This window comes from Prosthecobacter sp. (assembly GCF_044232965.1).
Lineage (GTDB): Bacteria > Verrucomicrobiota > Verrucomicrobiia > Verrucomicrobiales > Verrucomicrobiaceae > Prosthecobacter.
On the sequence record NZ_JBIIKX010000032.1, the window covers coordinates 1 to 56,715 of the forward strand.

50 protein-coding genes and 1 tRNA gene (1 of these 51 only partly in view) are annotated in these 56,715 nt (G+C 60.2%); 9 read left to right on the plus strand and 42 right to left on the minus strand.

The window, feature by feature from the left end:
- A partial coding sequence (locus ACILSI_RS14400; protein WP_395722587.1) for an SDR family NAD(P)-dependent oxidoreductase occupies positions 1–620 on the plus strand: 620 nt, incomplete at its 5' end.
- A 1-nt stretch (position 621) separates the two neighbouring features.
- On the opposite strand, the gene ACILSI_RS14405 is transcribed toward ACILSI_RS14400, so the two are convergent.
- The 16 genes from ACILSI_RS14405 to ACILSI_RS14480 form a co-directional block, all read right to left on the minus strand.
- Entirely contained in the window at positions 622–1,398 is a 777-nt protein-coding gene (locus ACILSI_RS14405; protein ID WP_395722588.1) for an SDR family oxidoreductase, read from the minus strand.
- 91 nt (positions 1,399–1,489) lie between these two features.
- The gene (locus tag ACILSI_RS14410; protein ID WP_395722589.1) at positions 1,490–2,302 is read right to left on the minus strand and encodes an HpcH/HpaI aldolase/citrate lyase family protein; all 813 of its coding nucleotides are present in this window, start codon (positions 2,300–2,302) and stop codon (positions 1,490–1,492) included.
- Positions 2,303–2,305: 3 nt separating this feature from the next.
- The gene (locus ACILSI_RS14415) at positions 2,306–3,874 is read right to left on the minus strand and encodes a hypothetical protein (protein ID WP_395722590.1); all 1,569 of its coding nucleotides are present in this window, start codon (positions 3,872–3,874) and stop codon (positions 2,306–2,308) included.
- Positions 3,871–4,791 (minus strand): dihydrodipicolinate synthase family protein, encoded by a 921-nt coding sequence (locus ACILSI_RS14420; protein ID WP_395722591.1) that lies wholly within the window; start codon positions 4,789–4,791, stop codon positions 3,871–3,873. The genes ACILSI_RS14415 and ACILSI_RS14420 overlap by 4 nt, the downstream gene beginning before the upstream one ends.
- Before the next feature lie 22 nt (positions 4,792–4,813).
- Positions 4,814–5,869, minus strand: coding sequence for an exo-alpha-sialidase (locus ACILSI_RS14425; RefSeq protein ID WP_395722592.1), 1,056 nt, complete (start codon positions 5,867–5,869; stop codon positions 4,814–4,816).
- Positions 5,870–5,927: 58 nt separating this feature from the next.
- Positions 5,928–7,307 carry a hypothetical protein gene (locus tag ACILSI_RS14430; RefSeq protein WP_395722593.1) on the minus strand — a complete coding sequence of 460 codons (1,380 nt, stop codon included), beginning with the start codon at positions 7,305–7,307 and terminating at the stop codon, positions 5,928–5,930.
- Positions 7,304–8,242, minus strand: a complete 939-nt coding sequence (locus tag ACILSI_RS14435) for a Gfo/Idh/MocA family protein (protein WP_395722594.1) — start codon at positions 8,240–8,242, stop codon at positions 7,304–7,306. Before ACILSI_RS14435 ends, ACILSI_RS14430 begins: the two co-directional genes overlap by 4 nt.
- Positions 8,239–9,231 carry a Gfo/Idh/MocA family protein gene (locus ACILSI_RS14440; RefSeq protein ID WP_395722595.1) on the minus strand — a complete coding sequence of 331 codons (993 nt, stop codon included), beginning with the start codon at positions 9,229–9,231 and terminating at the stop codon, positions 8,239–8,241. Before ACILSI_RS14440 ends, ACILSI_RS14435 begins: the two co-directional genes overlap by 4 nt.
- Positions 9,232–9,306: 75 nt before the next feature.
- Positions 9,307–11,088, minus strand: coding sequence for an ABC transporter ATP-binding protein (locus ACILSI_RS14445; RefSeq protein ID WP_395722596.1), 1,782 nt, complete (start codon positions 11,086–11,088; stop codon positions 9,307–9,309).
- A gap of 12 nt (positions 11,089–11,100) precedes the next feature.
- Complete coding sequence (locus ACILSI_RS14450; protein WP_395722597.1) at positions 11,101–13,278, minus strand: hypothetical protein; 2,178 nt, start codon at positions 13,276–13,278, stop codon at positions 11,101–11,103.
- Between the two features lie 80 nt (positions 13,279–13,358).
- Positions 13,359–14,057: a sulfite exporter TauE/SafE family protein gene (locus ACILSI_RS14455; protein ID WP_395722598.1), complete on the minus strand. Its 699-nt coding sequence runs from the start codon at positions 14,055–14,057 to the stop codon at positions 13,359–13,361.
- A 147-nt stretch (positions 14,058–14,204) separates the two neighbouring features.
- The gene (gene ccoG, locus ACILSI_RS14460) at positions 14,205–15,638 is read right to left on the minus strand and encodes a cytochrome c oxidase accessory protein CcoG (protein ID WP_395722599.1); all 1,434 of its coding nucleotides are present in this window, start codon (positions 15,636–15,638) and stop codon (positions 14,205–14,207) included.
- Entirely contained in the window at positions 15,639–16,343 is a 705-nt protein-coding gene (locus tag ACILSI_RS14465) for a cbb3-type cytochrome c oxidase N-terminal domain-containing protein (RefSeq protein WP_395722600.1), read from the minus strand.
- Between the two features lie 31 nt (positions 16,344–16,374).
- A complete protein-coding gene (locus tag ACILSI_RS14470; RefSeq protein WP_395722601.1) occupies positions 16,375–16,530 on the minus strand; it encodes a hypothetical protein in 156 nt (51 codons plus the stop codon).
- Positions 16,531–16,545: 15 nt separating this feature from the next.
- Positions 16,546–18,933, minus strand: a complete 2,388-nt coding sequence (ccoN, locus tag ACILSI_RS14475; protein WP_395722602.1) for a cytochrome-c oxidase, cbb3-type subunit I — start codon at positions 18,931–18,933, stop codon at positions 16,546–16,548.
- 18 nt (positions 18,934–18,951) lie between these two features.
- Positions 18,952–19,098, minus strand: coding sequence for a hypothetical protein (locus tag ACILSI_RS14480; protein ID WP_395722603.1), 147 nt, complete (start codon positions 19,096–19,098; stop codon positions 18,952–18,954).
- A gap of 167 nt (positions 19,099–19,265) precedes the next feature.
- On the opposite strand from ACILSI_RS14480, the gene ACILSI_RS14485 reads away from it, so the two are divergent.
- Entirely contained in the window at positions 19,266–21,716 is a 2,451-nt protein-coding gene (locus ACILSI_RS14485; RefSeq protein ID WP_395722604.1) for a PVC-type heme-binding CxxCH protein, read from the plus strand.
- Between the two features lie 6 nt (positions 21,717–21,722).
- Here the strand turns inward: ACILSI_RS14485 and ACILSI_RS14490 are convergent, their stop codons facing one another.
- The 3 genes from ACILSI_RS14490 to ACILSI_RS14500 form a co-directional block, all read right to left on the minus strand.
- A complete protein-coding gene (locus ACILSI_RS14490) occupies positions 21,723–22,943 on the minus strand; it encodes an alpha/beta hydrolase (protein ID WP_395722605.1) in 1,221 nt (406 codons plus the stop codon).
- A 61-nt stretch (positions 22,944–23,004) separates the two neighbouring features.
- Entirely contained in the window at positions 23,005–23,718 is a 714-nt protein-coding gene (locus ACILSI_RS14495; RefSeq protein ID WP_395722606.1) for a 3D domain-containing protein, read from the minus strand.
- Between the two features lie 178 nt (positions 23,719–23,896).
- Positions 23,897–25,258, minus strand: coding sequence for a replication-associated recombination protein A (locus ACILSI_RS14500; RefSeq protein ID WP_395722607.1), 1,362 nt, complete (start codon positions 25,256–25,258; stop codon positions 23,897–23,899).
- Between the two features lie 99 nt (positions 25,259–25,357).
- Here ACILSI_RS14500 and ACILSI_RS14505 point away from each other — a divergent pair, with 99 nt between their 5' ends.
- Positions 25,358–25,765: an RrF2 family transcriptional regulator gene (locus ACILSI_RS14505; protein ID WP_395722608.1), complete on the plus strand. Its 408-nt coding sequence runs from the start codon at positions 25,358–25,360 to the stop codon at positions 25,763–25,765.
- A gap of 37 nt (positions 25,766–25,802) precedes the next feature.
- Here ACILSI_RS14505 and ACILSI_RS14510 read toward each other — a convergent pair whose 3' ends face one another.
- Positions 25,803–26,279 (minus strand): YMGG-like glycine zipper-containing protein, encoded by a 477-nt coding sequence (locus ACILSI_RS14510; RefSeq protein ID WP_395722609.1) that lies wholly within the window; start codon positions 26,277–26,279, stop codon positions 25,803–25,805.
- Between the two features lie 132 nt (positions 26,280–26,411).
- Between ACILSI_RS14510 and ACILSI_RS14515 the strand changes: the two genes are divergently transcribed.
- Positions 26,412–28,490 carry an FAD-dependent oxidoreductase gene (locus ACILSI_RS14515; RefSeq protein WP_395722610.1) on the plus strand — a complete coding sequence of 693 codons (2,079 nt, stop codon included), beginning with the start codon at positions 26,412–26,414 and terminating at the stop codon, positions 28,488–28,490.
- A gap of 65 nt (positions 28,491–28,555) precedes the next feature.
- On the opposite strand, the gene ACILSI_RS14520 is transcribed toward ACILSI_RS14515, so the two are convergent.
- The 3 genes from ACILSI_RS14520 to ACILSI_RS14530 are packed head-to-tail and all read right to left on the minus strand — an operon-like array spanning position 28,556 to position 31,858.
- Complete coding sequence (locus ACILSI_RS14520; RefSeq protein WP_395722611.1) at positions 28,556–29,158, minus strand: flavin reductase family protein; 603 nt, start codon at positions 29,156–29,158, stop codon at positions 28,556–28,558.
- Between the two features lie 52 nt (positions 29,159–29,210).
- Positions 29,211–30,521: a (Fe-S)-binding protein gene (locus ACILSI_RS14525; RefSeq protein ID WP_395722612.1), complete on the minus strand. Its 1,311-nt coding sequence runs from the start codon at positions 30,519–30,521 to the stop codon at positions 29,211–29,213.
- A gap of 2 nt (positions 30,522–30,523) precedes the next feature.
- Entirely contained in the window at positions 30,524–31,858 is a 1,335-nt protein-coding gene (locus ACILSI_RS14530; protein ID WP_395722613.1) for an FAD-binding oxidoreductase, read from the minus strand.
- A gap of 147 nt (positions 31,859–32,005) precedes the next feature.
- Here ACILSI_RS14530 and ACILSI_RS14535 point away from each other — a divergent pair, with 147 nt between their 5' ends.
- Both ACILSI_RS14535 and ACILSI_RS14540 read left to right on the plus strand, forming a co-directional pair.
- A complete protein-coding gene (locus ACILSI_RS14535) occupies positions 32,006–32,950 on the plus strand; it encodes a type I phosphomannose isomerase catalytic subunit (RefSeq protein ID WP_395722614.1) in 945 nt (314 codons plus the stop codon).
- 138 nt (positions 32,951–33,088) lie between these two features.
- Positions 33,089–33,496, plus strand: a complete 408-nt coding sequence (locus tag ACILSI_RS14540; protein ID WP_395722615.1) for a DUF2721 domain-containing protein — start codon at positions 33,089–33,091, stop codon at positions 33,494–33,496.
- A gap of 13 nt (positions 33,497–33,509) precedes the next feature.
- Here the strand turns inward: ACILSI_RS14540 and ACILSI_RS14545 are convergent, their stop codons facing one another.
- The 9 genes from ACILSI_RS14545 to ACILSI_RS14585 form a co-directional block, all read right to left on the minus strand.
- The gene (locus ACILSI_RS14545; protein ID WP_395722616.1) at positions 33,510–34,121 is read right to left on the minus strand and encodes a lysophospholipid acyltransferase family protein; all 612 of its coding nucleotides are present in this window, start codon (positions 34,119–34,121) and stop codon (positions 33,510–33,512) included.
- Positions 34,122–34,144: 23 nt separating this feature from the next.
- Entirely contained in the window at positions 34,145–34,783 is a 639-nt protein-coding gene (cmk, locus tag ACILSI_RS14550) for a (d)CMP kinase (protein ID WP_395722617.1), read from the minus strand.
- Complete coding sequence (gene aroA, locus ACILSI_RS14555) at positions 34,780–36,162, minus strand: 3-phosphoshikimate 1-carboxyvinyltransferase (protein WP_395722618.1); 1,383 nt, start codon at positions 36,160–36,162, stop codon at positions 34,780–34,782. Before aroA ends, cmk begins: the two co-directional genes overlap by 4 nt.
- Before the next feature lie 6 nt (positions 36,163–36,168).
- Positions 36,169–37,032 (minus strand): prephenate dehydrogenase, encoded by an 864-nt coding sequence (locus ACILSI_RS14560; RefSeq protein WP_395722619.1) that lies wholly within the window; start codon positions 37,030–37,032, stop codon positions 36,169–36,171.
- 104 nt (positions 37,033–37,136) lie between these two features.
- The gene (locus ACILSI_RS14565; protein WP_395722620.1) at positions 37,137–37,637 is read right to left on the minus strand and encodes a hypothetical protein; all 501 of its coding nucleotides are present in this window, start codon (positions 37,635–37,637) and stop codon (positions 37,137–37,139) included.
- 27 nt (positions 37,638–37,664) lie between these two features.
- Positions 37,665–38,762, minus strand: a complete 1,098-nt coding sequence (gene dnaN / locus ACILSI_RS14570; protein WP_395722621.1) for a DNA polymerase III subunit beta — start codon at positions 38,760–38,762, stop codon at positions 37,665–37,667.
- A 104-nt stretch (positions 38,763–38,866) separates the two neighbouring features.
- On the minus strand, positions 38,867–39,562 hold the full coding sequence (locus ACILSI_RS14575; RefSeq protein ID WP_395722622.1) for a hypothetical protein: 696 nt from the start codon (positions 39,560–39,562) through the stop codon (positions 38,867–38,869).
- A 25-nt stretch (positions 39,563–39,587) separates the two neighbouring features.
- Positions 39,588–39,663: transfer RNA gene (locus ACILSI_RS14580), tRNA-Ala, on the minus strand.
- A gap of 72 nt (positions 39,664–39,735) precedes the next feature.
- Positions 39,736–41,445, minus strand: a complete 1,710-nt coding sequence (locus ACILSI_RS14585; RefSeq protein WP_395722623.1) for a tetratricopeptide repeat protein — start codon at positions 41,443–41,445, stop codon at positions 39,736–39,738.
- Between the two features lie 185 nt (positions 41,446–41,630).
- On the opposite strand from ACILSI_RS14585, the gene dnaB reads away from it, so the two are divergent.
- Entirely contained in the window at positions 41,631–43,142 is a 1,512-nt protein-coding gene (dnaB, locus tag ACILSI_RS14590) for a replicative DNA helicase (RefSeq protein WP_395722624.1), read from the plus strand.
- A gap of 4 nt (positions 43,143–43,146) precedes the next feature.
- Here the strand turns inward: dnaB and mscL are convergent, their stop codons facing one another.
- The 8 genes from mscL to ACILSI_RS14630 form a co-directional block, all read right to left on the minus strand.
- Positions 43,147–43,611, minus strand: coding sequence for a large conductance mechanosensitive channel protein MscL (gene mscL, locus ACILSI_RS14595; RefSeq protein WP_395722625.1), 465 nt, complete (start codon positions 43,609–43,611; stop codon positions 43,147–43,149).
- Positions 43,612–43,690: 79 nt separating this feature from the next.
- Positions 43,691–45,532, minus strand: a complete 1,842-nt coding sequence (locus ACILSI_RS14600; protein ID WP_395722626.1) for an acyl-CoA dehydrogenase family protein — start codon at positions 45,530–45,532, stop codon at positions 43,691–43,693.
- A 23-nt stretch (positions 45,533–45,555) separates the two neighbouring features.
- Positions 45,556–47,592 carry a 3-hydroxyacyl-CoA dehydrogenase NAD-binding domain-containing protein gene (locus ACILSI_RS14605; RefSeq protein ID WP_395722627.1) on the minus strand — a complete coding sequence of 679 codons (2,037 nt, stop codon included), beginning with the start codon at positions 47,590–47,592 and terminating at the stop codon, positions 45,556–45,558.
- Positions 47,593–47,627: 35 nt separating this feature from the next.
- Entirely contained in the window at positions 47,628–48,899 is a 1,272-nt protein-coding gene (locus ACILSI_RS14610; protein WP_395722628.1) for a thiolase family protein, read from the minus strand.
- Positions 48,896–50,380, minus strand: coding sequence for a phenylacetate--CoA ligase family protein (locus tag ACILSI_RS14615; RefSeq protein ID WP_395722629.1), 1,485 nt, complete (start codon positions 50,378–50,380; stop codon positions 48,896–48,898). Before ACILSI_RS14615 ends, ACILSI_RS14610 begins: the two co-directional genes overlap by 4 nt.
- Positions 50,334–51,368: a patatin-like phospholipase family protein gene (locus ACILSI_RS14620; protein ID WP_395722630.1), complete on the minus strand. Its 1,035-nt coding sequence runs from the start codon at positions 51,366–51,368 to the stop codon at positions 50,334–50,336. The genes ACILSI_RS14615 and ACILSI_RS14620 overlap by 47 nt, the downstream gene beginning before the upstream one ends.
- A 351-nt stretch (positions 51,369–51,719) precedes the next feature.
- Positions 51,720–51,959: an acyl carrier protein gene (locus ACILSI_RS14625; RefSeq protein ID WP_294381303.1), complete on the minus strand. Its 240-nt coding sequence runs from the start codon at positions 51,957–51,959 to the stop codon at positions 51,720–51,722.
- Between the two features lie 94 nt (positions 51,960–52,053).
- On the minus strand, positions 52,054–52,788 hold the full coding sequence (locus ACILSI_RS14630) for a hypothetical protein (RefSeq protein ID WP_395722631.1): 735 nt from the start codon (positions 52,786–52,788) through the stop codon (positions 52,054–52,056).
- Positions 52,789–52,926: 138 nt separating this feature from the next.
- Between ACILSI_RS14630 and ACILSI_RS14635 the strand changes: the two genes are divergently transcribed.
- Both ACILSI_RS14635 and ACILSI_RS14640 read left to right on the plus strand, forming a co-directional pair.
- Positions 52,927–53,625: a zinc metallopeptidase gene (locus ACILSI_RS14635; protein ID WP_395722632.1), complete on the plus strand. Its 699-nt coding sequence runs from the start codon at positions 52,927–52,929 to the stop codon at positions 53,623–53,625.
- Between the two features lie 42 nt (positions 53,626–53,667).
- Positions 53,668–54,741 (plus strand): alpha/beta hydrolase family protein, encoded by a 1,074-nt coding sequence (locus ACILSI_RS14640; protein WP_395722633.1) that lies wholly within the window; start codon positions 53,668–53,670, stop codon positions 54,739–54,741.
- Here ACILSI_RS14640 and ACILSI_RS14645 read toward each other — a convergent pair.
- Together ACILSI_RS14645 and ACILSI_RS14650 are read right to left on the minus strand one after the other, a co-directional pair.
- Entirely contained in the window at positions 54,713–55,930 is a 1,218-nt protein-coding gene (locus tag ACILSI_RS14645) for a glycosyltransferase family 4 protein (RefSeq protein WP_395722634.1), read from the minus strand. The genes ACILSI_RS14640 and ACILSI_RS14645 overlap by 29 nt on opposite strands.
- 19 nt (positions 55,931–55,949) lie before the next feature.
- Positions 55,950–56,715: the 3' portion of a GDP-L-fucose synthase family protein gene (locus ACILSI_RS14650; protein WP_395722641.1), read on the minus strand. It continues 170 nt past the right edge of the window; the window shows 766 of its 936 coding nt (coding positions 171–936); its start codon lies off the right edge, out of view; it ends in the stop codon at positions 55,950–55,952.

Consider the following 56,715-nt stretch of genomic DNA (forward strand, 5'->3'; position numbering starts at 1 on the left):
TGGAAGGACTCTCCGCCTATGTGAAGGCCGATTTGATGGAGATCGAGGGGCCGCAGAAGCTCGTGGAGGCCGCGTTCGCCCTGGAACCCGGCCTCGACACCTTGATCTGCAATGCGGGCAGCTTTTTCGACCTGCCGCTGCTGGAGATGACAAGGGAGCGCTGGGACAAGACGATGCAGCTCAACCTAGCCTCGGCCTTTTTCACCGTGCAGGCCTTTGCCAGACGGCTGGTGGCCGAAAAACGCGGCGGCAGCATCGTCATCACGTCTTCAACGAATGGATTCCAGGCAGAAGCAGACTCATGCGCGTACGACGCGAGCAAAGGAGCGCTGGTGATGCTGACCAAGTCGCTCGCTGTCTCGCTGGCGGATCATGGCATTCGTGTGAACGGCGTGGCACCCGGCCTCATCAAGACACCGCTGACATCGACCTGGATGGAGTCCCGCGACCGCTCCGTGCTTGATCATTACGAGAAGAAAATCCTGCTGCGCCGCGTGGGCACCCCGCAGGATGTGGCAGGCACAGCGGTGTTTCTGTGCTCGCCGGCCTCAAGCTACATCACCGGCGAGATCATCGTCATTGATGGCGGCCTCACGACGGGTCAGATCGGCCGGATGTGATTCATTTCGCCGTGTAGCCGCCGTCCACCGGCAGGTTCACCCCGGTGATATACTTGGAAGCGTCACTGAGCAGAAAAATGACCGAACCGCCGAGATCGGTGTCATCAGCCATTCGGCCCAGCATCGTGTGTTCGCAGTAACGCTGCAAAAACGGCTCGGGCTGGTGGTTAAAGAAACCGCCGGGCGCGAGGCAGTTCACGCGCACACTTTTCGGTCCGTAGAGAGCGGCGTAGAAGCGGGTGAGATTCACCATGCCGCCTTTGTGGAAGAAATAATCCGGCGGCATATCGCCCATGTTCGTGCCCGTGTAGAGCTCGTAGCTGGGACCGATCATGCCCTGGATGCTGCCGATGTTCACGATGCTACCCCGCCCTGCCTCGGCCATCGTTTTGCCAAAGTGACGATGCATCAGCATCACGCCGGTGGCGTTCACCCGCATGGATTCGGCAAACTGCTCCGCGCTGCCATTCGCGCCTTTCATCGGCCGCAACACCGCGTTGTTCACGAGGCCGTCCAAAGCGCCAAACCGGGCCGTGATCCGCTCGTGCAGCGCCAAAACGGATGCTTCATCCCCTTGATCCAGCGACTCGGCGAAGACCTTGTTGCCCTTCGCGGTTTCTTCATCAGCGACGACTTGGAGCTTCGACACATCACGAGCCGCAAGGATGAGCGTGGCACCGGTCTGGGCCAGCATCGCGGCCAGACCACGACCGTAAAGACCTGCACCACCGGTGAGCAGGATGGTTTTGTTTTGGAGAGAGAAGAGATCAGGAGACATGAGAGGAGGCATTTAACCGCTAATGGGACGCTGATATGACGCTAATAATTGAACTCTGAAATCAGCGTCTGATTAGCGTCATGTCAGCGGTTCATTTCTTGTTCGCATACACGGAATCAGTCGATACCGCCGCATTTGCTCCGCCGAAGTCTTTGACCAACTTGTGGAAGGCATTGCCGAGTTCGATGACATCAGCGCCGAGCGTGAAGACGCGGGTGCCTTCTTCGATGAGTTGGTCTTTTTGACCAAACAGCGAGGCCACGGCGACATATTTGCCATGCTTGATCGCTGCGGCATGCACGCGCTTTCGCGCTGCGACAGTTTCAGCACAGGTCGCCTGGCCGAGTTTGCCGATGCGATGACTAAAATCACCCGCGCCGAAAAGCAGCATGTCGTAGCCTGGCACGGCGGCGATCTCTTCGACAACCTCCAACGCCTCAGGGCTTTCGATCTGAAGGATGACAAACTTCTCGGTGTTGCAGTGGTGCGCATACTCAGTCAGCGGCACCTGGCAGAAGAGTCCGTCCATGTTTCCTGCATCAAGCGCTTTCCGGCCCATCGGGCGGCAACGGACCATATCGACGACGTTACGCGCCTCATCTGCGCTGGTGATGTGCGGCACCATGATGCCTGTGGCGTCGCACTCGAAGGGCTTCACATACTCGCTGTAGCCGCCCTTGTTCACGCGGACGACGGTGTCCATGTCATAGAGCTTCGCGGCGCGGATCTGATGCTCCAGATTGAGCCAGTCATTCGGCACATGCTCGTTGCACAGCCACACGGCGCTGGCTCCAGCAAGACCGGCAAGCTCGACGATGCGGGGATCACCCATGTTCAGCTTGAGAACGGTGCTGTTTTGACCGGCGCGAAGTTCGCGGAGGATGCGGGAGGGACGGAGTTTCATGGTTTAATGAAGAGAGATGGCAAAGACGGTGCTGTTCTGGAGATGGAGGCGGATGTGATGCTTGCCTGTGGGCAAATCAGCCAGCTTTTTCTCTTTCCAAGCAAAACGATAACGCGTGGTGTCTTTGTTCAAAGGCACACAACTGGCCTTGTCGAAGCCGGGAAGGCGGAAGCCGTCCTCGTCGAGGATTTCGCACCAAACAGCCCCCTTCGCCGCGTTGGCGTTCACATCGATTTCCGTGCGGCCAGCGAGGTCAACGGGCTTCAGCGTGATCTGACCGATGTCGGGCGGCGATTTGATCTTGAGCGTGGGAGCTTCGGGTTCGCTGCGAAGACCGGCGAAACGATCCAGCGGCAACGAAACCATGCCGACGCCGCTCTTCTGCTGATCGCCGATGATGTTCGTGCCACCGCCGATGGCTCCGCTGCTGTAAGCACCGTAGTAAAAACGCATCTCGCGGCCTTCAATGACGATGTCGGCATTCGTGGCGAGCGTGCCACTGTCGAATAGCTCGCCTGGGCTGCGCTTGAGCCAGAGATCGTCACGAAACGGCCGCTGCCAGTCGATACCGTCGCGACTGAGCATCAGCTCGATGTCCATCGTGCCGCCGCCGGGACGGTTGAGGATTTGATTCAAGCTGAAGTAGCGGTCATGCCGGAAAAACACAGGCGAAGTGTGAAACTCCAGCGTTCCATCGTGTTCGTCGGGGAAGCAGACGATCTGCGGCCTGCTCCAATGCAGCAGATCCTTGCTCTCCACACGGCCCATGCCGTGTTTCCAACCGAGGCCGCCATCCGGGCCAGGAATCCACGCCTTGCCGTAAATGGCCCACACCTTCCGCTTCGGATCAAACAGTGGGTCGGCCGCATCTGACATGCTGATGGGCCTCAAGAGCTGCCTCTTCACGCGCCCATCTGGCGCAGTCGCCTCGGTGTAAGGATTCTCTCCTGCAAAAGGAGGCTGCAGTTTCTTGCCGCCGAAGGAGGCCGTGTAAAGCGGTGCCTTCGGATGCTTCGTCCAGCGGATGCCATCGGGTGAGAACGCGAGATGCAGCCCGGCTACGATTTCACCTTTCGCCGTCTTGGCCCAATCGTAATACAGCATCTTGTAGCGCTTCGCCGCGTCGGGCTCCGTCACATCAACGATAACGCTGTTGCAGTAGCGGTCACCATACAGGCCGCTGCCGATGAGCACGATGTTGGTGTTTTTCTCGCCATTGAAATCAAAGAGGCCGAGGTTCGGCTTGGTGAACGTGATGCCGTCTGCCGATTCGGCGTAGCAGACCACGCACTCGTGCGTCTTGAGCTGCGCCCGTTTGCCGGCATAGGCCTGATACCAGAGCTGATATTTGCCCGTGGCCTTGTCGCGATGCACGCTCGTCCACGCGATGGCCATCTCCCATGGCTTGTCTTCGGTGATGAGCGGGTTCTTGGCATGACGCACCGGCTTTTCCAAAACACGACGCGTTCCCGCACGGAAGAGGATGTCGTGATCATCGACGAAAAGGATCGTGCGCTCCGCCGCTATGGCTTGAAGTGTGAAAACGGCTAGGAATAAGGGAATAAGCTTCATGGCAGCCAGAGTGGATGAAGTGAGCGCAACTGGTCACGATAGCGCTCGAAGCGCTCGTTGCTCACGCCTTCATACGGCGGCAGCAGGCGCAGCGGGAACTCGGGATCGTGGATGCGGCAGAAGAGCTTGTCGAAAGCTCCATCCATATGGGCGGTGTTACCGACGGCTTCTTTGAAGGTGGCGATGAGTCCGTCGAAGTCGGCGGTGATGGTGGCGAGCGCGGCCGGAGCACGTTCGCAACCAGCGCGGAAGTAGTCCAGAGCACGGGGAAAGTTCGTGGAGAGAAAGGAGATGAGGAAGCCGCAGTCGCCCATGTGGCAGGCTTTGGCGAAACCGACCTCGGTGATGAAGTGGCGGAGCTGTGGAGCGTCGGTGAAGAGGCTTTGGAGGCGCGTTATGTCGGCGGTGCTGTTTTTCGTTGCCACGAGGTTTTCGTGTTCGGCGGCCAGCACACCGTATTCGGTTCCGGTGATGATTCGGCCGCTGCGCATGAGGTTGTAGTGCAAAAACTCGCAGTCGGGAAAACGTCCACAAGTCTCGCGGAAGAAGGTTTTCAGTTCCGCATCGCTCAAAACACCCCAGCTCGGCAAACTGAGCTGAAAGCGCCTCGCCCCCATGTCGCGGGCACGCTCGATGCGTTCGATGATCGTCGGCAGCGAATGGCTGATGAGCCCCACCATGGCCTGTACGCCGTCGATTCGTGTTTCATCGAGAAACACACGCGTGATGGTGTCGAACTGCGTCTCGGTGACGGCGTAGCCTTCCCCAGCCGTGCCGAAGATGTAGAGATCGCGGATGCCACTCGCGATCTGATGGCGCACGCTGCGGCGGAAGATGTCCTCCTCGAACTCGAAGCGTTCATCCCACGGCACACAGCAGGTGGCGAGGATGCAGCGGCGGTAGCGAGGAGTGGTCATGCGGGTGATGCAAGACGACGCTTCAGGGCGCTGGCGCGTCCCAGATAACCACGCCCATATGGTAGCGATGGTGGTTTTCGGAGGTCTTGGAATACCAGGCGGTGACGAGCTTGCCATCGGCGCGTTGCACGGTGCTGGGATAGCCGCAGTCGGACTCCAACGTGTGGGCGATGCGAATCGGCTCGCCCCAGGTTTTGCCCTCGTCGCTGGTGAGTTTGGCAAGAACCCCGAACTGGCCTTTCACCCGGCTGCCATGAGCCAGGAGAATGCGGCCGTCTTTGAGAAGAACCAGATGGCCGTTGATCTCGTTTTTGGCGGTCACGCGATTCGGTTCGCCCCAGGTGACGCCGTCGTCCTCGGAAATGAAGATGTCCATGCCGGTTTCACGAGCGGCGGCCATCCAGCGCTTGCCGCCGAGGTGGAGGAGCGTGGTTTCGTTGCCGGTCTTGTGGATGGTGCCGGTTCGGGTCCATGATTTGCCATCGTCACCGCTGCGGAAGTGCCAGGAGCGGTAGCCTTTGGTCTTGGTGCTCTTGGTGGGATCGGTGAACTCGCCACCATAGCAAGAGACGTGCAATGCGCCGTCCTCGCCGACCTTGATGTCGCCAAAAGGAATGTAGTGCGTCCATCCGACATCGGGCGCTGGGAACTCTTTGATTTGCGCCCAAGTCTTTCCGCCATCGCTGCTGCGGCAGACCCATGTGGAAAGAATGTCATCGCGGAAGGCCGCCTGCTTTGGACGCTGCGGTTGCTTCACATCCGTCCAACCGGAACAAAGCACGAGCAGGTCGCCGTTTTTCGCCAGACCGGCGGCCACGTTCATGCGGTTGGTGTTTTCGTCGTTCGGCGCGGGGATGCCGACCTTGGTCCAAAACTGCCCATCCGGGCTGTTCCAGCACTCAGCGGCCCCAGCGACCTGGCCGTGGCTCGGCTTGCCAAAGATCGTCGTGTTGATGCTGCCGTCCGGCATCAGTGTGAGGTTCGGCCAGGCGCAAACGTTGTCGATGGCGACAAAGCGGGTGATGTCTTGCGCGAAGAGCGAAGAGCTGAGGGCGAAGAGGATGGCGAGATTTTTCATAGATCCAGGGATCGTCAAGGAGTGGTCAAGAGGTCAAGGCGGTCGATTTTGACGCGGGTCAGTCCGCAAAGCGCAGCGCAAACAGATCGGCGTCCTTCATCTTCACGCGCAGACAGATCGTCTGACCGGCAAGCTTGGAGACATCGAGAACGCTGGCTTCGAGATCGTCGCCGTAGAGTTCGGGCATGGTGGCGACGACTTTACCCGCTTGATCGAGAGCATCGATCTGGATGCTGCCAGCAGCGGAAGTGGAGTAGTTCAGCACAAGGTTTTTTCCGGCGAATTTGAGCGGATGCGTGGTGAACTCGCCGCCTTTGGCATCGGCATGCATGGAGGCGAAGCCTTGCTTCCGCACGCTGAGGCGGCGGATGCGGTGATCGGCGTGGCGGTAGTGTTCGCTGATGTAGAGGGACCATTCGGTGTCGCCGGTGATGATGCCGTTGGCGGTCATGTTGTTGCGGTCGGTCCAGTTCTTGAGATCGGGACCGGGACGCACCCAGGCTTCGAGAAAGGGCCGGTCCCAGTTCACTCCGTCACGGCTGGACATGAAGACGGCATCGCTGACGCCCGGACCTTCATGCTCCGGCACCTTTTTGCGGTTCGTGACGAAACGTTTCGGGAAGGAGAGGAACAGATGCGGCGCGGTGGGGCATGGAACGGTGGCGCTGGTGTAGAAATGCTCCATCGGCACGTCCTTGGCATACCGGTGCGGGATGCCGTCGCTCCAGGCGAGAAAGTCGGCGGAGGTGCAGCTCTGCACGGCGCGAACTTTGTTGCTGAAGATGCGGCTGAAGCAGGCGTAGCGGTCACGCGTCGTGTCCCAAAAGGCGAGATTCTGCGAGTCGAAGGCGCCTTTGGTAATAACCGGCGTGTCCTTCATCTTTTTCCAATGAATGCCATCGGCAGAGGCGAAGGCGTAGAGTCCACCAGGTGTTTCTCCTTGATGCCAGTTCTTGCCGGGCTGCTTCACACCGCCGAGGGCTTTGTAACGCTCTTCGGGCTTGGTCTTGGGATTGGTGTCGAGGAAGGGCGAGAAGTTGTGCGACTCGACACCGCGCCAGATGACGTTGTTGTCCTTCGTGCCGCCTGCCTCGATCAAACCGAGCTTCGGACGCGTGAAATGGATGCCATCCGTGCTTTCGGCGACGCAAGTGACCTGCTCATCGCTGTGATCGCTGCCGCCGGAGGAGCCGCGGTAATACATGAGCACCTTCTTGCCATCCTGAATGACACTGAAGTAGGCGCAGGTCACGCCTTCCCAGGGTTGGTCGGTGGTGAGCACGATCTCGCGCTTGATGGGATCATGCAGCTTGTGCGTGATGCCGTTTTTCTGCGCGACGAGAAACTCATCGACAAACAATTCCCAGCGGGAGGCAATGTCGATGGGGTCAGCGGCGACCAACGAGGACGCGGCGAGGAGGAAGAGTGCTGTTTTCATAGTTCGGAAAGAATGTCTGCGATGGCGATGACCGAGCCGCCTTGCTCGCGGCTGCGAATGCCCGCGATGATGACGGCCATGAGTTCGACGGTTTCATCAAACGGCAGCGGTCGCACACCGGTGCGCAGCATGTCGATGAAGGCGACGAGTTGCCCCCGGAAGGCGTGATAGGTGTCGGCGAGCTTCAGTGGCAGATCGTCCTTCGTGCCATAAAGATGTACGGCCCCAAAGCTGCCATACGCATCATGCAACGCGCCGATGGTGAGCTTCACGCCGCTGCGATGCGTGAGGTGCATCACATCACCACCCGCGTCGCTGTGCGCCTGCACTGTGAGGAAGCCTGGGCCTAGCAGCGGTTCAACGGATTCGAGCGCATGGATGCCGTAGCGTTCCCAGGTCTTGCAGGTGAAGCTGGTGATCCAGCGCAGGTCACCGAGATGCGAAAAATCGGCCCGCATCTCAGGCGCGTAGCGCATGCCGCTCGTGGAGAGGATGCTTTTGCCTGCACGATGCCATTCGACGAACTGGCGCAGTTCCGGGATCGTCGTCGCCATCGGTTTGTCGATAAAAACGGGCAGTCCGGCCTCAATGAAAGGCCGCGCTCGCCGCACATGATCCGTTCCATCGTCGGTGGCGATCACGGCGGCATCGACATGGCCGATCACGTCCTCCGGTTTCGACACCACATGCTCGATGAGGCTCGCGGCGGCCACTTTGGGAGCATCAGCAGGATCATCGCACCAGATGTGCGTCACCCTTGCTCCAGAAATGCGCACGGATTCGAGCGGTTGCTTGCCCATATAAACGGGAATGCCCGCGTAAGGGCACTTGGCCATCTCATCGGGGTTGTAGCCATTGATGATGCCGCTCCAGGAATACGGATGACCGTTTCCATCGATCATGCCCAGCATGGCGAGACGTAATTCAGCGCTCATTGGATGACGATGGCTGCGCCGGAGGCTGCGGAACGCAGCGCAGCTTGATTGAACTTCAACGTCTGCACCGCTTCCTCAAAAGTGGCCAGCGGCGTTGGCCTGCCTTCCATGCCGTCGAGAAAAGCATGAGCCTGCGCGATGAAAAGGTCATCGCGCTCCAGCGGCGGCGTGACATTCCAGGTCCACGTGCTGTCGCCATGCCGCAAAAAGCCCCAGCGCCGCTCATGCAGCTCGATTTTGATGCTGCCACGCTCACAACCGATGAGAAGCGTGGTTTCGTTCGGAGCCTGAAACTGGTTCATCGAAAAACTCACGAGCACCTCGCCATGACGGGCGCTGACATTCACCGTGTCCTCCACCGTCACACCTTCCAGCGCCTGATGCGTGGCATCGCAGTAAAGCCGTGTGCATGGGCCGACGAGCCATTCGGTGGCATTCACCAGATGCGTGAGTGCGTCCTGAATCGCGCCGCCGCCGGTCTCATGCCGCGTGTAGTAGATCTCGCGATAGGCCGGACGGAATGTCGGAAAATGCTGACCAGACACGGCGCTGGCCTGGAGGACACGCCCCAGCCCGCCGGTTTGCAGAAAATCCCGCGCACCGAGCATCCACGGCATGCAGTGATACACATAGGCCACCGCCACAAACTGCCCCGGCCTCTCCGTGATCACGCCGCGAACCTCGGGCACCAGCGCCGTGTCGATGGCCAGCGGCTTCTCGATGAACACATGCAGCCCGTCCCGCAGCAGCTTCAGCGTCATCGGCAGATGATGCTGCGCAGGCGTGCAGACAACCGCCGCGTCAAATTTCGCCCCTGCCAGCGCGGCATCCAGCGACGCGAACGTCGGCACGCCATAACGCTCCTGCATGGCGGTGAGCAGCGCAGGATTGGCATCGCAGGCCGTCACAGTGCAACGCCCGGTCTTTTGAAAGCAACGTAGATGACGCTCTCCGATGCTCCCGCAGCCGATGATCAGGATTGATTTCATTGTACAAAACAAACGCGGTCCACCGACTGAAACCTAACCCGTTTTGCTGGTCACACTCAGAGACCATCCCCGACACTATTCCAACTGGAGCTTCGCCAGCGAGCCATAGAGCCCGCCGGGTTTCGACACGAGCTCATCATGTGTGCCCCGCTCGATGATCGCCCCGCCGGACATGGCGAGGATCTGATCGCAGCGACGCACGGTGCTGAGGCGGTGGGCGATGATGATGCTGGTGCGGTTTTCCATCAGCTTGTCCAGCGCGTCCTGCACGAGACGCTCGCTTTCGGCGTCGAGGCTGCTCGTGGCCTCATCGAGGACCAGGATGGCCGGATCAGCGAGAATGGCGCGCGCGATGGCGATGCGCTGGCGCTGACCGCCAGAGAGCTGGGTGCCACGATCTCCCACCAGCGTGCGGTAGCCCTCGGTGAGGCCGATGATGAACTCGTGCGCGTTCGCCTTCTTCGCGGCGTTGATGATCTCATCCTCCGTCGCGCCCGGTTTGCCGTAGGCAATGTTTTCCTGAATGCTGCCGCCGAAGAGAAGCACTTCCTGTGGCACCAGCGCGAGGTTCCGCCGCAGCTCGGTGAGCGTCATGTCGCGAATCGGACGGCCGTCGATGAGGATCTCACCCGTCGTCGGCTCGTAAAAGCGGAACAGCAAGGCGACACTCGTCGATTTGCCCGAGCCGCTCGGCCCGACGAGCGCGATGCGCTGCCCGGCCTTGGCGCTGAGGTCAAAATCACGCAGCACGACGGCTTCGGGACGGGTGGGATAGGCGAAACTGACGCCGCGCATCTCGATCTCGCCACGGAAGCGTGTCACGACGGCTTTTTCCGTTTCCTGCGGCTCCACGTCATCCTTCAAAATCTCGCGCACACGCTCTGTGGCACCCAACGAGCGCTGAAGCTGCGTGATCAGCTCCGGGAACTGCATGAAGGAAGCCGCGATCATGCCACTGAGGCCCACGAACTGCGTCAGTTCCTCTTTCCCGATCTCGCCGAAGTTCAGCATGCGCATGGCGAACCACGTCACCAGGATCAAGGCCACACTGAAGGCGAAGATGATGAAAGCGATGAACGAGGCACGCGGCACTGCGGCGCGGAGCACTGTGGTCAGATACTCGCCGAGATTTTTGTCATAGCGGGCCATTTCATGCACCTCGTTGCGGAAGGCTTTCACGCTGACAATGCTTTGCAGGCTCTCATCCACCACGACCTGCGAGGCGGCGAGGTTGTCCTGCGCTTTTTTGGTCAGCTTGCGGATGCGGGAGCCGAAAATCGCAATCAGCACGATCACCACCGGAATGGTGCCGACCATGAACAGCGAGAGCTTCACTGACATGTTCAGAATCAGGATCAGGCAGAGCGACAGCATCACCGTGTGACGGATGAGCATGGGAATCGTCACCACCAGCGTCTCACGCATCGCCTCGACATCGTTGGCGAGGCGTGAAGCCAGTTCACCGACACGGCGCTGGTTTAAAGTCGCCATCGGCAGGCGGATGATGCGGCTGAACGTGTCCAAACGCAGCGCAGCGAGAGCCCGCTCGGAAGCCTTGGCAAAAAGCATGATGCGGAAAAACGCGATGACCGCCTGGATGGCGACGATGCCCACGAGAAACCACAGGCTGTCGTTGAGTTCGGCCATCCATTCCGGCCCCGTGGCCCCGCCGATGCCCTTCCCTGCCACAGCGGCCAGTTCTTTGATGAAGACAATCGTCATGCCGCCGGTGATCGCCAGCGCGATGAGCGCGGGGATGAACACATTGGCGTGTGGACGCAGGTAGGTCAGGAAGAAACCGGCGTCTTTCCACGCCGCACGGTCCCACAGTTTTTTGCTCGCTCGTTCTTCAGCCATTCTCGGTTTCTTTTACTCCACGCGCACAGTCCAGCGGCGGGTTGGTTTGTCAGTGAGTTCCAATACGCCCAGACTCTCGGCATCGTCGCCACGGCGAGTGCTGCGGGTCAGAAAATACGAGCGGCCGCCGCCGCTGAGGCGCGCGTTGATGCCGATCTCGCTGTTGCCGTTCCCCAGCGCCCACTCGTGCAGGTACAGATAGGTCTTGGGAAGCGTGATGGTGAGCCTTCGTGCCCCAGAGGCTGAGCTGCTGAGCTTCGCGGTAATCTCCTTCACATCAAACACCGCCGCGTAACCGCTGCCGAAGGCCCAGGGAGCGATTTCATCGACTTTTGCTTCTCCATCGCCCGCCCTGCCGGTGATGCGCAAAGCCGCCGTCGCGCCAGGAGTGAGGCGCTGGCCATAGCTGCGGGCATCGAGATTGAGCAACAGTTCAAAGCCTTTTCCCGCGTCGTCATCCATGAGATCCACGCCGGTCAGATCGAAGGTGAGAAACAGCTTCATGCTGTCCGCGTCCGCCCTCAGCGTGACTGCGCTGGCCTGGCCGTCCACCGCGCTGAGAGGCACATACTCCTTGAGGCCAAAATTGCGGACGATCTCAATGTAACGGTCGAAAATCTGCCGCACGCCGTTGGCGCTGACAGCCAGGTTCAGCGGAAGCCGCTGCCTAAACGGCGTTTTCTCGTCCGCAGGCAGCGGCAGCGCTAGTTTCAGCGTCTCCGCGCCCTTTGTGTCCAGCGCGACCTTACCTTCCTGCTTGCGGCCGCCCCATTCGACCTCCCATCCAGCGGAAAGGCTTTTGTCAGTGGTGTTTTCGATCTCGATGGCGGGTGAGAAATCCTTCTCGGCATTGTACGTGGCGCGCGAACCCCAGGCAACTCCGAAGGGCTGCAAGGTCGCGACGAGATCATGGATGCGCGATTCCTTGCCTGCGATCACGAGCACAGGTAGCCGCACTTTGCCATCACTGATCGGCAGGGAGCCTGTGTCAGTGATCGTGTAATCCACCTGCACCGTTTCCTTGGCACCAGCGGCGAGTTTGATCTCGGGCTTGGCGTCTTTGAGACGGAATCCGGCCGGCACGAGCGGCAGCACGGTCAATGAAAGCGCCTCGCGCCGCGTGTTGGCGATCTGAAACTCCAGCTTAAGACTGCCCTGCCCCGCGAGACTGGCCTTCACGTCGCTCATGCGCCACGCCACACCTGGAGAGCCGGTCATCACATCCTGAAACAGAATGCGCCCCATGGAATCATGCGTTTCCGCCGTCGGCGTCGCGATCTGGCCTGCGGGCACGATGTTCAGCCGACTCTGATACTGCTGCATCACCGCAGGGAAGATCAAATGCGCTTCCCCCGTGGTCGCTGGCGGCACGATCAGCCGCGAAAAATCACCCAGGTCCGAAAACAGCAGCTTCTCCGCCGCACAAAACTCACGCATCACACTGACCACGCCACGCGTGAGCGCCAGACTTGTCTCCTCCGGATCTGCCGCCTGGGGGATCGGCCCTGCGACGATCATTTCGAGGTGATGGCTGCGAACGGTGTCATGCAGGCTGCGCAGAGCGGTCGCGATGTCCTCCATGGAGGTTCCGGCCATGCCGTCTTCCAGGCCATGCGCTACGATCACGAGATCGGGCTTGCCCTGAAAACCCACGGTGGCCAGCGCCGAGGCGGCGGAGACAATGCTGGGCGTGCGCAGTGGCTGAAGCAGGATTTCCGGCCCCATCACCATGGACTCCTTGCCGCGCAGCTTCGACCCGGGCCGCAGCACACGCACGCCGCCGGTGTAGTAGAACTGGCTCGCCAGCGCCTTCGCAAACACACCGGCAAAGCTCCGCAGCAGCGGATCGGCATCACCTTCGGCCTTCGCCCCGTCAAGGATCGCATCTCCGAGCACGACGATCTGGATGCGTTCACGGCGGGTGAGTTTCAGAAGTGTCTGCGGCAAATACTGCTGCCAGCGCTCCCGCTGAACGGGAGAGAGATCAAAATAGGTCTGCGGTTTGAGCTCAGGAGCGGGCAGTTTCTCCTCCGCATCACGGGCGGCAGCCTGGAGCGTCGGCAGATCGGGCTTTGCCTCGGCAGGAGCAGCAGGGGCCGGCGCGGCAGCGGGCAGCGGCGGCTCCGGCGTCTGCGCCTGGAGACCATCCACGGCCAGCAGCGCCAAAGCGCCCAGGAGGGGGAAAGTCATTCGGTTGGGAAACATGTCCCCGCCATTTCAGCGAGACCGGCGACGGCTGCAACCGAGGAGTGCTGGAACGTCCGATGAACTCAAAGCGCCGCATGGCAGCAGCTTGGAATCTCTTCGCTGCCGAAATCGAGGGTTCCACGAAGACGCCAGGCCATGATGAGCGCGGCGGTGAAAGCGAGGGCGCGCTGGATTTTGCGCATGGTCTGAGGCTGAACTTTGCCGCTGATGAGGTGGAGCTGCGTTTGGGCAAGCCAGAGAAGCGGGAGCGTGCCCAAACCGAAGGCGAAGGCAAACTCGGCTCCTTTGAGGGCGGAGCCATTGGCCATGGCGAGGGCGAACATCAAATAGAGCGGACCGCAGGGCAGCAGCGGCGTGGCGAAGCCGAGCAACCCTGCCCGCGTGGCGCTGTGCATGCGGAAGGCGAAAGTCTGGATGCGGCGCACGCCGGAGCGCAGGAACTGCGGCTTTGGCAGATACGTTTCCAAGCCCATGCCTACGATGGCGAAGGCGATGACAAGCAACCAAGGCAGCACGATACCCGCGCCATGCTGGAAGAACTTCAGCGGCATGACGCCGATCAGTCCGGCGATGGAACCGACGACGGCATACGAAACGAGCCTGCCAGCGTGATACAGGCCGGTGTCACGCAAGAAGCTGGACTCGCCGGGCTTGGACGAAACCGCCCATGAGCACGACAGCGGGCCGCACATGCCAACGCAATGGACGCTGGTGACGAGTCCGGCCAGGAAAGCGGCGGCGCTGGTATCAATGGACTGCATGGGCTTTGCGAGTCGTCAGCGGAATCTCCGGCGGTGCGTTTTTGATCGCCAGTGTAATGAAAAAGACCCACCAAGCGACAAAACCGATGAAGGCAACGGTCACGAAGAGCCAAGGGCGGCTGGAAAGACATTTGGGAATCATGACCGTTAGTGAATAAAGTCTTTGGCGTTGAGCGCGGCGGCAGGCGCGGCCTTGGGATCCGGGCCGAGGTATTCCATGACACGGGTCTCGTTGCTGTCGCCACGGGCGGCGTCGGTGACCTTGATGCGGAACTTGAAGTGCTTCTTGTAGTCAGCCTGCGGCAGAGTGAGGACAATGGTCTTCAAATCTTCCCCCATGGCCGGAAGCGTGATCGTTTGATCGACACCTACGATCTTCAAAGAAGGGGGCACACTGCCCACAAGCTCGATCTTGTAGGTGGATTCGGCATTGCGCTTGTTGATGACGCGGAGCTGGAACTGATTCCGAATGATGCCGGAGTCCACATAGAATGACGCGCCGCCCATGCGGACGACACTGGCACGGAGCGGAGAAATGCGCGTGACGGCGAAGGTGAAGGCGACGGCACCGACGACCAGCATGACGGTGTACAAGATGGTGCGCGGACGAATGAGCCGTGTTTTGCCCCCCTGGAGGCCGACGTAGGAATCGTGGCGCACGAGGCCCTTCGGACGCTTCAGCTTGGTCATGATGTCGTCGCAGGCATCGACGCAGGCGGCGCAGCCGATGCATTCCAACTGGAGGCCGTTGCGAATGTCGATGCCGGTGGGGCAGACCTGCACACAGCGGCGGCAGTCGATGCAATCACCCGCAGGCTTTTCGACGGTGGACTTGCCACGCGGCTCGCCACGTTTTTTGTCGTAGCCGATGACGACAGAGTTGTCGTCCATGAGCGCGGATTGCAGGCGTCCGTAAGGGCAGAGGATGATGCAGAACTGCTCGCGGAACCAACTGAAGGAAAAATACAGCGCCCCGGTGAGAAACAGCACGACGCCGAATGCCTTGGCATGATGCGCAGGCGAGTGCTGCATCATTTCATACAGCGACTTGATCGAAACGAAGTAGCTGAGGAAGATATGGGCAATGACGGCGGAGATGAGGATGAAAACACCGTGTTTGAAGATACGGCGGGCGATTTTCGATACCGTCAACGGCGCGTCTTCGAGCTGGCGGCGCGCGGGGCCGTCGCCGTCGATCCAGCGCTCCACGCGGCGGTAGAGCTGCTCCATGAACACGGTGTAGGGACAGGTCCAACCGCACCAGACCCGGCCAAACAGCGAGGTGACGAAAAACAGCGAGAACGCCAGGCCGGTGACGAGGAAGAAGCCGATCCAGAGGTCCTGGGTGGCGAGCGTGAGGCCGAAGAAATGGAAACGGCGCTCCTGCACGTCGAGAAAGACGGCGGGAAAGCCGTTCACCGGAATCCACGGCAGCGCGATGTAAATGACCAGCAGCGCCAGCGCGGCGACACGTCTCCAGAGAGTGAAGGGACCATGGACATCGGACGGGTGAACGAATTTGCGCGAACCGTCGGCGTGGATGGTGGAGAGCGAGTCGAGAGTCGGGGTGCTAGGTTTCATCTACTTGCCTGCGGGCGCAGGAACGGCAGGCGCAGCCGCTGGAGGTATGGCGGCGCTGGCCGCAGAGGGTGCCGCAGCCGCACCGGGTTTCAAAGGTGAATCTGCCGCGAGCGTGACGGGCTCGCCTTTCTTGTGCTTGCTGAGAACGAAGGAGACGACCTCGACAACGCGGGTGAGGCCGAGCTGCGGCTCCCACGGCGGCATGCCTTTGGTCAGATCAGGCGCTCCTTTGCGGACGAGGCTGAGAAGCTGCAATGGAGTGCCGCCATGCTTCCATTCGGTGTCGTTGAGCGGCAGGCCTGGCAGCTTCACTTTCACCTTTGTTTTTGGATTGTCCGGCGTGGCGCTCAGCGCTGTGGCACTTAGATCAGTGCCATGGCAAGCCACACAGGTGGTGGCGAATGTGGCCGCGCCGGCGGCGACGATTTTTTCATCCTGGGACATGGCCCAGAGTTTCTCGTCGGTGAGCTTTTCGAGCTCCTTGAGCTGGATGGCCTTGATGTTGGCCAGCGCCTTGTCCACCTGCTCCTCGCCGGACTCACCGAGGTTGAGCTGATAGTAGGCGACCCAGGCGATCACAAACCAGACCATGGTGATGTACCAGGTGAAGAGCCACCAGTTCGGCAGTTTTTGATCGTACTCCTGGATGCCGTCGTAAGTGTGCTCGCGGAGCACGGGGCCATTGTTGGGAGATTGGGATGTCATGGCGGGATGAAGTGTTTGAAGTTCGCGGAACTCAGTCGTCCAGAGGAAGGCGGGAAAGTTTGTCAGCGCTGTCTTTGCGCAGGCCGATGGCACGCACGATGAAGATCAGGAACACGGTGAACGTGACGCCAAAGGCGACGTAGGGCACCCAGTCGAGCGCGGAGTCGTAGATGATGCGTTTGTACATGGTGTGCGGGGGTGATTATTTCGTGGTGGCTGAGGTGCGGTAGCCGTCAGGAATACCGGGTTTCAGCGGGAACGGGATGCCCGCCGGAGTGCCTTTGAGTTTCCCCTCAAGATCCGGCACATCGAATTTCCCGAGCTTCTGCAAGTAAGCGATGAGGGCGACAATCTGCGTGTCTGGCAGAGCACCGCTGCGGCTCTGAGCTTCGAGCTCTTTGACGATCTGGATGCCTTGCTCGACCGCCTTGGTTTTGACCTCAGTCTCGGTCATCGCGGGATAAGGCACGCCGAGCTGCGTCATGACAGCGATCTTCTTCCATAGCGTCTTCTGGTCGAACTTGTCGGTAAAGAGATGCGTGTAGGCGGGCATGTTGGAGCCGACCGAGACCGCACGAGGATCCTTCATGTGGTCGTAATGCCAGCTATGCGGGTATTTGCCACCTTCGCGGGCCAGATCGGGGCCGGTCCGCTTGGAGCCCCACTGGTAGGGGTGATCGTAAATGCTCTCGCCCAAGCGGCTGTAGTCGCCGTAACGCAGCACGTCGGGAAGCATGGTGCGGATCATCTGCGAGTGGCAGTTGTAGCAGCCTTCGCTGATGTAAATGTCACGTCCGGCGAGTTCGAGCGGCGTGTAAGGCTGCTGGATACGGTCCTCGACGTTGGTGGCACGGTTCACCATGACGGTTGGAATGATCTGGATCAGACCACCCAACGCCACAGCCACGAAGGTGAGCACCGTGAAGGGCAGCCAGTTGTGCAGCAGGCTGTCATACCACTGCGACCAGCGATGATGGCCTTTCTGGAAGCGTTTCACCGCCATCACAGCGAAGATACCGGCGCAGACGAGCGCGGCGATGTCGGCACCTGGGGGCAGGAAGAGCCAGGCGAGGATGAGAATCAGGCCGCCGAAAGCGCAGGCGATGGGATCATTGAGGAAGGTTTCCTTGAGGCCCATGGTGTCGCGCTGGCTGCGTTCGATGACAGCCACTTCGCGGGTTTCGTTCACCGGTTTGCCCTTGCGAATGGTCAGCCAGATATTGATGCCCATGAGGATCATGCCCACGAGATAGAGCGAGCCACCGATGATGCGGAAGCCCATCATGGCGCGGATCGAGGTCAGCGTGTCGATGAAGTTCGGGTAAACCAGCGCGGTGCCGTCCGGCGTGGTGGCATTCAGCATGAGGCCCTGCATGATGCCGGAGACCCACATGGCGCCGACATAGACCAGGATGCCGATGAGGCCGATCCAGAAATGGAAATTGGCCCAGGCCAGGGAGTGAAGCTTCGTGCCATAGAGCCGTGGTGTGAGCCAGTAGAAGAGACCGGCGGCCATGAAGCCGTTCCAGCCCATCGCACCCGCATGGACGTGGCCGATGGTCCAGTCGGAGTAATGCGAGAGCGCGTTGACTGCGCGGATGGAAAGCAGCGGCCCTTCAAACGTGGCCATGCCGTAGAAGGTCACGGCGGCGATGAAGAACTTCACCACCGGATCGGTGCGGAGCTTGTCCCAGGCACCACGCAGGGTGAGCAGACCGTTGAGCATGCCACCCCAGCTCGGGGCCCACAGCATGAGGCTGAAGAACATGCCCAGCATTTGAAGCCACTTCGGCAAGGCGGTGTTCAGCAGATGATGCGGGCCCGCCCAGATGTAAATGAACACCAACGACCAGAAGTGAACGATGGAGAGACGATACGAATACACCGGACGCTCCACCGCCTTCGGCAGGAAGTAGTACATGATGCCCAGAATCGGCGTGGTGAGGAAGAAGGCGACGGCGTTGTGACCATACCACCATTGGACCAGCCCGTTCTGCACCCCGGCAAAGATCGTGTAGCTGTGCGTCCAGCTCGTCGGGATCGAGAGATGGTTCACGATGTAAAGAATCGCGATGGTGATGACCGTGGAGATGTAGAACCACAGCGCGACGTAGAGCGACGGCTCGTTGCGCTTCGCGAGCGTCCAGAAGAAGTTCACCGCAAAGACGACCCAGATCAGTGCCACGGCGATGTTGATCGGCCAGATGAGCTCCGCGTACTCCTGACCACGGGTCAAACCCAAAGGCAGGGTGATCGCCGCCGCCACGATGATGAGCTGCCAGCCCCAGAAGTGAATGTTGGAGAGCAAATCCGACGCCATGCGCGCCTTGCACAGCCGCTGGGTCGAGTAATAGACCCCCGCGAACATCATGTTCCCCACGAAGGCAAAGATCACCGCGTTCGTGTGCAGCGGACGCAGGCGGCCAAAACTCAGCCAGGAAGCGAGATTGAGCTGATGAAAGTTCAACTGCGATGCGATGAAGACGCCCGCCAGCATGCCCACGATGCCCCAGATGATGGAGGCTATCATGAAACGCCGGACAACGCCGTCATCGAATTCGATCGTGATCTTGGAGGCTGTGGTGGTCATAGAGAAGGGAGTGGGGGATCAGGAAAGAGGGTTTTGCGGACGAACAGGAGCAGGAGAGCCATCATCCAGCGGCAGCAGGGCGTCCTGCTCAATGCTGTGGTGCTTCCGCTGTGAGCGCTCCCCTAAAAACAGCACCGCAAACAGCACGGCGAAGGCGAGACTCATGAAGATGGTGACAGCGAAAACTTCCATTGTGGTTTCACTAGAGCTTAGAGAGGATTCATGCGCTCGGCATGCATTGTTTGATGCTGCCCGGATTTTGCGGACATTTTTTGCATGCTGCACAAAGGAAGACAAGCCCACAACGCGTTGGTTTGAAGCCTCCCGCCGCCATGCACCGAATCCACCTGCTTTTTCTGCTTTGTCTCAGTCACCTCAGCGCTGTCGAAGTGCCTGAAAAACTGCGTAATCACACGCTCCCCGGCACGGCCAGTGTCAAGGACGCCAAGGGGGAGGACAACGGCGTGCGCTTTGTGGATCTGAACGGCGATGGTTTCGAAGACATCATTGTCTCAAACACCCGCGAATACGGCGTGTTCCTGTTCGTGCCGAAGGAACGGGCCAAAAAGAACCTGCAATGGGACGAAGGCTGGTCGCAGGTGCTGCGCGAGGGCAAGGCGGGCGATGCGAACAGCCTGCCGCTGATCGTGGATGCGAAGGGTCGTGATCAAGGCGTCACATTTCATGATTCAGCCATGTGGATTGAGGCGACGAAGCAGCGCATCCCCTTCTCCGAGCTGCTCAAAGTGCCCGGCCCCGCGCCAAGATCGCCGCAGGACTCACTGAAGGCGCTGAAATTGAAGCCTGGCTTTGAAGCGATGCTCGTGGCGCATGAACCGCTCGTGCAAGACCCCGTGTTCATGGACTGGGACGCGAAAGGGAGAATGTGGGTCGTGGAAATGGGCGATTATCCCTTCGCGCCCGGTGAGAAGACCAACGATGGCAGCATGGGACAGGGCAAAGTGTCCGAGTTGCAGACCGGACGTGTCAAAATCCTCACGGACACGGATGGCGACGGTGTTTATGACAAGGCATCGCTGTTTCTCGACGGCCTAAAGCATCCCACCGGCCTCGCGCCGTGGAAAAACGGCGTCTTCATCGCCAACATCCCGGACATCTTCTACGCCGAGGACACGAATGGCGATGGCAAGTGCGACAAACGCGAGACCTGGTTCACCGGCTTCACCGCTGGCAACCCGCAGCATCTCGTGAACGGCTTCTGCTGGGGACTCGACGGCTGGTTCTACGGGGCGAATGGTGACAGCGGCGGCGACATCACCTGCGTGAAGACGGGCAAAAAAATCGCGCTCGGCACGAATGACTTCCGTTTTGACCCACGCACCGGCGAATTCGCGCTCGAAGGCGGTCGCAGTCAGTATGGCAAGTGGCGAGATGAATTCGGCAATTGGTTCGGCAACAACAACAGCACCATCGGCTGGCACTACTGGCTGCCGTTTCGCCATCTGGAACGCCATCCCGAAATCGTGGCGAAGTCGGTGCGCGGCAATCTGAACGACGAAAAGCGTGTGTTTCCCGCCAGTCCGCCGGTGCGGCGCTTTAATCAGGCGAGTTTCGTCAACACGCTGACCTCCGGCTGCTCGCCCATGCCGTTTCGCGACACGACCTTCGGCGCGGATGGCGAAAACGTCCTGTTCATCTGCGAACCGGCCAACAACCTCGTGCATCGCGAGGTGTTGAGCTACGACGGCGCTTCCATCACCAGCCAACGTCATCCTGGCGACGCCGAGAGCGAGTTCATCGCCAGCGAGGACAACTGGTTCCGCCCCAGCATGGCCCGCACTGGCCCGGATGGCGCGCTTTATATCGTGGACATGTATCGCCTCGTGCTGGAGCACCCGGAGTGGATTCCGGCAGAGATCGCGAAGGGACTCGATTTGCGAGGTGGGGAGGATAAGGGGCGGATTTACCGCATCGGGCGGACCGGACCGCCTCAAGGCGGGACTAAAATACGAAATCCCATCGCTGCGATGGCTTCAACGAATGGGTGGATGCGTGACACCGCGCAGCGCTTATTGATTGAGCGTGGTGATACGGCTGCCGTCCCTGCATTGAAGAAACTGCTCACGGCAGCGCCAGCGGTGCGCATTCAGGCGGCGTTCACGATCATGCAGCTCGGCGGCATGACAGCGGATGCCTTGCATGCGGCGCTCAGGCCACTCGCTCCGCAGGTTCGTGCTGCGGCGCTCACAGCGACGGGGACTTCGTCCGACGATGTGTTTATCGAGCTGGAAAAGCCGCTGCTGAAGCCATCGCCGCAGAAAGCGCCTGCCGTGGCCGCCGCGCTGCCCGTGATCACCAACCACAACCCGAACCGGCAGAAGGTCGTCGCCCAATACAGCACGGAAGCCGTCAAACTCAGGGGCGATGCCAAACGCGGAGCCGCCGTGTTCCAAAAAGCCTGCATGATCTGCCACAAAGTGGGCGAACTCGGCATTGAGGTCGGCCCCGATTTGAAAACGGTGGCCACCAAGCCGCGCGAGCAGCTCATCGAGGCCATTTTTGATCCGAACCGCGCCGTGGAGCAGCGCAATGCAGCCACACAGGTAACCAAGAAGGACAAGACGCTCGTGGTCGGCCAGCTAGCCTCCGAAACCCCCGGCAACCTCACGATCCGCCTGCCCGGCGGTGCCGAGATCGTTGTTTTGCGCTCGGACATTCAAGAACTCAAAACACTGACGACCTCCATCATGCCCGAAGGACTGGAAAGCGTGCTCACCGCGCAAGATGTGGCCGATGTGCTGACCTTCATCGGCAGTAAGTAAGCTTTTTCACTTCACATCGCGCCAGAGCCAGCGCAGGGCCTCGGGCAGGTGCGGTGCCATGCCTTTGCTGCCGTGGAAGCACTGGGTCCAGTCGATGCGGAAGTCGTAGTTCATGTATTTGAGCGAGGCGGCCATCATCTTGTTGGCGAGGGGCCAGTTGCCGAATTTGTTGTCGAGGTCGTTTTCGCCATCGAGCAGATAGACGCGGATGGGTTTGCGCTCGGTGATGCGCACGAGATACGGGTAGTGATGGCCGCCGCGAATATCGACGAAAGTGCCGACCCAGCAGAGCACCTTGCGGAATTTGTCCGGCCGCTCCCACGCGACGGTGAAGGAGCAGATGCCGCCGGAGGAGCCACCGGCGATGGCCCAGGACTCGGGCTGCGGGCGGAACTTGGCCTGATAACGCTTTTCCACCTCGGGCAGGATTTCGCCGATGAGGAAGCGGGCGTAGGCGTCGCCAAGGGAGTCGTATTCGAAGCTGCGGTTCCCGGCTTTATCGCCCCGCTTCTGCTTGGGCTTGCGACCGGGGTCGATGAAGACACCGACGGTGCGGGGCATGTCTTTTTTCTGGATAAGATTGTCGAAGACGACGGAGGCGCGCATGGGCCCGGTGGGATCGACATGGCGTGAGCCGTCCTGCCAGACCATGAGGCAGGTTTCCTCGCCGGGTTTGAAGTTGGCGGGCAGATACACCGTGACATCGCGCACGGTTTCAGGGAAGACCTGGCTCGTGGTCCATTCAAACTTCTCCAGCCTGCCCTGTGGCACGCCTGGTTGCGGCTGGCTGTCGGCGGTGTAGTCAAAATGCTCCACATGCACGGTGCCGGCGAGGCGCGGCATGCCTTCGGATTCGACGCGGTAGCCGAACTCGGTGAAGTTCGGCATGTCGGCGACGAGCACTTGGAGACCATCCCCACTGAGCGCGATCATTTCGCCAATCAGCGTGCCGTCCTGCTGCACGACGCGGGCCGGTTTGGGGTCGATGACGGCCCAGGCGACGGTGGTGGCCTCGATCTTCGCGCCGGCCCGGCCTTGGGTGAGGTTGTTGATGCCAAAGAGGCGTATCACCTTGTCATGCAGCGCTTTTTCCTCCGCAGGCTGGGAAGCGGTCATTAAGGCCGCCGCAATCTGGCGCGGCGTGATGGGTGGCTGCGCTCCTAGTTTGTTCTGGGCCTGGCTGAGGCTGGCAGTGAGAAGGAAACTCAGAAGGATGGCGGCACGCATGTGCCATTTTTAACGGCACTTTATGCGGCGTAATATCGCCCGATTTCCCGGTGGTGGCGATTTACAGCGAGGCAGTGACGGGAAGCTTGCCATCGGGCAGTCCGGCGGTGCGCAGGCGGGCCTCGATGCCCTCCATCATAGAGCGAACGTGTTTCCACTTGGTGCGGTCGCGCATGAGCCGCATGCTGCGCTCATAGGAGCCCCATTGAATGACCTCGATGTCCACATGGCGCACGCCCCAGTCATTCATCATGGACTGGCTGGGCTTGTAGAGATCAATGGTGCCGGTGCCGACGAGAGCGCTGCCATAGTCATCCACTTCATAAACCACATTGGGCTGACCGGCGATGCGGAACTTGGTGCCAACCGGGAAGCGCGACCAGTCTGCGGCAGCGCTGCGCACGTTGCCGAACTTCAAGTTGGTGCCGATGGCGTTCTTCACACCATAGACGATGTGGTCGCTTTCATCGTGTGTGTAAGCCGTGGTGCGCACGCGCATCTGAGAATTGCGATGCAAGTTCGAGGCGATCACCAGCGGCGGCTTGGGCGCCTCGAACACAAAAGTGTAGCCTTTGATCTGAGTCGGACGGAAAGGGATGTTGGTCGCCAAGGCCTTGCGCACTTCGTACTGCTTACCTGTTTCGAGGGGAGCCGCCTTTTTATTCCCCTTTTCCATCCAATAGGTGAGCAGCGGCTGCTTGGGCAAGGCACAGGAAGAAAGAGTGGCCGCCAAGGCGACACACAGGCCAGTGGTCATCAAACGTGAGTTGTACATGGCTGGATATTTTTGGAATTACGAAACTGATACCGTAATTTTCATATATCCTCAATATATTATTCATAGTTTGCATACTTTTAGAATTTAATAAAAGTTAATTACTGTAACCACTGCGCGATAAAGGGCGCAGAGGCGTCAGAGCGTCAGGCTCGCAAGTCCGCTAAGCCAAGCAGCTTTATGATTGCCCTTGGTCTTCCCAAAGCTTCCGCCAGTGATCCAGGCGCTCTTTGACACGGGCTTCCAGCCCGTTTGCGGTGGGGTCGTAGTACTGTTTGCCGCCTTCCAGGCAGCGCTGGGGTACGAAACCGCCCTCGTAATTGTGAGGGTAGAGATAGCCTTCTCCGTGACCGAATTCCTTCGCGGCTTTCTTGTGGTGCGCGTCCCGCAGATGCTTCGGCACCGGCAGGGTTCGGCCATTTTTCACGTCTTCCAACGCGGCGTCGATGGCGGTATAGGCACGGTTGCTCTTGGGCGCGGTGGCGTTGTAAATCGTCGCGTGGGCCAGAATGATGCGCGCTTCGGGCATGCCAATAAATTCGACCGCCTGCTGCGCCGCCACGGCCACGCGCAGCGCGTTGCTGTCGGCCATTCCGATGTCCTCGCTCGCTGCGATCACAATGCGCCGGGCGATGAAGCGGATGTCCTCACCGGCGTAGAGCATTTTCGCCAGCCAGTAGAGCGCCGCGTCTGGATCGGACGCGCGCATGCTTTTGATGAAGGCGCTAATCGTGTCGTAGTGCGCGTCGCCATCACCATCATAAACAACGGTCTTTTGCTGCACCGACTCCTCGGCAGCAGCCAGGGTAATGACGATTTCGCCTGCCGCGTCCGGTTGCGTCGAGAGCACGGCCAGTTCCAGCGCATTCAGGCAGCGTCGCGCATCACCATCGGCCACGGTGGCGAGGTGATGACGCGCGTCGGGTTCAATCCGCGCCTTCATGCCGCCCAAACCGCGTTCCACATCGCTCAAGGCACGATCCATGAGCGCTTCGAGGTCGGCGATGCCCAGCGGTTCCAACGTGAACACCTGCGAGCGGCTCACGAGCGGGCTGTTGACGTAAAAGAACGGGTTGTGCGTCGTCGCACCGATGAAACGCAGCGTGCCGCGCTCCACATGCGGCAGCAGCACATCCTGCTGCGCCTTGTTGAAGCGATGAATCTCATCCACAAACAGGATTGTCGTCTTGTTATAGAGCCGCTGGTGATGCCCGGCGTTCTCCGCCTCCTTGCGAATGTCCGCCACGCTGCTTTCCACGCCGCTGAGAGCCACGAAGCGCGATTTCGTCTCCTGCGAGATGATGTGCGCCAGCGTCGTCTTTCCCACACCCGGCGGGCCGTAGAGGATGATCGAGGAAAAACGATCCGCCTGAACTGCACGACGCAGCAGCTTGCCTTCGGCCAGAATGTGCTGCTGCCCGACATACTCATCCAGCGTGCGCGGCCTCATCCGCGCGGCCAGCGGCGCGCTCGCATGAGCCACCACCGCAGCGGCACGAGGCGGCTCCGAGGCTGGTGGGGCGAAAAAATCGTCGCTCATGCGGATTCAATGCGATGAATGACGCTGAATCACCCCGGCGGCAAATCGCAGTTTGCGCCAGCGGTGGTTTGATGTTCCGATAGCGCTCCGTTCCCGCCCATGAAGCTCTCGAAAAAAGCCGAATACGCCCTCCGCGCCCTCGTGGCGATGGGACGCGAGCGCGAGGGCACGAACTTCTCCATCCAGGATCTCGCCAGCAAAGAGCGCATCCCGCTGAAGTTCCTTGAGCAAATCCTGCTGGCCCTCAAAAACGGAGGTCTGCTGCGCAGCAAGCGCGGCGTGGGTGGCGGCTACCAGCTCGTCACGCATCCGGCACGGATCACGCTTGGCGAGGTCGTCACGCTGTTCGACGGCCCGTTTGATCCCATCCCAGGCGCGGATCACGACGCGCTGGGACAGGTGTTCACCGACCTGCGGGATCAGGTGGCGCAGTGGTTCTCCGAGCACACCGTGGCGCAGATCATCGAGAAAGAACGCTCGCGCGAGTCCGTCTCGTTTGAGATCTGAGATCTGAGATCTGCCAGCCTGAATCAGATCGCCCATTCTACTGCCAGTTGCCAAACGAGTAGGGATTGTAGCTGGACTGCTGGCCATAGTTCGGGCTGTAACCCTGCGGTTGATAATCCTGCTGATAGCTAGGCTGGCCGTAGCCTGGGTTATAACCTTGATTGTAGCCTTGATTGTAACCCGGATTGCAGTTCGGCTGGTTGTATGAGCTGTATTGACGCTGCTGGCGGCTGTTTTGGATCGCCCCGCCGGCGAACGCGCCAAGCAGACCACCAATGGCCGCGCCTTCGAGTCCGCGACGACTTTGATTGCCGATGATCCCACCTGCCGCCGCGCCAAGCAGTGCGCCCGTCACCGCACCTTGGGCAGGAGGACGACCGTAACCACCGCCTCCGTAGCCACCAGGGCCGTAGCCGGGTCCATATCCGTAGCCGTAAGGATCAGCGCAGGAGGCCAGGGTGAAGGTCAGAAGCAGAGTTCCAAAGGTGAACGTGCGAGCGAGGGATGTCTTCATGGGGTGGTGATGTGAATCTTGTCCCGCACTCTGACGACGCTAAATGAGAGCTATTCGATTCTTTTTTCAGCGCACAGCACAAGCCATCCCCGCAGTTGCAAAACCGCCCCAACTGCGCTGGGGTGCGCCACCATGAAGCTCCTCCCTGCCCTCCTGCTTTCCACGCTCGCAGCCGTCACACCACTCGCCGCGGCCGATTCGTATGACATCGTCGTCTATGGCGGCAGTTCCGGTGGCATCACCGCCGCCATCCAGGCCGCGCGCATGGGCAAAACGGCTGTTCTGATCGAACCGACGAAATTCCTCGGTGGCCTGACCACCGGCGGCCTCGGTGCCACGGACATCGGCAACAAAAAGGCCATCGGCGGCATCTCACGCGAGTTTTACGCGAACATCTTCACCTACTACGCCGATCCCGCGAAGTGGAAGCAGCAGACACGCGAGCAATACTTCGCCAAACGCCCGCACGGCAACTCCAGCACCGAAACGACCATGTGGACCTTCGAGCCACATGCCGCGACGGAGGTTTACGACGCCATGCTCGCCAAGGTGAAGGACAAGGTGACCGTCGTCTTCGGTGAGCGGCTCGATTTGAAGAAAGGCGTCGTCAAAAACGGCACTCGCATCACCAAGATCATCATGGAGAGCGGCAAGGAGTTCGAAGGGGCGATGTTCATCGACGCCACCTACGAAGGCGATCTCATGGCGAAGGCAGGCGTGAGCTACCATGTCGGTCGCGAGGCAAATTCGCTCTATGGCGAGACCATCAACGGCCTCCAGATGGCCGGTGCGAAGCACCATCAGTTCATCAAGAACGTCGATCCGTATGTGAAGCCGGGCGATCCGAGCAGCGGGCTTGTTTGGGGCGTCACGCCGATGCCGGAAGGCAAAGACGGCGACGGCGACCACCGCATCCAGGCTTACAACTTCCGCATGTGCAACACGGACGACGACTCCAACCGCGTGCCGTTCCCGAAGCCGGAAAACTACGACGAAAAGCAGTTCGAGCTGCTGCTGCGCAACTTTGAAGCCGGTGATCCGCGTCATCCTTGGGCCCCCACGCCGATGCCGAACCGCAAGACGGACACGAACAACAACTTCGCCTTCAGCACCGACATGATCGGCATGAACTACGACTACCCGGACGCTGATTACGCCACGCGGGCGAAGATCTGGAAGGCGCATGAGGATTATCAAAAGGGCCTCATGTGGACGCTCGCCAATCATCCGCGTGTGCCGGAGAAAATCCGCGCCTACTACTCGCAGTGGGGCCTGGCGAAAGATGAGTTCACCGACAACGGCAACTGGCCGCGCCAGATGTATGTGCGCGAGGCCCGCCGCATGATCGGCGGCTATGTCATGAGCGAGCAAAACTGCAAACGCCGCGTCATCGTCGAGGACAGCGTCGGCATGGGTGCCTACAACATGGACAGCCACCATACGCAGCGCTACGTCACCAAGGAAGGCTTTGCCCGCAACGAAGGCGATATCCAGATCGGCGTGCGTCCGTATCCGATCAGCTACCGCAGCATCACGCCAAAGGCCGAGCAATGCACGAACCTGCTCGTGCCCGTGTGCCTCAGCGCCAGCCACATCTCGTATGGCAGCATCCGCATGGAGCCCGTCTTCATGGTCATGGGCCAAAGCGCCGCCACCGCCGCCGTGCTCGCCATCGAAAACGGCGTCGAGCTGCAAAAGCTCGACTACGCCAAACTCAAAGAGAAGCTCCTCGCCGATGGCCAGGTGCTCGATTTCGAATCGCCGCCCATGCCGGAGCATGTCGCCTTCACCAAGGAACAAGTCGGTGGCATCGTCGTCGATGACAGCGAGGCCGATCTGAGCGGCTTCAGCTCCGAAGGCCACACCACGCCCGGTTTCGTCGGCCAGGGCTACCGTCACGACGGCGACAGCCTCAAAGGCGAGCAAAAAGCCCGCTTTACGCCGAATCTCCCCACCGCAGACCAGTATCGCGTCGCCATCGCCTACACCGCGCTCGGCAATCGTGCCGAAAAGGTCCCCGTCATCATCCACCACGCCGACGGCGAGAAAACCGTCATCGTGAATCAAAAGGAAAAGCCCACGGAGAAGCACAATCTGTTACCACTTGGCACCTTCCGCTTCGAATCCGGCAAAACCGGCTGGCTCGAAATCCGCAACGAAGGCACCACCGGCCACGTCATCATTGATGCGGCACAGTGGCTGGCGAAATGATATGGAGCGGCGACGATTCGTCGCCATTCAAACTCATTTGCCGACGAATCGTCGGCACTCCATAATCACCTCGGTCTTCTCAGCTCAAACATCTCCCGCGTGCGGCAGTACCAATGCGGGCTCTGCATGCGGCCGATGGGGTGGTAGTTCCCCGGCTTCACCAGCCAGGTTTCGGGATCGAAGATGTCGTCACGCACATGCACGCGAAGGACTTCGCCAATGATGAGGCGGTTGTCGCCGATCTCGAGGATGCTGTGGCTGCGGCATTCGAGGCTGGCGGGAGATTCGGCGATGCGCGGTGGTTTGACGACGCTGCTGGCCACGGCGGTGAGCCCAGCATGCAGCAGTTCGTTTTCACCCGAAGGCAGAGAGGCGGAGCAGAGGTTCATCTTCTCGGCGAGCGCTTCATCGACGAGGTTCACCACGAACTCATGCGTCAGGCGGATGTTTCGCGCCGTGTCCTTCGGCACGCCGGGGGAGCGATCACCGGGACAGAGGCCGACGATGGGCGGCGAATCGCCCAGCACGTTAAAAAAGCTAAACGGTGCCGCGTTCACGCGGCCTTCGAGATCGACGGTGGTCGTCAGCGCAATCGGACGCGGCGTGACGAGTCCGGCGAGGATCATGTAGGCGTCTTCGCGCAGCGGGCCGGTGAGATCGAGTTCCATGAGGGGAGGTCAAGTGATGGTCAAGGAAGTCGTCAAGAAGGGTCAAGACTCGTCAAGAATGATGCTCAGCACGATACGCGCGTGCCAGCAACGTGACCGGCTGCGTGACTTCGTGGCAGGGATGCTCACCGCAGGAGCGGAGGCCGTTGGCGAGTTGTAGATGGCAGCCAGGGTTGCTGGTGGCCACGATGGGGACTTTCGTGAGCTTCAAGTTGGCAACTTTGCGGTCCAGCAGCTTCTGGCTCTGCTCGGGCTGGGTGATGTTGTAGATGCCGGCGCTGCCACAGCACCAGTTCGACTCCGGCAGTTCCTTCAGCACGAGTCCGGGAATGCTGGCGAGCACCTGACGCGGCTGCGAGACGACCTTCTGGCCGTGGCAGAGGTGGCAACTCTCGTGATACGTCACTTCGCTCACGCCCGCACCGGCGGTCGGTTTGCGGAAGCGTATCTGCACGAGCCATTCGTGAATGTCCTTCACTTTTTTATCCCACACCTTCGCTTTGGCGGCATAGAGCGGATCATCGTGCAGCAAATGGCCATAGGTCTTCAAATGCGAGCCGCAGCCGCCAGCATTCGTGATGATGGCATCAAGCGAATCGAGATCAAAGCTGTCGATCTGCCTGCGGGCCAGCTCGCGAGCCAGTTCGAGCTCGCCATTGTGCGCGTGCAAGGAGCCGCAGCAGCTCTGCGATCGCGGCGTGATGATTTCGCAGCCGTTTGCGAGCAGCACATCAGCCGTGTCGCGATTGATGTTTGAGAACGCTAGATCCTGAATGCAGCCGGTGAGCAATCCCACACGACTCCCCTGCCCTGCGACAGGCGATTCTTCCGGCCAGATGATGTCATCCGAGAATTGCGGCGCGATTTGCGGAGTCTGCGGCTCCAAGTTCGCCAGCGAGCGCGGCATGAGGCCAAAAAAGCGCACTTTTCGCATCAGCTTGTCGAGTCCGGTGCTTTGATACACACGCAGCACACGTCCGATTAATCGTAGCAGCCACGGATGCATGAAGATGACGTTCAGCGTGATCCAGCGCCAGAAACCACGCCGCATGCCTTCATTCACATTCGCCTGCTCCACCTCGGCACGGGCCGTTTCAAACAGCTCGGCGTAGTTCACGCCTGCTGGGCACGCGGTCTGGCACGCCAGGCAACCGAGGCAGTAATACATCTCATCCGACAGCGCCCGGGAGACTTCGAGATCGCCGTCCGCCACCGCACGCATGAGCGAGATGCGCCCGCGCGGGCTGTTTCGTTCCAGCTTCGTTTCGACGTAGGTCGGACACGTCGGCAGGCACATGCCACAGTGCATGCACTGCTGGAGCACGGAGTAATCGAGGGATTGGAGGAGCGAGGCTTGCGACATGATCAGTTCCTCAAATCGAAAATCTTCCCTGGGTTCAGCAGCCCTTGCGGGTCGAGGGCTTGTTTAATGCTGCGCATGAGTTCGTAGCTACCTTCGCCAAGTTGGCGCTTAAGGAAGGCTTTTTTGGCGAGTCCGACGCCGTGCTCGCCAGTGACAGTGCCACCGAGGCGGATGGTTTCTTCGACGATCTCCTCCAGCGCGACTTCAATGCGGTGCATCTCCTCACGATCACGTTCGTTGGTGAGGAAGGTCGGATGCAGGTTGCCATCGCCCAGATGACCGAAGGTGCCAATCTGGAGATTGTGCTTCTTCGCGACGCTGTCGATGAAGGCGACCATCGTGGCGAGTTCGCTGCGCGGCACGGTCACGTCTTCGAGGATCGTGGTGGGGCGCACGCGGGCGAGTGCGGAGAAGGCGTTGCGACGTGCGGCGGCGAGTTTCGCCCCTTCGGCCTCGTCGGCGGCGGCACGCACATCATGCGCGCCGTTGGCTTTGGCGAGCGCCATCATTTGTGCGGCTTCTTCCTCAACGACGACCGGGTGTCCATCCGTCTCCATCAGCACGAGGGCTTCCACATCGGTGGGCAGGCCGATCTTGGCGTAGTCTTCGACGCACTGCACCGTGACACGGTCGAGAAACTCCAGAGTGCAAGGGATGATCTTCGCCGCGATGATGGCAGAGATCGTCTTCGCTGCGGCATCCATCGAATCGTAAAGCGCCAGCATCGTTTTGCGCGCCTTCGGACGCGGCAGCACCTTCAAAATGACCTCGGTGATGATGCCGAGCGTGCCTTCGCTGCCGATGAACAGATCCTTCATCGAGTAACCGGCCACATCCTTGACGCATTTGTTGCCGAGAAAGGTCAGCGTGCCATCTGGCAGCACGACTTCGATGCCCATGACGTAATCCCGTGTCACGCCATACTTCAGGCCGCGCAAGCCGCCGGAGTTTTCGGCCACGTTGCCGCCGATGGTGGAGATTTTCATCGAACCGGGGTCCGGTGGATAAAACAGGCCGACCTTGGCTGCCGCGTCATCGATCTCCTTGGTGATCACACCGCTTTGCGCACGCAGCGTGAGGTTTTTCTCATCCACTTCGATGAGCTTGTCCATTTTCACGAGGCAGATCACCAAGCAACCATCCAGCGGCACGCTGCCGCCGCTCAAGCCGGTGCCTGAGCCACGCGTGACCACCGGCACGCTGCATTTACGCGCCAGTCGGACGCACCCGGCCACTTCTTCGGCGGTGAGAGGAAAGACGACGGCTCCGGGACGCTGCTTCAGGGCGGCGGTGCCATCGAAGCTGTAGGGCACGATGTCCTCCGCAGAGGTCAGCACTCGTTCAGGGCTGAGGATTGCTTGGAGCGATTGAATGAAACTGGAATCAACGATGTTCACAAGGCGCAGAATGGCGAAGGGCGGGTTGTCAATCCACCCATTTTTTGAATTGTCGGATGAAGAACGAGAGGCCCATAATCAAGGCTTATGAAATTTAACCAACCCATCCGCTTCACACCAATCTATCAAAGCCGTGTCTGGGGTGGCCGCCGCATGGAAACCCTGCTGGGAGCCACGCTCCCTGATGCCACCACCCCGTTTGGCGAAGCCTGGACCGTTTCAGACCGCCCCGAGGCACAAAGTGTGACGGCAGACGGCGTGTCGCTTCATGAGTTGTGGGCGAGCCATCGCGAGGCGGTGTTTGGTAAGGCGTTGCTGGCGTCCCCAAGCCCCACCTTCCCGCTGCTGATGAAGATTCTCGATGCCTGCGATGATCTCTCCATCCAGGTGCATCCGCCCGCGAACATGGCGGCGGCTCTGAAGGGCGAACCGAAGACGGAGATGTGGTTCATCGCGCATGCAGAGCCTGGCGCGAAGATTTACGCCGGATTGAAGCCCGGTGTGACGCGGGCGGATTTTGACAAGGCCCTGCAAAACGGCGCGGTGGCCGAGGTGGTGCATGTGATCGAAGCCCGCACGGGCGACTGCCTGTTCATCCCCAGTGGGCGCGTGCATGCCATCGGTGCCGGGCTGCTGATCTACGAGATCCAGCAGAACAGCGACACCACCTACCGCGTCTTCGATTGGAACCGCGTGGGCCTGGATGGCAAGCCACGTGCGCTGCATGTGCAGGAGTCGTTGCAGAGCATCGACTTCGCGGATTTCGAGCCACAGGTGCAGCAGATCGCGGCGGATGGCACGCTGGTGAAGTGTGATTTCTTCGATGTGCGGCTGTGTGACAAAGCCGGGTCCGCAGGTGAAGCCGGTGAATGTGTCACGCTGGCCGTGGTGAGCGGCAAGATCAGCGTGGGCGGGACAATTTTGAAGGCGGGCGACTTTGCGCTGATTCCGGCTGCTATGGATGCAAAGACTCGTGTAGTGACACCCATTGATACGACGAGTCAGTGGTTGGAGATTCGCGTTCCAGCGTGAGCTTGGATGAAGGCCGTTGGCCTTCAAGGCAACGCCTGAATGCGGGACAAGGCGGCCGGGATAAAGGACGAGATGGAGAAGAGGAACCTGGGAGGCATGCAGACTTGTTGAAGGGCGTTCTTGAGGCGACTAACGGGCATGACCCTGCCCGAACTGCCCCTTTCCACACCGTCGCTGCTGTTTCCGGCGATCTCGCTGCTGATGCTGGCCTACACGAACCGGTTTCTGGGGCTGGCAAATGTGGTGCGGGGGCTGCATGCGAGCTGGCAAAGCACGCAGGAGCCCCTGCTGCTAAAGCAGATTCAAAATTTGCGGAAGCGCATCCGAATCATCAAGCACATGCAAACGCTGGGGGTGCTGAGCCTGATGTTTTGCGTGGTGAGCACGACGCTGATCTTCTTTGACCGGCAGGCGGGCGGGCAGATCACATTTGGCATCAGCCTGGTGCTGATGCTCGGATCGTTGACGCTGTCACTGGTGGAGATCCAGATGTCCGGCACGGCGCTGGACCTACAACTGCAGGATGTGAAGTGCCGGGAGGAGTAAACCCCAAGGTCCATCAGAGGGTCAGCTCGGCGATGCGATGCATGACCTCGTCGGCAAGAGTCTGGTAGAGATCTTTGCCGGTCTGCGTGTAGCTGGGGAGGTCAGGCGACCAAAGATCACCGATGACCACGGTGACACGCGCGGGACGCAGGGTTTTGGCCCCCCGCGGATAGGCCTCGTGGGTGCCGAAAATGCGCACGGGCAGCACCGGCGCCCCGCCTTTGGCGATGAAGAGACCGACACCGGCCTCCGCCTTCTGGAGCTTGCCATCGGGGCTGCGTGTTCCCTCGGGGAAGATGAGGACTTTTTTTCCGTCACGCAGGAGGCGGATGGTGGCCTTCAAGGAAGAAGCATCGGGCTTGTCACGGTCGATGGGGATGGCCTGCCAACTGCGAAGGACTTTGCCGACGAGGGGATGATCAAAGAGTGACTTGCGGGCGAAGTAGTGGATGGCCTCGTCAAAAGCCTGGCCCACGAAGGGGGGGTCGAGAAAACTGTCGTGGTTGGAGGCGATGAGAGCCGGACCGGAGAATTGCAGCTTTTCAGCGCCGATGACACGGTAGTCATACAGGCCACGGGCAAGTTCGCTGAAGAAGCGATAGCCGAGCCAGTAGCTGAAGTTCATAGGAGTCCCGGTCGCTGGTTGGTTCAGAGCTTGAGCGCCGCAATCACCTGCTCGACGGCCTGGTCGAGAGTGATGTGGGAATTATCGATGACCACGGCCCCTTCAGGAATGACCAACGGGCTGGTTTTGCGCTCTTTGTCGAGACGATCGCGCTCTGCGACCTGGTCGGCAAGCCCCTGGGCGCTGCGGCGGCTGGCGCGGACCTCCGCGCTGGCATCGACGTAGATTTTATGCGGGCTGTCGGGAAAAACGACCGAGCCGATGTCACGACCTTCCATGACGAGCGGACCGATGCTCCCCAAGGCACGTTGATCAGCGACGAGACGTTCCCGCACCTCGGCGACGCGGGCGATGAAGGAAACGGCACGATTGACGGGATCGCTGTTGAGTTCGGCATCGGTGAGTGTGCGGCCGGAGACGCAGACCTGGGTCTTGCCCTCAACAACAGGCGACTCGATGCCAATGCCGGCGGCAGCGGCGCGAACGGCTTCGGCATCCTGCGGATCAACGCCAGCCTGGAGCACGGCCCAGGTCATGGCGCGATACATGTTGCCGGTATTCACATAGGTGAAGCCGAGCCGCTGAGCGACAAGGCGGGCGATGCTGCTTTTGCCGGAGGCGGCAGGACCGTCGATGGTGATGACGGGATGCGGGACGCTCATGCGTGCTTCTGGCTGAGTTTTTCCGCCAGGGGCTGCGGAATTCCGGACATGACGGGGATCGGTGGAGCGCCGGTGTCGCCCAGCAGGAACAGATCGAGGTGATGCTCAAAGCCGGGATACGAGGTGGAGATGCACTCGCTGCCTTCGATGGTGGTGGTGCCTTCTGCGAACATGCCGGCCACGAGGAAGGCCATGGCGATGCGATGGTCGCCCCAGCAAGGCAGCGTGGCTCCCTGCAATTTCGCTCCGCCCTCGATCTCCATGCCATCGGGATGCTCGGTGACGGTGACGCCCATAGCGCGAAGGTTCTGCGCGACGGCGGCAATGCGGTCCGTTTCCTTCACGCGGAGCTCGGAGGCATCGCGGATGAGGGTTTTCCCACGCGCCAAGGCACCAGCAACCGCCAGGATGGGCAGTTCGTCGATAACGTTCGGGATTTCAGCGCCGCCGATGACGGTGGCGTTCAAATCACCGCCACGGACGGTGATGTTGCCGCGTGGTTCACCATCAGAATGCGTTTCTGAATTCGTGACGAGGGCACCCATGCGCAGGAGGACATTGATGACGCCAGTGCGGGTGGGGTTGAGGCCGACGTTTTTGAGCGTGATCTGCGCCCCTGGCGAGGCGGCGGCGGCGACCATCCAGAACGCGGCGCTGGAGATGTCCCCCGGCACGACGATGTCAGTGGCTCGTGGTTCCTGGCCGCCATAGACGCTGACGCAGTCATCCTCACGCAGCCATTTGATGCCAAAGTGAGTGAACAGACGCTCGGTGTGGTTCCGCGTGGCGACAGGCTCGACCACGGTGGTCTTGCCTGGCGCGAAAAGTCCCGCGAGCAAAATGGCGCTTTTCACCTGGGCGCTGGCAACGGGGAGCTTGTAATAAATCGGCTTCAAAGGACCGCCTTCGATGGTAAGCGGCGCGCAAATTTTCTCACCTTGGCCGGTGATCTTCGCACCCATCAGGCCCAGGGGATCGGACACGCGCTTCATCGGACGGCGGGAGAGCGAGGCATCGCCAAACAACTCGGTTTTAAAGTCCTGCCCGGCCAAGATGCCGGCAAGCAGGCGGATGGTGGTGCCGGAGTTGCCGCAATCGACGGGCTTGGTCGGCGCTTTGAGCTTCAGGCCATTGCCGGTGATGGCGAGTTTCACCAAGCCGACACCCTCGACTTCTTCCAATGGCTCCACGGTTGCTCCAAGCGCCTGCATGGCATGCACGGTGCAGAGGCAGTCCTCGCTGGGCAGGAAGCCCTCGATAATAGTGGTGCCCTTCGCGAGTCCCGCGAACATCGCGGAACGGTGGGAGATGCTTTTGTCACCAGGAACGGTGATTTCGGCGGGGATGCTTTTGAGTTTCTTCGACTTGAGGCTGGCCATGATGCGTCAGACCGCCGGAAGGAGATCACGCAAGGCTTTGGCCTGCGCGAGGAAACGGCGGAGGGCTTCTTCGTCCATGCTCTGGAGCATTTCAAGAAGCTCTGTCATCCTGGCCGAAGCATCCTGCAGCGCGGCGATGACCTCGTCACGGTTGTGGAGGAAAATTCCCGCCCACATGGCCGGGTCCCCGCCAGCCACGCGCGTAGTGTCACGGAAACCGCCGGCGGAGTTGTCGAGCACACTGGCGTCATCGCGCAAAGCCGCCAGCGTGGTGAGCACCGCCATGGCATGCGGCAGGTGAGAAATGCGGGCGACACAGTGATCATGCTTCTGCGGCGTCATCTCACGGACACGACAGCCGAGCTTGATCCAAAAAGAGCGAATACGGTCATGGTCCTCGCGCTTTGTTTTTTCCGTGGGTGTAATCAGGCAGGCCGACTGATAAAACAAATCCCCCCGCGCATGCGCCAGCCCGGTGCGCTGCGAACCGGCCATCGGGTGGCTGCCGATGAAACATGCCTTGGTACCGTCAAACACCGGCTCCAGTTCGGCAACGACGCTGCCCTTCACACTGCCCACATCCGTGACAATCAAATCGTCCGAGAGATCACAATCCGCGATCTGAAGCGCCACTCCCTGCATGTGCTGCACCGGCATGCACAGCACGGCCAGCGAAACTCCACGAATGCTGTCCGCAATGCTGGAACTGGCGATGACCGATGGAAACTCACGCCTCACTTCCTCCACCGCCTCCTCCCGCCGCGCCCAAACACGCACTTCAACGCCCGGCAAGCGCTGCAAAATGGTCTTCACCAGCGACCCACCGAGCAGACCGGGGCTGAAGATGGCGATGGAACGTTCAGAGGACACGAATCAGATAATTGGGTGAAATCTCACCGCTCACATCGACTCCTTCAAATCCACGGACCGGGCGTGGATTTGATTTCGATGACCCGCGTGAAAAACACGGCCGATCAGGGCACACGGAAAATTTTGCCCGTGTAGGGGCAGCGGGCCTTCTGACCCGACTGGAAATCACGCACGTCGATGGCCTGGCCGTTCGGGTCGAAGGGGCTCTTGACGAAACCTGGCTTGCCAGCAATGCGCGTGGCGTAGGGGATTTCAGTGGTAGCGGGGGGCGGAGTCGGAGGAGCTGTGGTCGTCGGAGGCGTGCTGCCGGGAGGTGTGACCGTCACGGGGGGCGGCGCGGTGGTGGCCCCGGTAGTCGGAGGCGGGGTCGTCACCGTGTCTCCAGTCGGCGCGGCATTGGGATCAGGCGGCTGGATTGTGGCGGCCGCGTTGGGATCAATCGTGTCGGTTCCTTGAAAATAGCTGTTCTGCTCCGGCGAGGCTCCGTAACGCGGCGGAGCATCCAAAGAGCGGCCACGCGGGCGCGGCGGCGGAGTGGGTCCGTAGCATGAGTTCATGCTCACAGCGGAGACGATCAACAAGAGTGCCAGCAAGGGACGTTTCATGGTGTTCTGGTGGAAAAAAGGTCCGGGTCAGGCATTCACGCGCATGGGCATGAGCACATAGAGGAAGTTCGTGCCGCTGCGCAGCACCCCGGGGCTGATCTCATCAATCAGGTGCAGATGCACCTCATCGGCGCTCAGATTGCGCAGCGGGGCCATGGAGAACTCAGGATTGAAGGCGATGGTGATCGGAACGCCTTTGTAGTTGATGGCGAGCGTTTCACGCGCCTCACCAATGTCCGGCGAGGAAGCCACAATCTCACAACTGCCCGGAGTGAAGATGAACTTGATGGAGTTCGACTTGTCCGTGGTAAGCAACGACACGCGCGAAATGGCGCGGAGGAATGCCTCGCGCTCAAGCGGGATGCGCTCTTTGGAATCTCCTGGGATGACCTGGCGGTAGTTCGGATAGTTGCCGTCGATCAGCTTGCTGACGAGCAGGCTGTCACCGAGGTCAAAGCCAACCTGGGAGCCTGTGACGCGTATGGCGACCTCCCCCGAGTCCTCCAATAGACGGGAAAGCTCGTTCACAGCCTTGGTGGGCACGATGATGTCGATCTCCTGACTCTGCGGGAATTCCAGTTCTTGCTCGACCATCGCAAGGCGGCGCCCGTCGGTAGCGACCATCGTCAGAGCATTGTCCTTGAAGGAAAACAGGATGCCGTTGAGCACATAACGGGTCTCATCGGTCGAGATGGCGTAGCTGGTCTTGCGGAGGCAATCGCGCAGCACCTGCTGCTCAATGCGGAACTCACGCGCGTCATCAAAACGCGGCAGCGCAGGGAATTCCTCGCTGGTGAGGCCGAGAACCTTGAAATAGCTGGGGCCGCTACGGATGGAGGCGACGTTTTTCTCGTCCACCTTGAACTCGATCTCCTCAGCAGGCAGCTCACGAACGATGGTGGCGAGACGCCTCGCCGGCAGCGTGGTGGCCCCCGGCTCGTCCACTTCCGCAGGAACGGAACATGTCACCCCCACGTCGAGGTCGGTGGTGGTGAGCTCCAGCACCCCATCCTTGGCCTTGAGCAGGACATTGGAGAGGATGGCGAGCGTGGTGCGCGAACTGACCACATGCTGAACCTGGTTGATGGCGTCCAGGAATGATTCCTTGCTGATGGTGAACTTCATAAAAATGCCTGCTATGGGGCGATTTGTTAACAAACCCCGTTGAAACGGCAAGGATATTGAGCGGAAAAATCAGGGTGTCTAACTGCAATCTGCATTCCTTTGCGTCAAGGCGGCCCCAATTTGCGCGGCGCGGACTCAAAAGCGGCTGGAATAGGCACTCCAAAAACCTGCGGCTGAACCTGAGGAACTGACGACGCCTGTGGCGCGAGATGCTTGAAGAAATCGTCAAATCGCAGACTGCATTGCAGGCGGCGCTGGCTGCCGTCGATCTTCGGATTCACCTGAATCACCGCCTCGGTGAAGGGATGCCGTGATTTGATCGACTGCGCCCGCACTCGGGCCTCCTCCAGGCTCAACGACTTGTCCTTGATGACAGTGTCTAGCTTTTTGAGATCCTCGGAGGTGACCGGAAACCAGAGTTTTTTCCATTTTTCCGGTGTCACAACGACCGACTGGACATTCGTCCATCGTTTTTCGTTTGGAGTCGTCTGTTGCCAGAAGCCCACGATGAGCATGAAAGTCTCAGCGATCTCAAACTGCCTCAGCGCGTCCCCCAGGCCCACCGGTGTTCCATGCTTCGCCGCCTTGGGATTCACGGGAACACGGCCATGATCAGGATTGGCCGCAGCGGGAATGTCCCACTTCTGCGTATGGCTTTCCGGCATGTAACCACCGAAAAAGGTCTCGCGCAGCCATTGCTCAAAAAGCAAACCGTGGCTCTGCACTTCACGAGCCGCTGCCTTCTGTGTCGGAGTGATGCCACTACCGCAGACCAACAACAGGATCAGCAAGCGCTTCATGGCGGGATTTCTCCAACGGTTGCGGTGGTGGAGCATAGCGGGTTCGAACCGCTGACCTCCTGCATGCCATGCAGGCGCTCTACCAACTGAGCTAATGCCCCGGAATTAAAAAAAACCGGCTCCCCTGTTTTGGGGAGCCGGAGACTAGCAAAGAGGTCTATTTTGACAAGTGCTTATTTCTTCTTCTTTGATTCACCAGCGGCCGGGGCGGCGGCAGGTGTGGGGGCGGCGGCAGGAGCAGCCTGAGGCTTCGGCAGCTTGTCATAGATCTTCTTGGCTTCGGCCTTGTCGGCGTCGGCCATCTTGGCTTCCAGTTGCGAAATCACGTTGGCGGTGACGTCGAGGTCAGCCTTGTTACCGCTGGCTTTGGCGAGGTCATCGGCCTGCTTGGCATAAGCCCATGCACGTGGGAACTCAGGAGTGCCGGGATTCACACCCACAGCATAAAGATTCGCCAGACGAAGCATCGCGAGTGCATTGCCCTGCTGGGCGGCATCGGAGTAATGACCAGCGGCCACAGTGCGGCTCTGGGGCACGCCAGCTCCCTGTTCATACAGAATGCCCAATGCGATCTGCGCAGGAGCGAAGCCCATGCTTGCGGCACGCTGGTACCAGCCGGCGGCTGCAACCAAGTCCTGCGTCACACCGGTTCCATTGGCATAGAGGCCGGCGAGACGGTTCATCGCCTGCGGGATGCCGGCGGTGGAAGCCTTCATGTGGAAGGTGAATGCCTTGGCAGGGTCTTTGTCCACCACAGTGCCAGTTTCGTAGTACACGCCCACATTGAAGAAGGCCTCGGCCAGATTGTTCTGAGCGGCGAGACGGTAGAGGTCGAGGGCGCTCTTCGGATTCGGCTGGATGAGGACGTTTTCCTTGTCATCACGCTTGCCCTTGGGGTCTTTGATGATGCCGGTTTCAAAGGCATTGCCCAGACGGAACAGAGCCTGGGGATCGTTGCCGTTGGCTGCCTTGGTGTAGTATTCAAACGCCTTGGTGACGTCCTGCTTCACATCCACACCATCTGGACCGACACCGTTTTCATAGATCTGACCAAGGATACGGTTGGCAGCAGCCAGGCCCTTCTCAGCAGCGTCGTTGAACATTTTGAGCGCGGCGGCCACGTCCTTCTTCACAAGCTTGGGGCTTTCCTTGGTGTCTGGATCGCCATTGAGAAGACGGGCACCATAGGTGCTGAGCGCCACCGCGTTGCCCTGCGTGCCTGCCTGAATGAGGTATTCAAGCGCCTTCTGATGATCCTGCTGCACACCTTCGACTCCAGCCGAATACAACTGCGCCAGACCAAGGGTGGCCTCGCCGTCCCCTGCCTTGTTGCCTTTGTCGAGAAGCTCTTTGGCCTTGGCCACGCTTTTTTCGACAACGACGACTCCCTTTTCACCTTCGGTCACCCCTTGCAGGTGAAGCTGGGCCAGCATGCGGCGGGCAACTTTGTTGTCAGCAGCCTCAGCATCTTTGATGAGCTTGATGGCTTCCTTGACTGCCTCGGGATTTTGCGCCCCGGCCTGCATGAGCACCTGGGCCAGCTCGGACTTAGCGAGAATCTGTCCCTGGTCAGCAGCCTTGCGGAACAACGCAGCCACTTCGTTGATGTTGGCACCGCTGAGCACGCCCCAGTGGGCAAGCGCGTAAGTCGCGTCTTTGTCACCCTTCTGAACCAGTTCTCGCACCTTGGCGACGGCGTCGTTAAACGACTTGTTGATGTCGGTGTTATTCGCACCGGGGTTTTGCTGCACTTTGTCCTGCTCTGCCTTCAGGCTCGTGAGGATATCAACGAATTCCTTCGAGGCACCGGGCATTTCGGCAGTGTCGATGCCGGCGACCGCGACCAAGGCCGCGAATTTAAGTTTGATAGCTGTGAGTAACATATTGGTTGTTAGTGGGAGGGGCGTTTGACCCGGCGATACGGGAAGCGTTCATTTTTCAGGATAAAGCCCATACAAATCAAGCATTAGCTGAAAGATTTTTGTTAAGCTCACCAAACTCTCTCACACAATCTCAACAGCCTGCGGCGTTGACGCGATTCCCCCGCCCTGCCATTCTGAGCGCCCTCATGGCCGAAAACTCCACTCCCAACACCGCCGCAACCGCATCCCCAGGCGGAGCCGAAGTTTCCGCGCCAAAACGGGAGAATTTTAAAAAGCGCAATGAAATCCCCTCGGCGGAGGAACTTCTCGCCTCCTTCAATCGTGCCCTGCCTTTCAGTGACGAAGCCGAAAAAGGCGTTCTCTCCTGCCTCCTCCAGGATCCGGTTGAACGCCTGAGCGAGTGCCGCGTCACACTCCCCGCGCTCGCCTTTTACCACGACGCCAACCGCACGATTTACGAGAAGCTGCTGGAGTTTTACGACAAAAACCTGCCCGTCGATCCCGTCACGCTGACCCACGCGCTGCGGGAGCAGAACCTCCTCGACAAGGTCGGCGGTGCCGCCGCGATCTCGGAGCTGTTCGCCTTCGTCCCGATCCCTTCGCACTTCCCGTATTATAAGAAGATCGTTCTCGACAAGCACATCCTGCGTGAGCTCATCCACGCCAGTTCGCTGAACATCCATCACGCCTACGAGCACGGGAAAGAGCAGATGGATGAGAACATCGACACGCTCATCGACCACGCTGAGCAGCGTGTCCTCGCGGTGAGAGAATCCGTCGGAGCCAAGGAGGGCATCAAAACGCTCTCCACCCACGTCATGGATGCCATCGACAGCATCCAGTACATGCTGGAGCATCCCGGCCAGCTTCGCGGCCTCTCCACCGGCTACAGCAAGCTCGACAGCATGAGTTCCGGCCTGCAAGGCGGCGAAATGTTCGTCATCGCCGCCCGTCCGTCGATGGGCAAAACCTCGCTCGCGATGAACATCGTCGAGCACATCGCCGTGGACTGCAACACGCCCTGCGCCGTGTTCTCCCTCGAAATGAGCGCCACCATGCTCGTTCGTCGTCTGCTCGTCTCCCGTGCGCGATTGAGCATGCAGGATCTCTCACGCGGCCTCCTTTCTCGTGCGCAGCAGGACGCGCTGGCCAAAGCCACACGTGACCTCCAAAAAGCGCACATCTTCATCGATGAAACGCCCGGTCTCGACATCATGGAGATGCGCGCCAAGTCACGCCGCCTCAAAAAACAGCACGGCATTCAGATGATCATGATCGATTATCTTCAGCTCGTCACCTCCCAGAGCCGCCGGGCCAAGGACAACCGTCAGATCGAAATCGCGGAAATCTCCGCCGGCATCAAAGGTCTCGCCAAAGAACTCAACGTTCCGATCATCGTCCTCGCCCAGCTCAATCGTGCGGTCGAATCCCGCAAAGGCCAGCGCCCCGTACTTTCCGATCTTCGCGAATCGGGCTCCATCGAGCAGGACGCCGACATGGTCGGTCTCCTCACGCGTTCGGACTACGCTGGCGCGAAGATGGAAGTCGAAGACGAGGAGGCTGAGGAAAAGAAAAAAGGCGAGGCCATGCTCATCCTCGCCAAAAACCGCAACGGCCCCACCGACGACGTCCTCCTACGTTTCATCGACCACGCCATGCGTTTCGTCGAACGAAGCGAAGAAGCGGAGTCGCCGTAGCGTCCTACTTTTTTAGCAGGTCGCGGATTTCCGTGAGCAGCACAATGTCTGCGGCAGGCGCAGGCGGTGGCGCTTCGGCTTCTTTTTTCTTCGTCAGCGCCATCAGCTTGTTGATGGGCTTCACAATCACAAAAAAGACGACTGCCGCCGTGATGAGAAAGCTGATCACGGCGCCGATGATGAGGCCGAGATCGAGTTCGATGATCTTGGGGACCATTTCCATCACGGCCTTGCCGTTCTCCATGACCGGTTTGCCATCCGCACCCAGCTTCGCCACCTCGACCATCGTTTCCTTGATCGGAATCGTCAGCTTCGGGCTGGAGCCACCACCGGGCAACGCCAGGATCGGCTCGACAATGCCCTTGGTGAAGGCGGTGACGATGCCTGTGAACGCAGCGCCAATGATCACACCGGTGGAGAGGTCGATGACGTTGCCTTTGAGGATGAATGCCTTGAATTCTTTGAGCATGAGGCTGGATATTTGAAGTGGATGTGGCCGGTTCTTCGAACCGGCCACGATATATCCACCCAGCATCATCCACGCCAGTTCAAAGTTCCTGCGCCACCTTCCAGCTCTCCGAATCGATACCAGCATGCAGCTTGGCAAAGCTCGCCGCGATGCGCTCGCGGGTGATTTTACCGAAGAACTTCACCAAACGCACCAGCTTGCCGATCTCGGCCTCTGGCATTGATGAGTCCGTGATTTTGGACTCGGCATGCGCCAGAGCGCAGCTCCACACAAACAACTCCGCGCCGACATCGACAAAGTGACCAAGCAGAACCTGCCGTTTTTCGAGTTTCGGCCCGTTCATCGCCATCGCGAGGAACAGATCACGCGCCAGTTTGCGGCTCAGACGGGCCACAGCGTCCAAATCGGCCTGCAAATCAGGATGCAGCAGCTCTTTGGCATCACCGGAGCCAAACGGCAGCCATTTCATCGGATACCACGTCGCGTAGAACCGTGCAGCGCGCATCGCAGCCTTCGCGCGAACCTTCCAAGGCAAGGTCGAGTTCACCGCTTCAGCTCCGAGCCTCAAATGCGGCTCCAGCGCCTCGCGGGCGATGAACAGACGCATGATCTCACTGCTGCCCTCGAAGATCGTGTTGATGCGTGAGTCGCGGAACAGCCGCTCCACCGGCTCCGGCACCTCGCCACGCGCTTTAAGCGACTGCGCCGTTTCAAAACCACGCCCGCCACGAATCTGCATCGTGTCATCCATGATGCGCCAGGACTTCTCGCTGCTCCACAGTTTGCCGATCGCAGCTTCAAGCCGCACGTCGGCGTGCTTGTCTTTGTCCACGAGCGCCGAGACATAACGCACGACGCTCTCCATCGCGAAGGTGTCGGCGGCCATGCGGCTGAGTTTGTCAGCCACCGCCGCGTGACGACCAATCGGCTGACCCCACTGCTCGCGCGACTTCGCCCAGCGTGTGCTTATGTCGAGGCAGCGCTGTGACAATCCCGTGCATGCCGCAGGAAGTGTAATCCGGCCCGTGTTCAGCGTCGTCAAAGCCACCTTCAAGCCACGTCCGACACCGCCCAGCACGTTCGTCACCGGCACGCGCACGTTTTCAAAACGGATCACGCCGTTGTAGAGCGCCTTGAGGCCCATGAAGCGGCAGCGATGAATGATTTCCACACCCGGCCAGCTTGTTTCGACGATGAAGGCAGAAGTCGCATGCGGCTTGCCAGGCAACGGCGTTTTCGCCATCACCACGATCATTCCGGCCTTCGTGCCGTTCGTACACCACAGCTTCTCGCCATTGAGGATGTAATCATCTCCATCCAGCACCGCCTCAGTCTTCATCCTTGCCGGATCGGAGCCGACATCGTTTTCGGTCAAAGCAAACGCGCTGATCTCACCTCGTGCGCAACGAGGCAGGTATTTCGCCTTCTGTTCCTCGGTGCCAAACAGAATGAGCGGCTGCGGCGCGCCAATCGACTGATGCGCAGAAAGCAGCGCCGCCAGATTGCCGCAACGACTGCCCAGCAACATCGCCGCGCGAGAATAATTCGTCTGCGACAACCCCAGGCCGCCGTATCTGACCGGAATTTTGATGCCGAACGCGCCAAGCTTCGCCAGCTCGTTCAGCAGTTCGTCAGGAATCTCGCCCGTGGCGTCAATGGCATCAGGATCGGCGAATTGGTCGAGCACGGCCTCAAGCCGGTGCAGAAAGGCATCGCCTTGATCGTGATCTTCGACGCTTTGTTTCGGAAACGGAAGCAGCCTGTCGAAATCCGGATCGCCAAAGAAAATCCCGGCGGCGAGTCCGGTGTTGCGCCGCTCGTCGCGGGCGGCTTCCGCCATTTCCAGCGCGGCACGCTGCCCCGCGTTCATGCGGGATGTGTCGATGAGGGTTTTCGCTTCTTCGAGTGTGGTAGAGTTCATGGCCTTGTCCTCCAGGTGATGGTTTAATAATCAATGATGCCCGTGTCCCGGGCGAAAGTGATGGGACCGCCGCGAAACGGCGGGTAGCCGGTGCCGAGCACCATCGCGAGGTCGATGTCATCGGCGTTGCGGGCGATGCCCTCCTTGAGGCACCGCATCGCCTCCTGGCTGATGAGCAGCGCGAGATTCGTCTGGATGCTCTCATGACGCGGCACATCCGCATGCCTGCCGAGAGCGATCTCCTTCCCGTTTTCATAACGGTAAAAGCCCAGCCCGGCTTTTTTGCCGAGATGACCAACAGCGACCATTTTATTGAGCGCATTCGACTGCGGAAAGCGCTCCGGGAAGGCGGCGGCGAGTGTTTTGGCGACGTGCGCGGCCACATCAATGCCGATCTCATCCAGCAGACGCATCGGCCCCATCGGCATGCCAAATTCGAGCATGGCCTCGTCGATGTCCTTCACGGGAATGCCGTTCTCATGCAACCGGACGGCCTCCATGAGATACGGCATCAAAATGCGGTTCACGAGGAAGCCGGGGCTGTCTTTGACGACCACCGGTGTCTTGCCGGCCTTCTGCACAAAGCTGATCGCCGTGGCGAGCACATCGGGCGAGGTTTCAGGCAGCGTGATGATCTCCACCAACGGCATACGATGCACCGGGTTGAAGAAATGCAGGCCGATCACACGCTCAGGATGCGGCACTGTCTTGGCGAGTTCGGCGACGGAAAGCGCGCTGGTGTTCGTGGCGAGGATGGTGTCGCTCGAAACACGGGCAGCAAGATCAGCGAAGATCTTTTTCTTCAACTCCATGCTCTCCGTGGCCGCCTCAATGACGAGATGATGACGGTTCAACGGCACCGGCGTGTGTGTGGTGCTGATGCGATCAAGCGTGTCACGCGCCTGGACTTTGCTGACCAGCCTGCGGCGCGCGGCATCTGAAACGAGGCCATGAATCCGTTCCAGGCCACGCGCGAGGCTGTCGGAGGTGACATCCGTCATCAAGACCCGGACGCCACGCGAAGCGAGTGTGTGCGCAATGCCAGCGCCCATCACGCCCGCGCCGATGACAACGGCATCGTGGATGGGAATCGCCGTCCCGACGAGAGCGGGACGTTTGCTGGCTTCCTCGCGCTTGAAGAAAAGATCGATCAACCGGGCGGTTTCGCGGTTTTTGATGAGTTCCGCCACCGCGTCGCGCTCCAGCTTGAATCCATCTTCAAGCTCGCGACTCACCGCGTGGGTGACGACTTCGATGGCCTTCGTGATGGAGGGATAAAGCCCGCGTGTCTTCGCCAGAGCCTTCTTTTTGGCAATGCGACCGATGAGCGGCGCAAACAGGTTTTCGAGGTGGAATCGCGCTGTGGGGCGTTTTTCACGCACCAGACGACGGGCGAGTGTTTCGAGATGCTCGGGAGCCACGACATGGCTGACGAGGCCCGCATGTTTCGCGGCAGATGCGCTGAGCAATTTGCCGCTGGTGATGAGATCGAGCGCCTTGCGCACGCCAATGAGGCGAGGCAGCCGAGTGGAACCGCCCCAGGCCGGAAGAATGCCAAGCTGCGTTTCCGGCAGGCCAATTTTTGTCGAAGGATGATCGCTGGCGATACGCCAGTCGCAGGCGAGCGTGACTTCAAAGCCACCGCCCATGCACGCGCCGTGAATCGAGGCGATTTTTGGCATCTTGAGCCGTGCCAACCGGTCAAACACGGCTTGGCCGAGCCAGATGAGATCGTTCACACGCATGGGCTGCATGCTGCGGATGCCCTTGAGGTCTGCCCCGGCCACAAAGATGCGATCCTTGCCGCTGCGCAGCACGAGCGCCTTAACACGGGTGTCGTGTTCTAGAGACTCAAGGTTGTGATTAAACTCGCGCAGCGTCTCCTCATTCCAGACGTTGACGGAGGACTTCGGCGTGTCGAAGACCAGCCACGCGATGCCGTCGTGATCGACCTCAAGTCGGAAGTGCTTCGGCTGGATCGGATGACCGTGAACGATGTCCTCCAGCACATGCGGAGGGTCATGGATGATCGAGGGACAGTAGGTGAGGAGTGTTTTCATGGCGTTAGGTTGGATGCGATGAGTGAGCTTGAAATTCAGAGTGCTTCGAGACAGGCGGCCATCCCCTGCCCTCCGCCGACGCAGAGGCTGATGACGGCGCGTTTGGAATCGGTGGCGTGAAGCTGATTGAGCGCGGTTTGCACCAGACGAGCGCCGCTGGCGCCGACAGGGTGGCCGAGCGCGATGGCACCGCCGCAGGCGTTGATCTTGGCGGGGTCGATTTCGCCAAGCGGAGCCTCCAAACCGGCACGGCGGGCGCTGGCGGGATCAGCGAGGCATTTCATCACCGCCAGCACCTGCACGGCGAAGGCCTCGTTGATCTCGATGACATCAGCGTCATCGAGTTTCCAGCCGCCGCGATGCAGCGCGGCATCCATCGCGCGCACCGGGCCAAGTCCCATGCGCACGGGGTCACAGCCGGTCGCCGCGTAGCTGACAAGACGACCCAGCGGTTTCCAGTTGTGTGCGGCAGCAGCTTCTTCCGTCGCGACAAGCAGCGCCACGGCACCATCCGTGATCTGCGAGGAGTTTCCGGCGGTGACACTGCCGGTGAGCGTGTCGAAGAGTGGCTTGAGTTTCGCGAGTTTTTCGAGGCTGGAGTCACTGCGGATGCCGTTGTCCGTCGAAACGATGATTTTGCCGAGAACAGGGGCGATCTCCTGATTCAGCAGGTGATTCGCCTGCGTGGCGCGAAGATGTGACCGCATCGCAAAGGCGTCCTGCATGTCACGCGTGATGCCAAACTCCCGCGCAAGCACTTCGGCAGTCTGGCCCATGTTCAGATTGGAAACAGGGTCGGTCAGGCCGAGCTTGAGGCCGATCACAGGCGCGAAATCAGCCGGGCGGAAATTAAGCATGGCCTTGGCGCGGCCGGTGAAGTCACGGGCGCGACTCATGGCGGCGAAATTGGCCGCCGCATGCTCGGAAAAGTAGAGCGGCATGTGGCTCATGCTTTCCGTGCCGCCAACGATGAAGACCTCCCCCTGCCCCGCGCACATCTTCGCATGCGCAAGCGTGATCGCCTCCAAACCGGATGCGCAATTGCGATGCACGGTCATCGCGGGCTTGGACTCCGGCAAACCGGCGCGCAAGGCGATGACGCGGGCGATGTTCATCGCGTCCGCAGGCTGGCCGACGCAGCCGAAGATTGTCTCATCGACCAGCATCGGATCAATGCCGGTGCGAGTGAGTAGCGATGCGACCGCGTGCCGCCCGAGTTCGACGGCGTCGAGATGAGCGAGATCGCTTCCAGCACGCGAGAACGGCGTGCGGACAGCCGAGACGATGACGAGTGAGGGAGTTTTCATGAGCTGAGGGCGAGTTGAGGGTTGGGGACGGGTTTCGGGCGGTGATCGGCGATTTTTTCCTCCTTGAGAAGGCGGCCGATGCCGAGGTGCTCGCGCATTTCGGCAAGCGTGTGAAAATGCAGCTCGTTCGGGGTGATCTCCGTGGCCTCGTGGAAACGGCGTGAGACGGCGCGTTCGAGATCAGACTCCTGCACCCCCGGCTCGGCGCTGAGGTGGAGATGCACCTCGTCGGTTTCGAGCGGATCATCGTGCCGCTTGCGCAGCTCGATCTGCCAGGCGGAGATGCCGCGCTGATCGTCGAGCAGGTGCTCCAGCACGTTGAAGTTCACCAGCGTGCCTTTGAGCTTGTCCATGTTCAGCTCTTTGACTTCGCTCACGCGTGAGATGGGACCGAGCAGGCGCGGGCAGGTGCGGCCGCAGTTGGGGCACTTTTCCCAGATGAGGCCGCCTTCGGCGATGTCTCCGGTGCGGTAGCGCAAAACGACGGTGCCGCGAGCGTTCAGCGGCGTGAAGACGATCTCGCCGGGATGACCATCGGGGACGAGTTCGCCGGTTTTCGGGTCGATGAGCTCGACGAGACCAAGATCGGGACTGAGATGATAGCCAAACGAATCATGCGACTCGCCCACGCATTCAGGGAAGGCCATTTTTGCCTCGGTAAATCCATACGTCGCCATCACATGCACATCGGGGCTGCCGAGTGCCGTGGCGAGATCACGCAGCCGGGCGCGGAGGCCCTCGGCGACTTTTTCGCCGCCGAGGACGAGACGTTTCAGATTGGTCCAGCGTTTGCCGCTTTCATGCGCCTCACGCAGCACATGGTAGATGAAGGTGGGCATGCCGATGAGGATGTCTGGCTGGATTTTGTCGATGAGCTTGATGTTGCCATCGGTGCCGAGCGTCTTACCACCGCCAGTGCTGAGCATGAAGGTGCCAAAGCCGAGTCCCGCGTGATGCGCGAGCCAGAAGGCAAGGTGCGGTGCATACGGAAAGAGGTTCATGTGCCGGAACTCGCGCTGCGAGCGGCCAGCGAGCATCAAACGAGTGCCGCTGAGGTCGAGGTTGGCCAGATCGTGCTTCGTGTAGAGAAACGGCACGGGGTCTGAGCTACGCCCCGTGGTGCTGGTGAGCAGAATTGGGCGAAACTCAGCTTCGGCGTGTTCTTTCGCGGCAGCACGTCCATGCAGCAGCGCGTCAAAGATCATGCCGGGCTCGCGCCGCAACACGGCTTCATTGGGCATGAGCACGAAGTCACGCGGATTGGCGAGATCGCGCTTCGAGGTGAATGGCACATGACTCCAGTCGTCGAACGACTTGATGTCGAGCGGGTGGATGCCGTGTTCTTTAAACAGGCGTCCGTAATGCGCGCTGAACGGGATCACGCGGCGGTTCAGATAGTCGCGCAGTTGCGCGATCTGCCAGTGCTTCCAAACTTCAGGCGGCGAGGTATTCCATTCGGGTGTGTGATGGAGCAATTTCATGGCTGATTGTCTCCTGGTTGATGGTTGCGGGGCTAAGCAGGGCACGGATGGCAGGCAGCGCTGCGGTTGCGGCATCGCGACCGGCCTGCAGGTAGTGCCCGAAATTTTCAAAGTCATGCCACGTCGAGGTGGTGAAGCGCGGATGGATCACCACATCGGCAGCGGCTTCCTCTTTGGCGATGAGGCGAAGCTGCGCGGCCATCAAAGCACGGCGGAAAGTGTCGAGCACGTTGCCATAGGCGAGGAGGTTCAGCTTGCGCCAGATCGAACGGAAGATGCGGACGAAGATATTGCCAGGTGCCTTGTCCCTCATGCTAAGATCACCATTGAGGCTGGACTCGAAATCGCCCGGCATGGGCATGACATTGACCGCGATGATGTGATCGAGATGCAGGCGCTTTTTGAGCAAGGTCACTGGCAGCGGCTCCGAGGTGCCGCCATCGGTGTAACGACGGCCATTGAGATGGACAGGAGCGCAGATGGCCGGAATCGCCGCGCTGGCATGCACGGCTGGCGAAACGGGGCCGGAGTCAAAGACATGCGGCGTGAGTCGGTCGAGGTCAGTGGCAACGATGAGGAGCGGCCTCTCAAGATCAGCAAAAGTCTTGGTGCCAAGATCACGCTCGAAGTGACGACGGATTTTTTCACCTCGAATAAGCCCCTCGGAGGGTGGAATCACAAAATCGAGCAATGCCTTGAGGGCTTTTCGGTCTTTGATTTCGCGCGCCCGGGCTTCGAGCTGCACACCATTGAGCCCGGCGGCCCACAGCGCTCCCACATAGGCCCCCATGCTGCATCCAGCGATGGCGGCGATCTGAATACCTTCTTCTTCAAGCACCTGGATCACTCCCGCGTGCGCCAGACCGCGTGCGCCGCCGCTGGAGAGCACCAGGCCGATGCGAGGCGCTCTTTCTCCCCCTGAGCCGTGCTTGTGGCTTTCTTCGGCACGGCTCCATCCTCGTGAAGGAAGGTGGAGGTTGGCGTTCATGGCCTGCGGTGGTTGTTGGTGATTTAGAACATCGCGCCAAGAAAAAGATTCAAATATTGAGTGTGAATTTGCTTGCCCCCATGAGCGACGCCCCTCCACGCCGGGTTCATAGCGCTCTTGCCATTAAAATAGCCCAAGATCAGCGGCACCGCGCCTTAACCCAGATTCATTTCTTCTTTCTGATGCCAAGGGTTTCGGAACCTTCAGGGCGATCTCCCGAGCAATAAGGAGTCATCGGCTGTCGATGGAAGCCAAGACTCTGCCTTGCATCATTCCCTGACAGGCTGAAAAAACAAAAAGCCGGACGGCGGGATCCGTCCGGCTTTTTGCAAAGTTTTTTTGAGGAACGGATTACTCCGCGTTTTCCTCGACATAGCGGACGACGTCGCCCACAGACTGAAGCTTTTCAGCCTCCTCGTCGGGAACGTCGATGCCGAACTCTTCTTCGAAAGCCATCACCAACTCGACGGTGTCGAGGGAGTCGGCTCCGAGATCTTCGATGAATTTGGCTTCGGGGGTGACCTGCTCGGGATTCACGCCGAGTTGTTCAACGATGATGTCTCGGACTTTTTCTGTGATGTTTTCTGCCATAGAGAGGGGGTGGGTGAGTGGGGCGGAGCTTTAGCGGCTGACTATGTTTTGGCAAGGGGAAAATCGCGGGTTTTTCCAGTGGTGAAAAACAACGTCACAAAGCGCTGTCCGCCGGAGCTTCCACTTCGGGCGGCGTGGCGCTGACCTTTTCGATCAACTCACCGCTGAAACGACTGAGCAAACGCTCCAGCACCTGATCGGCTCCGGCGAATTTCAAATCGTCGATAACGGCGCGCTTTTCCGCGCCCGCCGGGGTGCGATGCCAGGCGTAGGCGAGGCCTTTGTGATCCCACTTGCGCTTGTCGATGCGGAAGACGTCTGAGAAGGCGATTTTGACGCCCTCGGGGGTGATCCAGTGGTCGGCCTCGGCGCGTAGGAGTTTGCCACGGTTCAACAAGAGCACTATGCCGGTGATGAGCGCCCCGGCGATGCAGCCATATCCAAACCAAAACTGCTCGGCGATCTCGCGGTCGCTGTAGAGCTTCGGATCTTCGTCCCAGCCGTTCTGGGCGGCGTGGCTGACCCACTTCGGCGGCTCGCCCTCGCTGCCGGTGGGCAGGCCTTTCGCCTTCGCGTCGGCGATCCACTGGTCGAGGCGGCCTTCAAGCTTCGCTTTGTCAAAGGATGGCAGGAACTCGGTGGTGAACCATTCCTTCTTCTGCGCGAGGGCGACGGACTTCGGATAGCCCCACACGCCGTCGTAGAGGAAAACCAGGCCGAAAACGAGCATCAAACCTGCGAGCATGCCCATGCGACGGAAGTACCAGGGCGTCACACGGCAGACAATGGGGGCGGCAGGATCTGCCGGGCTTGAGGAGGGGGATTCCATGAGGCATGACTCAATCGCAGCCGCAAGCAGGCGCAACAGCGGATTTTGTGTGACAAAGTGCGCACGGTTTTGCAACGTCTCCGCGCTTCCCTTGCGCCGCCTGTCGCGTAAGAGAAGGCAAACCCCACACAAAACACCATGATTGTCTTCGATCCCTTCTACATGCTCATCTGCCTTGGCACGACCGCGCTGGCCCTGCTGGCCTCGTGGCGAGTAAAGAGCGCCTACAACCATTATTCCCAGGTGCCGGCCAGTTCCGGCATGTCCGGCGCGGACATCGCCCGGCGCATCCTGGACCTCAACGGCATCCGCGACGTGACCGTGGAGTCCACCCACGGGCTGCTGAGCGACCATTACGATCCGACGAACAAGCGTCTCGTGCTCTGCGAGGAGAATTACCACGGCAGAAACGTGGCCGCGCTGGGCGTGGCCGCACATGAGGCCGGGCATGCCATCCAGCACCAGCAGCTTTACGCGCCACTACAATGGCGCATGGCGGCGGTGGGCATCACCACCATCGCGGGGAACATCATCCCCTTCCTTGGCATGGGCCTGCTCTACTTCGCGCCACGCGTCGCCATCCCGGTCCTCGCGGTGTGCTTTGGCATCGTGATGGTGTTCCAACTCATCACGCTGCCAGTGGAGTTTGACGCCACTGCTCGTGCAAAGCGCATTCTGGCGAGCACCGGTGCCATCTCCCCCGGCGCGGAAACTGCCGCGATGAGCAAGGTGCTGGACGCCGCCGCCCTAACCTACGTCGCGGCCTTCATCAGCGCCCTGGCCACCTTCCTCTATTACGTCATGCACATGCTGGGCGGCCAGCGTGATGAGGAATAAGCAGCGCGGATAAGCTTTCCACCACGGCGGCGTATGAACCTCATGCGCCGCCTTCTTTTTGCCCTTGCCCTGCCCTGTTTTGCCTGCGCCGATGAGATTCCGCCCATCCGTGGCCTGAGCCGGACGAATCTGCTGGAATACAAAACTGCCGACGGCACAAAAAAGATCGCCGCGACACCCGCCGAGTGGGACTTCCGGCGCAAGGAGGCGCTGGCGGGCTTTCAGCAGGTCGCCGGTCCCCTGCCTGGAGCGGAGATGCGCTGTGCGCTCGATCCGCAGGTCATTGAGGAAGTCGATTGCGGCAGCTATGTGCGCCGCTTGATCACCTACACCTCGCAGCCGGGCGGGAAGGTGCCGGCTTATCTGTGCATCCCGAAAACAGCGCTGGCCGGAACGAAAATACCTGCTGTGCTCTGCCTGCATCCGACGGAGAATAACATCGGCCACATGGTTGTGGTGGGGCTTGGCGGCAGACCTCACCGCCAGTATGCGCAGGAGCTGGCGGAACGTGGCTTTGTGACGCTGTCACCGAGCTATCCGCTGCTGGCGAAGTATCAGCCGGACCTGAAGGCGCTCCACATGCCCAGCGGCACGATGAAGGCCATCTGGGACAACGTGCGCGGCCTCGACTACCTCGAATCGCTGCCGTTCGTGGACAGTGCGCACGGCTTTGCCGCCATCGGCCACTCGCTCGGCGGTCACAACGCCATCTTCACCGCTGTGTTTGACGAGCGCATCCAAGTCATTGTCTCAAGCTGTGGCTTTGACTCGCTGCTGGACTACTACGGCGGCAACATCAAAGGCTATGTGCAGGAGCGCTACATGATGAAGATGCAGGACTACCTCGGCCGCCCGCAGGACGTGCCCTGGGATCATTACGAGCTGATCGCCTGCCTCGCACCGCGCCATGTGTTTGTGAACGCGCCGCTGAAGGACGCGAACTTCCGCTGGCAGAGTGTGGACCGCATTGCGACCGCAGCTCTGTCCTTGTTCAAGCTGCACCAGGCGGAGTCACGACTGAAAATCGCCCACCCCGACTCCGACCACGATTTCCCGGACACCGAACGCTTCGCCAGCTACGAGCTGATCAAGCGCGTGCTCCGGCCTGCTCAATGATGCGCACCAATCGCGGGCAAAGCAACGATTGGGAAAACTCCGCGCCGAGCGCCTGCGCCGCCACGTTCACCGGACGCGGCCCGAGCTGAATCGCCGAGCGGATTTGCGCCACGATCTCACGCGTGTCGCCATTGCGTGCTGTGCGAGCATGCAGCGGATCATTAAGACGCCGCGCAAGATCCGCTCCATGGCTCTGATCCGGGCCGATGAAGAGAAAGGGAATGCCCAGCGTGAGGATGTTGTAGATTTTGCAGGGATGCACGATGCCCACAAACGGCTCGCCCATGACGACGAGATGCAAATCCGCCGAGGAAAGCGAGCCAGAGAGCTTCTCCATCGGCTGATACGGCAGGCAGGTGATGTTCTTCAGCGCCCGCTCCTTCGCAAACGCCTGCACCTTCTTGAACTCACTGCCGCCGCCCACAAAGAGGAAGTGAAGCCGCGGCTCCGACTTCAGTTCATCTGCCGCCGCCAGCACTCCATCCAACGGATGACAGGGGCTGTGATTCCCCGAGTACATGACGATGAACTTGCCCGTGAGACCGTGCTCTGCGCGAAACGCCTCACGCGCCGCAGGATCGTAACAGACCGCCTGATCGTGCGACCAAGGCGCGTCGGTGTGGATCACGTCTTCACGCACGCCCTTGGCCTTCAAACGCTCCGCCATGAAGCGATCCAGCGCGATGATGCGCGACGCCTGGCGAAAGCTCCAGCTTTGGATGAAGGTCAGCGCACGCTCAACAATACCACCGGCCTTGAGCCATCCCGCTGCCACCGCCTCATCAGGATTCAAGTCCATCACCCAAGGCACGACCGCCCCGCCCTTGAGTTTCGCCACCGCGGTGCCTAACGTCGAGATTAATGGCGGCGAAGTGAGGCAAACCGTCACGTCCTGCCGGGGCAAAAAAAAGAGAATGCGTTTCGCATTCCCCCAGAACATCGCGAAATCTATCAGCCGCCGCCACTTGGCTTTTTTACCGAGGCCAGGCGTCCAGATGCGACGGATGTTGATGCCCTGCCAGGTTTCGCGCACCGGATAGCGGATGCTGGGATCATCATAACCGCGTGACGAAGCCACCACGGTGACTTCGTGACCGCATTTGACCAGCTCCAGCGCCAGATCGGTGAGATGCTGCGCCGTGGCGACGTGATCCGGGTGGAAGCACTGGTTGAGCAGCAGGACTTTCATGATCGCAACGCCAGAAGCGTCAGCCGCGCAGTTTGCCGGCCTGCTGCTCTTCCAAGAAGGACTGGTAAGTGCGTGCCAGCCCTTCCTTGAGCGAGATGCGCGGCTGCCAGCCGAGGGAGTTCAGCAATGAGGTGTCGAGCAACTTGCGCGGCGAGCCGTCAGGCTTCGAGGCATCCCAGACGATCTTGCCCTGGAAGCCGACAACCTCGGCCACCTGTTCCACCAGCTCACGGATCGTCTCATCCGTGCCACAACCGACATTCACGAGGTCCGGCGGGTTTTCCAACCGCAGCAGGAAGGCGCAGGCGTCCGCCAGGTCGTCCGCGTGCATAAACTCGCGGCGCGGGCTGCCTGTGCCCCAGGCCGGCACCTCGGCCAGGCCCGCTTCTTTTGCCTCGTGGAAACGGCGGATGAGCGCCGGCATCACATGCGAGTTCTGCGGGTGGTAGTTGTCGCCCGGGCCATACAAATTGGTCGGCATGGCGGAGTGATAAACCACGCCGTACTGCTTGCGGTAATACTCCGCCATCTTCAAACCGGCGATCTTGGCGATGGCGTAGGCCTCGTTGGTCGGTTCGAGCGCAGAGGAGAGCAGGCAGTCCTCACGCATCGGCTGCGGAGCCAGTTTGGGGTAAATGCAGGAGCTGCCGAGGAACAGCAGACGCTTCACACCACCCAGCCACGCGCCGTGGATGCAGTTCGAGGCGATCGCCAGGTTCTGGTGGATGAACTCCGCCGGGTAGGTGTTGTTGGCGTGAATGCCGCCCACCTTGCCCGCCGCCACG

What these genes read in the sequence shown, in the direction of transcription:
- ACILSI_RS14405 (WP_395722588.1), bottom strand. Translation starts at nt 1,398, where the DNA reads ATGTCTCCTGATCTCTTCTCTCTCCAAAACAAAACCATCCTGCTCACC.
- ACILSI_RS14410 (WP_395722589.1), bottom strand. Translation starts at nt 2,302, where the DNA reads ATGAAACTCCGTCCCTCCCGCATCCTCCGCGAACTTCGCGCCGGTCAA.
- ACILSI_RS14415 (WP_395722590.1), bottom strand. Translation starts at nt 3,874, where the DNA reads ATGAAGCTTATTCCCTTATTCCTAGCCGTTTTCACACTTCAAGCCATA.
- ACILSI_RS14420 (WP_395722591.1), bottom strand. Translation starts at nt 4,791, where the DNA reads ATGACCACTCCTCGCTACCGCCGCTGCATCCTCGCCACCTGCTGTGTG.
- ACILSI_RS14425 (WP_395722592.1), bottom strand. Translation starts at nt 5,869, where the DNA reads ATGAAAAATCTCGCCATCCTCTTCGCCCTCAGCTCTTCGCTCTTCGCG.
- ACILSI_RS14430 (WP_395722593.1), bottom strand. Translation starts at nt 7,307, where the DNA reads ATGAAAACAGCACTCTTCCTCCTCGCCGCGTCCTCGTTGGTCGCCGCT.
- ACILSI_RS14435 (WP_395722594.1), bottom strand. Translation starts at nt 8,242, where the DNA reads ATGAGCGCTGAATTACGTCTCGCCATGCTGGGCATGATCGATGGAAAC.
- ACILSI_RS14440 (WP_395722595.1), bottom strand. Translation starts at nt 9,231, where the DNA reads ATGAAATCAATCCTGATCATCGGCTGCGGGAGCATCGGAGAGCGTCAT.
- ACILSI_RS14445 (WP_395722596.1), bottom strand. Translation starts at nt 11,088, where the DNA reads ATGGCTGAAGAACGAGCGAGCAAAAAACTGTGGGACCGTGCGGCGTGG.
- ACILSI_RS14450 (WP_395722597.1), bottom strand. Translation starts at nt 13,278, where the DNA reads ATGACTTTCCCCCTCCTGGGCGCTTTGGCGCTGCTGGCCGTGGATGGT.
- ACILSI_RS14455 (WP_395722598.1), bottom strand. Translation starts at nt 14,057, where the DNA reads ATGCAGTCCATTGATACCAGCGCCGCCGCTTTCCTGGCCGGACTCGTC.
- ccoG (WP_395722599.1), bottom strand. Translation starts at nt 15,638, where the DNA reads ATGAAACCTAGCACCCCGACTCTCGACTCGCTCTCCACCATCCACGCC.
- ACILSI_RS14465 (WP_395722600.1), bottom strand. Translation starts at nt 16,343, where the DNA reads ATGACATCCCAATCTCCCAACAATGGCCCCGTGCTCCGCGAGCACACT.
- ACILSI_RS14470 (WP_395722601.1), bottom strand. Translation starts at nt 16,530, where the DNA reads ATGTACAAACGCATCATCTACGACTCCGCGCTCGACTGGGTGCCCTAC.
- ccoN (WP_395722602.1), bottom strand. Translation starts at nt 18,933, where the DNA reads ATGACCACCACAGCCTCCAAGATCACGATCGAATTCGATGACGGCGTT.
- ACILSI_RS14480 (WP_395722603.1), bottom strand. Translation starts at nt 19,098, where the DNA reads ATGAGTCTCGCCTTCGCCGTGCTGTTTGCGGTGCTGTTTTTAGGGGAG.
- ACILSI_RS14485 (WP_395722604.1), top strand. Translation starts at nt 19,266, where the DNA reads ATGCACCGAATCCACCTGCTTTTTCTGCTTTGTCTCAGTCACCTCAGC.
- ACILSI_RS14490 (WP_395722605.1), bottom strand. Translation starts at nt 22,943, where the DNA reads ATGCGTGCCGCCATCCTTCTGAGTTTCCTTCTCACTGCCAGCCTCAGC.
- ACILSI_RS14495 (WP_395722606.1), bottom strand. Translation starts at nt 23,718, where the DNA reads ATGTACAACTCACGTTTGATGACCACTGGCCTGTGTGTCGCCTTGGCG.
- ACILSI_RS14500 (WP_395722607.1), bottom strand. Translation starts at nt 25,258, where the DNA reads ATGAGCGACGATTTTTTCGCCCCACCAGCCTCGGAGCCGCCTCGTGCC.
- ACILSI_RS14505 (WP_395722608.1), top strand. Translation starts at nt 25,358, where the DNA reads ATGAAGCTCTCGAAAAAAGCCGAATACGCCCTCCGCGCCCTCGTGGCG.
- ACILSI_RS14510 (WP_395722609.1), bottom strand. Translation starts at nt 26,279, where the DNA reads ATGAAGACATCCCTCGCTCGCACGTTCACCTTTGGAACTCTGCTTCTG.
- ACILSI_RS14515 (WP_395722610.1), top strand. Translation starts at nt 26,412, where the DNA reads ATGAAGCTCCTCCCTGCCCTCCTGCTTTCCACGCTCGCAGCCGTCACA.
- ACILSI_RS14520 (WP_395722611.1), bottom strand. Translation starts at nt 29,158, where the DNA reads ATGGAACTCGATCTCACCGGCCCGCTGCGCGAAGACGCCTACATGATC.
- ACILSI_RS14525 (WP_395722612.1), bottom strand. Translation starts at nt 30,521, where the DNA reads ATGTCGCAAGCCTCGCTCCTCCAATCCCTCGATTACTCCGTGCTCCAG.
- ACILSI_RS14535 (WP_395722614.1), top strand. Translation starts at nt 32,006, where the DNA reads ATGAAATTTAACCAACCCATCCGCTTCACACCAATCTATCAAAGCCGT.
- ACILSI_RS14540 (WP_395722615.1), top strand. Translation starts at nt 33,089, where the DNA reads ATGACCCTGCCCGAACTGCCCCTTTCCACACCGTCGCTGCTGTTTCCG.
- ACILSI_RS14545 (WP_395722616.1), bottom strand. Translation starts at nt 34,121, where the DNA reads ATGAACTTCAGCTACTGGCTCGGCTATCGCTTCTTCAGCGAACTTGCC.
- cmk (WP_395722617.1), bottom strand. Translation starts at nt 34,783, where the DNA reads ATGAGCGTCCCGCATCCCGTCATCACCATCGACGGTCCTGCCGCCTCC.
- aroA (WP_395722618.1), bottom strand. Translation starts at nt 36,162, where the DNA reads ATGGCCAGCCTCAAGTCGAAGAAACTCAAAAGCATCCCCGCCGAAATC.
- ACILSI_RS14565 (WP_395722620.1), bottom strand. Translation starts at nt 37,637, where the DNA reads ATGAAACGTCCCTTGCTGGCACTCTTGTTGATCGTCTCCGCTGTGAGC.
- dnaN (WP_395722621.1), bottom strand. Translation starts at nt 38,762, where the DNA reads ATGAAGTTCACCATCAGCAAGGAATCATTCCTGGACGCCATCAACCAG.
- ACILSI_RS14575 (WP_395722622.1), bottom strand. Translation starts at nt 39,562, where the DNA reads ATGAAGCGCTTGCTGATCCTGTTGTTGGTCTGCGGTAGTGGCATCACT.
- ACILSI_RS14585 (WP_395722623.1), bottom strand. Translation starts at nt 41,445, where the DNA reads ATGTTACTCACAGCTATCAAACTTAAATTCGCGGCCTTGGTCGCGGTC.
- dnaB (WP_395722624.1), top strand. Translation starts at nt 41,631, where the DNA reads ATGGCCGAAAACTCCACTCCCAACACCGCCGCAACCGCATCCCCAGGC.
- mscL (WP_395722625.1), bottom strand. Translation starts at nt 43,611, where the DNA reads ATGCTCAAAGAATTCAAGGCATTCATCCTCAAAGGCAACGTCATCGAC.
- ACILSI_RS14600 (WP_395722626.1), bottom strand. Translation starts at nt 45,532, where the DNA reads ATGAACTCTACCACACTCGAAGAAGCGAAAACCCTCATCGACACATCC.
- ACILSI_RS14605 (WP_395722627.1), bottom strand. Translation starts at nt 47,592, where the DNA reads ATGAAAACACTCCTCACCTACTGTCCCTCGATCATCCATGACCCTCCG.
- ACILSI_RS14610 (WP_395722628.1), bottom strand. Translation starts at nt 48,899, where the DNA reads ATGAAAACTCCCTCACTCGTCATCGTCTCGGCTGTCCGCACGCCGTTC.
- ACILSI_RS14615 (WP_395722629.1), bottom strand. Translation starts at nt 50,380, where the DNA reads ATGAAATTGCTCCATCACACACCCGAATGGAATACCTCGCCGCCTGAA.
- ACILSI_RS14620 (WP_395722630.1), bottom strand. Translation starts at nt 51,368, where the DNA reads ATGAACGCCAACCTCCACCTTCCTTCACGAGGATGGAGCCGTGCCGAA.
- ACILSI_RS14625 (WP_294381303.1), bottom strand. Translation starts at nt 51,959, where the DNA reads ATGGCAGAAAACATCACAGAAAAAGTCCGAGACATCATCGTTGAACAA.
- ACILSI_RS14630 (WP_395722631.1), bottom strand. Translation starts at nt 52,788, where the DNA reads ATGGAATCCCCCTCCTCAAGCCCGGCAGATCCTGCCGCCCCCATTGTC.
- ACILSI_RS14635 (WP_395722632.1), top strand. Translation starts at nt 52,927, where the DNA reads ATGATTGTCTTCGATCCCTTCTACATGCTCATCTGCCTTGGCACGACC.
- ACILSI_RS14640 (WP_395722633.1), top strand. Translation starts at nt 53,668, where the DNA reads ATGCGCCGCCTTCTTTTTGCCCTTGCCCTGCCCTGTTTTGCCTGCGCC.
- ACILSI_RS14645 (WP_395722634.1), bottom strand. Translation starts at nt 55,930, where the DNA reads ATGAAAGTCCTGCTGCTCAACCAGTGCTTCCACCCGGATCACGTCGCC.